The sequence below is a fragment of the Klebsiella sp. Sb-30 genome (assembly GCF_057652795.1).
This window is the reverse complement of record NZ_CM172749.1, coordinates 4064691-4122241: the sequence shown is the minus strand read 5'-3', so window position 1 is coordinate 4122241 and position 57551 is coordinate 4064691. Positions and strand designations below refer to the sequence as shown.

The window sequence follows — 57551 nt, the reverse complement described above, 5'->3', positions numbered from 1 at the left end:
TCAAGCTGATCAAAGACAGCAAGCTGAAGGTGCAGGCGCAAATTCAGGGCGAAGAGATTCGCGTCACCGGTAAAGCGCGCGACGATCTGCAGGCGGTTATGGCGCTGGTGCGCGGCGGCGACCTGGGACAGCCGTTCCAGTTCAAAAACTTCCGCGACTAAGTCGGGTGTGCGCTGGCGTATCATCTGTAAACGTCAGCCAATAAAAAAAGCGGGGCATTCCCCGCTTTTTTTATACCCCTTTGATGGCCTGCTCAATTTCGAAGCGGTTGGTCACCTTGCTGTCGATTTTGATATACACCGAACGTTCGTCGGGCACCACCAGAACCTGTTTGACCCCATCTGTGCGCTGCAGACGCTCTTGCAGCGCGCCATCGGCCACCACCTCATCGGGAATTTCGACCCGCAGGCTGCTGACGTACGGCGGTTCGCTCATCGTCCCGGCAACCAGCAGCCACAGCATCGCCAGCAGCGCGCCAAGCAGGAATACGGTTTGTGAATCAAAGAAGCCGTCTACCCAGCCGCCCAGCGCGCCGCCAATCGCCACGCCAAGGAACTGGCTGGTCGAATAGATGCCCATCGCGGTACCTTTATAGCCCGCCGGCGACTCTTTACTGATTAAAGAGGGAAGCAGGGCTTCCAGCAGGTTGAAGGCGAGGAAGAACAGCTGAACGCCGGCGACCAGCTCCCAGAAATAGCCGCCTGCCCCCCACAGGACAATTTCGGCCACCAGCAGCAGCGCGACGCAGAACAGGAACACGTGTTTCATCTTGCGCTTCACTTCGGCATAGATGATAAACGGCACCACCGAGACAAACGAAATCAGCATGGTGACCAGGTAAATTTTCCAGTGTTCGGCGGCGGGGAAACCGGCGGCTTCCAGCTGCCCTGGCAGGGCCACAAAGGTGGACATCAGCATGATATGCAGGCACATAATGCCGAAGTTGAGCTTCAGTAGTTTCGGCTCGGCAAGTACTTTGCTGAAACAGCCCTTTACCATACCCGATTCGCGGTTCAGGACGTGGTTGTGACTGTCTGGCACCACCCACAGCGTCAGCAGGATGCCGATCGTCGCCAGGACGGCGATCATCCAGAACAGCGCATGCAGGCCCAGCTGGTGAGTAATAATCGGTCCCAGCACCATGGCGATGGCAAAGGTGACGCCAAAACTGACGCCGATAAAGGCCATCGCCTTCGTGCGGTTCTGTTCGCGGGTTAAATCGGAGAGTAGCGCCATGACCGCTGCGGCAATAGCGCCGGAACCCTGCAGCGCGCGTCCAAGAATAATGCCCCAGATGGAGTCGCTTAGCGCGGCGATTACGCTACCGATAACGAAGATTAACAGGCCGCCGACAATCAGCGGTTTACGACCAATACGGTCGGAGAGCAGGCCGAACGGAATCTGGAATACGGCCTGAGCCAGGCCATAGATACCAATGGCCAGGCCAATCAGCGCTTCGCTGGCGCCCTGTAACGCCATGCCATAGGTGGTCAAAACCGGCAGAACCATAAACATGCCGAGCATACGCAGCGAGAATACGGTCCCCAGACCCCAGGTCGCGCGCAGTTCACCTGGCGTCATTTTATTGTCGTTCATTACCACCTCAATCTAAAAACTGCGACTAGTGTAGTGGTGGTAGCCAGAAGCGTAAATAAATGTTTGTTTAACAGATATTACCGCTGTGTTGCATGATGAGGTAAACGCGGGGAAAACAAAGAAACCAGTGGAGAAGACTCCACTGGTTAATGGCATTTATTGTAAATTAAAGTCAACCCATTGGCTGCCGGCATCGGCGGATTTCACGCATTGCTCCACCCAGTAGACGCCGTGCAGACCTGCTTCAACGTCCGGGTACCAGAAGCTCTCCAGAAACGCGCGATCGCCCCGATCCATCGCATCGATGGCTATCGCATAGCGCCGGTAGAGGTTTGCCCACGCTTCAAACAGCCCCTCCGGGTGGCCGCCACCGATACGATCGTCTGCCAGGGCCGCGGCGCTGAGATACGGCATGCCGCGTTCAAGTACCCGCGCCGGCTCACCTTGTACCTCGTAGCTGAGCTGGTTAGGATGCTCATCCCACCACTCGATGCTGGCTTTCTCACCGACGATCCGCACCTTCTGCGAGTGCATCGCGCCGCTATTGACCGCGCTGGTCCACATTGAGCCGACGGCGCCGTTATCGTATTCCATCAGCACAAAGGCGTTATCTTCCAGCGGCGCGCGCGATGCAACGAAGCTCTGGCGGGAACACATCAGACGGCGAATGTTGAGGTGCGGTGCCATCGTTTCGGCCACAAAGAGCGGATGCGTTGCCAGGTCGCCCAGCACGTAGCTTGGTCCGGCATACTTCGGCGTAACGCGCCAGCGGGTTGACTCCGCCTGCAGCTCAACGGCTTCATTATGAAAACCGTGGGCAAACTGCATATTGATAATTCGAATCTGTCCGAGCAGCCCGTCGGCAATCATCTGGCGCGCCTGCTGAATCATCTGATACCCGGCATAGCCGTAAGTGACGCCGACGATTTTGTTATGCTTGATGCTCAGCTCCCGCAGCTCCTGGGCTTCCGCGGCGGTAAAGCAGAGCGGTTTTTCGCAGATGACGTGCAGTCCGGCTTCCAGCGCCGCTTTGGTAATGGCGAAGTGGGTATTGTTCGGCGTGGTTACCGATACCACTTCAATACCGTCAGGGCGCAGGGCCTCTTCGCGGAACAGCGTTTGATAATCGGCATAGCAGCGTCCCGGCGCGATCCCGAGCTGTTCACCAAACTGACGTCCGCGTTCGGCATCAATATCAAAAGCGCCGGCCAGCAAGGTAAAGACATTGTCACGTAGCGCGGCCGAGCGGTGGCTGTAGCCGATCTGGCTGGTGGCTCCGCCGCCGACCATTCCCCATCGCAGGGAGCGGGACAGGGGTTTCATGCCGTTTAACATGGTGTTCTCCTTGATACAAAGTACGGATGTCTGATGAGATTCGCTCCCTGCTCCAGGAAGCGGGACAGGACCCTGGCGCCACTCCTGGCGACGAAACTGTCGCCTGAGGAATGGCAAGGTAGATTAAAAATATTTATTTCATTTTTAGTATTATATGAAATTAAATTTTTATTTATGAGAGAGGGATCGAAAAATTATCAAGATTATCCTCACCGTCCAGTGGGGCGCTGAAAAGCGACGATTTGGCTAAAAGCGTATCAAATTAGATGATTAACCCTGCTTTTATTGATGTTTATGGACAGGGATGTGTGAGCGCGCGAGGGGATGTGCTGAGATAATGAGCAATATGATTTCATTTAGTATTTAAATGAAATTTATTTTTCTTTTTCTCCGCAATAAAGACAGCGGAAAAGTCGGCGCAACGGGGGATTACGCCGACATCTGTTTATGTGGATTGGCCCGCCTGGCCTGCCGCCCGCTGAATGGCGGCAACGATCTCCAGGGAACGCAGCGCATCGGCAGCATCGATCAGCGGTTTCTCCTCGCCGGTGATGACCTGCAAAAAGTGGTCAAGCTGCAGCATGAAGGGATCGATAGCTTCGACGTGAAGCCTGTCACTCAGCAGCGGGTGGAGCCAGCCGCGCGCTTCGCCATAGCGCCACCACTGCATCTGCGGGATCGCCAGCGCGCCGCGGGTACCGGAAATCAGATAGCAGTTTTCCGGCGCGTGGGCGTAGATCGCATTTTCTCCCGAGTTCATCTCCCAGCTCCAGGGGCCGACGCCGCAATCGGTGAGTACCGCGCTACCTAATGCTCCGCTGGCGAAACGAAGGTTTACCACCGCGCTGTCTTCGTTGGCGAAACGGCGTACGGCATGGGAGGTAAAGGCCTGCACCTGGTCGATTTCACCAAACAGGTAGCGCATCAGGTCAATATCATGGACCAGATTGACCAGCAGCGGTCCCGCGCCGGGTTCACGGCGCCAGGCAACGTCAAAATAATCATCCGGCTTTTGCAGTACCCAGTGCGCGGAGACGGTGACGATTTGCCCGAGTTCGCCGCTGTCGATCAATGTCCTTGCCGCGGCGATCAGCGCGTTGTGCCGCCGGTGGTGCCCCACCAGCACCGGAACCTGATGGCGAGCAGCGGCGTCGACCAGTTCCCGGGCGCGTTGCGGCGAGTCGGCGACAGGTTTTTCGACCAGCACCGGGATCCCGCGTTCGATGCAGGCCAGAGCGCAGGGCAGGTGCAGAATATTGGGCGTGGCGTTAATCACCCCCTGCGGCTGGACCGCGTCCAGCATGGTTTCAACGTTGTCATACCCTGCGATACCCAGCGATTGCGCCAGCGCCTGCGCCTGAGGTGAAGGATCGGCCAGAGCGACCAGCTCAGCCCGTGGGTTAGCGCGGATCACCGCAATATGTTTGCGTCCGATGGCGCCCGCGCCAATGACGGCAAGACGAATTTTGCTCACGACAGACTCCTCAGCGTGGGGGACGGGGCAGGGGAGGTAGATTCAGCATCGCTGGCAAATAGCCCCTTCACCACCAGACCGACGACGGTTAATGCCGCCGGGATCCCAAGGATTAAAAAGACGTTTTCGAAGCTGAGATTGAGCGCCATCATTTCCGCGCCGGCAAAGGCGCTGAGGATGGCGCCCATTCGGCCGACGCCGTGCATCCAGCTGGAGCCGGTAGCGCGCGCCTGGGTCGGATAATAGCGGGCGGAAAGCGCATTCATGCCGGTATTCGCGCCGTTCAGGCAAGCGCCGCTGACGAAGGCCAGCAGGCACAGCAGCGCAAAACTGGCGGCAGCGTAGCCCATGGCCATCGTAAACAGGCCGCCGATGGCATAAATCAGCCCCAGCGCGCGATGGGGATTGATGCGATCCATTAGCCAGCCGGCAAACAGAGAGCCTACGGTGCCGCCGGCCTGATAAATCGCCGTCATCACCGCCGCCTGGCTGACGGTCAGTCCCACCTCTTTGACCAGCGTCGGCAGCCAGCTGCCGAGGATATAAACCAGAAACAGGCCCATAAAATAGACCAGCCATAGCATCAGTGAGCCGAGGCGGTAGTGGCGCGAGAGGACCAGGCGCATGGCGTTGGTATTGGCGGGCTGCGCCGGGAGCGTGAATTCAGCGTTATCCGCAATTTGCCCCGGATAGAGCCGTTGTAATATCGCCCGGATTCGTGCCGCCGGCGCGCGTTTAACCACCAGAAAGCGCACCGACTCCGGCAGCAGCCAGATAAGCAACGGCGCGAACAGCAGCGGAAGAACCCCGCCGAGCGCCATCAGCGAATGCCAGCCAAAGCGCGGGATCAGCCACGAGGCGGAAAAGCCGCCCGCCGCCGCGCCAAAGGTAAAGCCGCAAAAAATCACCGTAATCAGAAATGAGCGCTGGCGCTCGGGGGCATACTCCGATACCAGCGTGCCGATATTGGGCATCGCCGCACCGAGTCCCAGTCCGGTCATAAAACGGAAGAAAATCATCTGTTCGATGTTCTGCGAGAAGGCGGTGACGATCGTCCAGAAACCAAAGAAAAAGACGCTGTTGACGATGATTTTCTTTCGCCCCAGCCAGTCGGCGAGCGGCCCGGAGAGGAGCGCCCCCAGAGCCAGGCCAATCAGCGCCGCGCTGATGACGAAGCCGAGCTCGTAGTTGGTTACCCCCCATTCATGCTTCAGCGTCGGGGCGATAAACCCCATAATCGCAATATCAAAACCGTCGAGCGCAATCACGCAAAAGCCTAAGAAAACCACCAGTTTCTGGAAACGGCTGAGCGGATTACCGTTGATTAACTCTCTGACATCCAGGCGTTGGGTCTGAGTCATAGGGTTTTCCTTATGCGCAGGTGTGCAGGTAAGACTGCGCGGCATTGAACAGCAACCGCGCGCGGTTGAGGGCGGGCAGAGCGCCCTGGGCGCCGCTTAACGGGACTTCCAGCGATACCGGTAGCGTCGTCGGCAGCGCGGACATCAGCCCATGCAGATCCAGCCCGCCTTCGCCCGGCACCTTCCGCGCGGCGCGGGCCTGGTGGATCAGTTCCTGTTCGTTATCGGGAATCTGCGCCGGAGCGTCACACAGCTGCATATAGTTGAGGCACTCTGGCGGCAGGTCGGCGAGGCTGGAGAGCGACTCTCCCGCGCGCCAGAAGTGGATGGCGTCAATCAGAATCCCAATATCCGCTCGCCCGCTGGCCGAAATCAGCCGCCTGGCGTCAGCGATAGTACGCAGCTGGGTCCACGGCATGGGCTCCAGATTCATGGTTAAGCCATACCCCCGGCCGGCTTCGGCGAGCGCGGCAAGATTTTCAGCGCTGCGGGTCAGGTGGTTATCGTTGCCGGCCACCAGCACCTGACGAGCGCCCAGGCGCGCGGCGGTTTCAAGGAAGCTTTCCAGGCGGGCATTAAGCGAAAAGTCGCTCGTCAGACGCACGATTTCGACATCTGATACGCGAATACCGGTCTCCATCAGCGCAGAGAGCGTTGCGCGAACGGTCGCGGTATCGCCGAGCATATCGTAGTCAGGATCGGTCGGCGTGGCAGGGAGCAGACGCAGGCCGACATGAGTAAAGCCGCTTTGTGCCGCGATCCGCACCTGTTCCGGTGGCGGAACGTCGAGCACGGTGAGCGCGGCGAGGGACAGGGTTCGCATGTTCATAAAAGACTCCGGTACAGTTGCAGGTGATTGTTGTTATGTGTACTGCCGTCCCTGGTAAGATGTCGGTTACGATGCTGTTTTTGTTATATTGGCGGCCAGTGTTTTCCCCACCAGATAGCCAAAGGTCATGGCCGGACCGAGCGTAATACCGCCGCTGGGGTAGTACCCCTGCATCACGCTCGACATATCATTGCCAATGGCGTAGAGGCCAGCGATCGGCTGTTGATGCGCATCCAGCACTCGCGCCTGTTCATCGGTTTTCAGCCCGCTAAAAGAGCCCAGCGAACCCGGTAAAATACGCACCGCATAAAAGGGCGCATGGCGCAGCGGACCCAGCGTTGGATGATGAGGATGCCTGGCATCCCCCTGGGCCCGGTTATAGGCCGAGACGCCGCGCTGAAATTCCGGGTCCTCTCCTCGCGCGGCGTAGTCGTTAAAACGCGCCACCGTCTCTGCCAACTGCCCGCCATCGATGGCGCAATGTTCCGCCAGCGCCGCTAGCGTGGGGGCCGAGTGGAGATAGCCCGTGCGCAGCCATGCTGCCGGCGAAAATGGAAAGGGGCGGGCGTGGCCCAGACCATAGCGGCGCAGCGTCCGGCTATCGGCCAGCAGCCACGCTGTCGGCTGCTCTCCCGCAGGCGTTGCGGCCAGCAGCGCGGCAATAAAGTCGTGGTAGGAGTCGGCTTCATTAGTAAAACGCTTTCCATTGGGCAATACGGCGATAAACCCCGGCTTCGCGCGTTCAACCAGGTGCGGGAAGACCAGTTGCAGGCCGCTTGCGAGGGTGACGCGGGAGACCGGTGCCCAGGCCATGGCGTGTTTGAGCGAGGCGTCGAACTGACCGCCGACCGACTCCCCGAGCCGGATACCGTCCCCCTGATTACCCGGCGGCGCGGCGGAGAAGTGGCCATAGCCGTCCGCTGCGTGGGGAACCTGCTGCGCCAGGCGTTGGCGATCGTGTGGAAAGCCGCCGCAGGCGAGGATCACGGCGCCGGCGTGAACCTCAATATCGCCATCATCGCTACGCAGTACCGCGCCGCTGACCCCGGTCGATGATGTCAGCAGGCGAGCGACGGGGGCATTCAATTGAATACTGACGCCAGCGTCGAGCGCCGAACGCAGCAGGCGGCCCATCAACGCGTTACCATTAACCAGATACTGCCCGCGGCCAGTTCGCAGTCGCTGCCAGCCGTGGCGCAGCAGACGCCGGGCGGCATACAGCGCCGATCGCGGGGAGCGGGTTGCATTAAAAAAGTGCGCCATGTCGCTACCGCCGGCGATGCCCATGCCGGCGAGGCTGATGGTTTCCAGCGGCGGGCGCAGACGATGCAGCCAGTCGCCAAGCAAGCGTCCGTCAAACGGTTGTGCCGTCACCGAACGCCCTCCCTGGGCGTAGCCCGGTGACATGTGAAAATCCGGCATCTTACTGCCGGAGAGAAACTGCACCGCCGTATGGCGGCGGAAGAAATCGATCATCTCCGGGCCCTGCTGCAGGAAGGTGAGCAGGCGGGCATCGGCGGGCTGACCACCCATTTCATGCTGCAGATAGGTTAGCGGCGCGTCCTCTTGTTCCTGAATGCCCTCTTCGCGGGCGAGCGGGTTGTGCGGTATCCACAGCCAGCCGCCTGACCAGGCGCTGGTGCCGCCGATGACCGACTCTTTTTCGGCCAGCAGGACGCTGGCGCCCTTGAGGGCGGCGGTCACCGCGGCGGAAAGCCCCGCCGCGCCGGAACCGACGACCAGCACATCCACCTTTTTATGCCCGCTCATCTCCGGCCCCTTATTGCAGTGGTGAAAAATCAACAGGACGCAGCAGGACCGACTCCAGCCGCTCAACGGCCGCCAGTTCGCGGTTTTTACGCGAGAAGGTCAGCCAGCGTTCGTCCTGCGCCATGCGCGCCCGGCGTACCAGGCGATCGTCGAGGCTCTCGTAAGCCCAGATATGCACCACCTGATTCACGACGCCGATTTCGGTGAAGAAAAAACCGATCAGCTTACCGAGGTGCTCGGTCTGGACCGCGTAAGCATCGCTTTTGTACAGCGCCAGCCAGTCGGCCATTTTCAGCGGATTGAGGGTGTAGGTGCGTTTTTCATAGATCATGATGTTTCTCCTGTTGATGGGGTTAGTTGGTGTGTCATATGACGGGCACAGAGATAGCCGAAGGTCAGCGCCGGGCCGAGCGTAATGCCGGGACCGGGGTAGGTGCCCGCCATCATGGAATCCATATCGTTACCAACGGCATAAAGGCCTTGGATCGGCTGACGTTGTTGATTAAGAACCTGGGCATTCTCGCTGGTGACCAGGCCTCGCGACGTGCCTAAATCTCCGGTGTAGAGGGTGATGGCATAAAACGGAGCCTTCAGCAGCGGGGCATTGCAGGCGTTCGGTTGATGGCCCGGATCGCCCATCGCGCGGTTATAGCTGTTGCCGCCTTTGGCGAACTGCGGATCTTCTCCCTGCGCGGCATCGCGGTTGTAGCGGGCCACCGTCCCGGCGAGCGCTTGTGCGTCAAGTCCCAACTGTTGAGCAAGCCGGGCGAGGGAGTCCGCTTTGTGCAGGTAGCCGGCCTCGATCAGCGCATCGTTGTTAACCGGCGCGGGCCGCGCAAGACCGAGGCCGTAGCGTTTCATCGCCAGGGCATCGCAGATCAGAAAACAGGGGGCGTTTTCGGGTTGGCTTTGCATGGCGCTGGCGAAGTGGTGGTAGGAGTTTGATTCGTTGACGAAACGTTCCGCCTTTTGGTTGACGGCGATAACTCCCGGCTTGGCCCGGTCGGTGACCAGGTGCGGGAAGCGTTCTTCGCGCCCGTCGGCGTGGCGCAGTACCGAGACCGGCGCCCAGAAAAAATTGGACGGCAGGTCGGCGCCTTCGCAGGCGTTGAGTGCGCTGGCGAGACGGAAGGCGGCACCATCATTGCCGGCTGGCGACATGGAGTAATGCTCGCGGGTATGCGGCCGGTAGCGTGCCGCCAGCTCTCCTGCGGCAAAGCCGCCGGCGGCCAGCACCACGCCGCAGCGCGCCTGTAAGGTCTCTTGTCGGCCGTCGCATTCAATATTGACGCCGGTGACCGCGCCCTGGTGCTCAATCAGAGAAAGGACGTTGACGTTCAGCCGGAGCGTCATGCCTTTGCGCAGCGCCACGGTGGCCATGCGGGCAATCAGGGCGTTACCCATCGCCAGCCGGGTACCGCGCGGGTGGCTGATGCGGTCGCGCGCATAGCGTAGCAGCAGCTTCGCGCAGTGCGATAACGAGCGCAGCGAGCGGCGCATGTCCAGAAAATGCTGGATATCCACGCGGTTGACCATCATGCCGCCAAATAACAACATTCCCGGTGGGGGAGCGCGCAGATCGTGAAAGCGATCGCCGAGCTGGCGCCCGTCGTACTCCACAACCTCCAGCGCGCGTCCGCAATCAACGGCGCCCGGCTCATCAGGATAATAGTCCGGTGAGAGGGGGCGCAGACTGTACTTCACCGCGCCCTCTTTTTCGAGGAACGCCAGCGCCTCGCGCCCGGAAGCGACAAACGCATCGACGATGTCCGGACGATAGTTCTGTTCGCCGACGATCGTTTTCAGGTAGGTTTTGATCGCGTCCGCCGCGCCGCTTTTCCCCTGCGCACGCGCCTGATCGGTATCGTTGATCCATACCGCTCCGCCGGAGATTGCCGAGGTACCGCCAAACTGCGGCGCTTTTTCCAGCATCAGCACCGACAGCCCTTTGCAACAGGCCGTGACCGCGGCGGCAAATCCGCCGGCGCCGCTACCGATGACAATCACATCCCAACTTTTCATGCCGCGGCCCCCTGTTCCTGCGGGATGGCTCCGATGAACTGCCCCATGAGCTTCATCTGCGCCAGCGCCATTTCGGGGCCGGTTTGTACCACGCAGCCGCGCGCCTGGGCGAAAGTCAGCAGCGGCGTGATTGCCGGTGCGGTAACGACGTCCGCGACATGGGTTGTCGGGGTGAGGGTTTCCAGTAAAGCCTGCGGCAGCGGCAGCGGATCGAAGTTTGCCATCCCGGCCGGAGAGCCGTTTACCAGCAGATCGAGACCGTTCAGGGTGTCAGGCAGCGCGGTGAGTTGGACCTGGGGGAAATGGGGGGCGAGGCGGTTATGCAGCAGCTGCAACGTGGTCGGATTCTGGTCGTGTAGCGCCAGCTGGCGGATACCGGCTTCACACAGCCCCCAGGCGATGGCGCTGCCGACGCCGCCGCAGCCGGAGAGCAGCGCGCTCTTTCCTTCAGCCTGAAAACCGTGGGCCGCCGCGGCCAGAGAGAAACCGACGCCATCCAGCATATCGCCCTGCAGACGACCATCCGCCAGTTTGCGAATGACATTCACCGCGTTGAGATGGCGGGCACGCGGCGTTAACTCATCCACCAGCGTGGCGGCGCGCTGTTTATGCGGCACGGTGACCAGTACACCGCTCATGTTCAGCCATCCGCGTAACGCCAGCAAATAATCCGCCACCGCTTCCGGGGCGATATCGACCGGGATCATCACGCTGTCCATCTGCTGGTCGGCGAAGTAGCGGTTGAAGTTTTCCGGTGATTTAACCTGAGTAATCGGATGGCCGATAACGGCAACGACCTGCGTGAATCCACTGACCATTTCAAACCTCATTTGTTAAATGAATGTTGTGAAAGTATTTCAGCGGAACCTGAGAGCGACAACGCAGAATTCGGACGTATTGGTTGTTAATCGCACCACCACTGCGATAATCGCAGTGAATCGATGGCAATGTTGCAGAAATGTGAGCTGATATGCAAAACACAATACATCCGCGCGATTTGATAGTCGGTCTGCAAAAAGGACTGGCCTTGATCCAGCTTTTTTCCAAAGATTTTCCCCGGCTCAGCGTGCCTCAGGCGGCGAAAATGAGTGGCCTGACGCAGAGCGCCGCGCGACGTTTTCTTCTGACGTTGCTGCACGAACGCTATGTACAGACCGACGGGCGCTACTACTGGCTGACGCCAAAAGCGCTGCGCCTGGGGCAGGCCTATGTTGATTCGGCCCAGTTCCCGCGCATGGTCCGCCCCATCGTTGAGTACATTGCCAGCCGCACGGAAGAGCATGCGTCGGTAGGGGTGATTGATGAAGATGAACTGGTGTATATCGCGCGCAGCAAACATACGCCGTTTAACTCGACCTCGGTGCGGTTAGGGGAGCGGGTGCCAATATTCTGCACCGCCGGCGGGCGACTCTGGCTGGCCTCGCTGCCGGAAGACGAGTGCGAGATGATTTTGCGGCGAATCAAACGCGAACAGCGCACGCCGTATACGGTGACGGACGTGGCGATGCTGATGGACAAAATTGCGCTGGTGCGGCGCCAGGGGTTTGCCACTATCGAGCAGGAGTTTGAAATTGGGATGCTGGTTCTGGCGGTGCCTCTATCCGACAGGGAAGGGATGTACTGGGGGGCGCTGAGCCTGACCTCTCATCAGTCGCGGACTTCGCTGGATGCGTTGTGTCGCGACCATCTGGATCTGCTGTATAGCGCGCAGGCGATGCTGGTGGGATAACTCCGGGCAATAAAAAACCCCGCCGGAGCGGGGTTTGTCAGAGCGACAATCTTATCTGACGTAGGCCAGCAGATTGTGTGAATCCGGCACCATAAAGTCGACGGACATCATGACCGACAGCGCGGTAATGGCGACGATAGAAAAGACGAACAGCTTACGCGCCCAGACTTTATCATCCGCCACTTTGTAACCGCGCAGCGCCATCCCCAGCCACCAGACGCTCACCGCGGCCGCAACGACCAGGTATTTATACCCGGCGTAGCCACCCAGCGACAGCATCAGCGTAGCGACAGCAAAAGCCACGATGTACAGCGTAATGTGGTTTTTCGCCACGGAAATACCTTTCACGACCGGCAGAACCGGAATGTTCGCCGCCTGATAATCCTTGAAGCGGAAAATCGCGATGGCGTAGGAGTGAGGCATTTGCCACAGGCTGAAGATAGCCAGCAGAATCGCCGCGCCGCTATCGAAATTACCGGTCACCGCACAGTAGCCAATCACCGGCGGCGCAGCGCCGGAGAGAGAACCAATCAGCGTGCCGTAGACGGAGTGGCGTTTCATGTACAGGCTGTAGACGCCGACATAAACCACGAACCCCATCACCCCCAGCCAGCAGGCCAGAGGGTTAGCGCCAAACCACAGGAGCATGAAGCCAGCAATACCCAGCAAGGTGGCGTATACCAGCGAAACTTGTGGCGAGATCAGCCCTTTGACCAGCACCCGGTTTTTCGTCCGTTCCATCTTACGATCGATGTCACGGTCGATGTAGTTGTTGAATACACAACCCGAGGCGACCACCAGGGACACCCCAAGGAGCGTCCATGCAAACAGCGGATAGTCGATGTGGCCCTTGGAGGCCAACAGGAAACCGCCGATCACGGAGATCAGGTTGCCAAAAATGATGCCAGGTTTCGTTACTTGCAGGTATTGCTTAAACATACTTGCCGCTCTTAGTGCATCATCATGTTGTAGTTCAGGTTCCACATAATCCAGATGGAGCCAACAACAACGATAGCAATGATGATTACGGTGAAGATAAACGCGGTCAGGTTCCAACCTTCGTCAGACTTGCTGTTCATGTGCAGGAAGTACACCAGGTGTACCAGAATCTGCACAACAGCAGTGACCAGGATAGTTCCCAGAATAGCCGCATGCGATGCGGAGCCACTCATAACCATAGCAAACGGAATAACCGTCAGAATGATCGACAGGACGAACCCTGTCATGTAGCTCTTTACGCTGCCGTGAGAAGCGCCGTTATGATCGCTAGAATGACTCATTACATTGCCCCCATCAGATAAACAACCGAGAACACGCAGATCCACACAACGTCCAGGAAGTGCCAGAACAGGCTCAGGCACATGATACGGGTGCGGTTAGTGTTGGTCAGGCCACGACGTGAAACCTGAACCATCAGCACCGCCATCCAGATCAGACCGGAGGTGACGTGCAGACCGTGGGTTCCGACCAGCGCGAAGAACGCTGACAGGAAGCCGCTGCGATCCGGGCCCATACCTTCAACAATCAGGTGATGGAATTCATAGAGTTCCATCGCGATGAACCCTGCCCCGAAGAGGAAGGTCAGCGCCAGCCAGGAGACAACCTGGCTCTTGTTGTTTTTGTACATGGCGATAGCCGCCATGCCGTAGGTGATGGAGCTGAACAGCAGCAGCGCGGTTTCAACCAGAACGAACGGCAGTTCAAAAATATCTTTACCGGTCGGTCCGCCAGCCGTGCCGTTCACCAGAACGGCATAGGTAGCAAACAGGGTGGCGAAGATAATGCAGTCGCTCATCAGGTAGATCCAGAAGCCGAATACCTTCATCGGCCCTGTATCGTGGTGCCCGTGTTCATGCGCGTGGGCGTTATGCGCAAGAGTATCAGTTGCCATTTTTCAGCCCTGCTTTGTTAATCTCATCGAAATGCTGATTTTCCAGTTTTTCGACTACTGCAACCGGCACGTAGTAATCCACGTCCTCGTCAAAGCTCTTAATAATCCAGGTCACCAGGATACCGACGAAGCTTGCAATCGCCATCCACCAGATGTGCCAGATCATCGCGAAACCAAACACCGTTGCGAAAGCAGCAATAACGATGCCCGCGCCGCTGTTTTTCGGCATATGAATCTCTTCATAGCCAGCCGGTTTCTTATACGCTTCGCCTTTTTCTTTCATTTCCCAGAACGCGTCACGTTCGTGAACGACAGGAACGATAGCGAAGTTGTAGAACGGAGGCGGAGAAGAGGTTGCCCACTCCAGAGTACGGCCGCCCCACGGGTCACCGGTCAGGTCGCGGTTCTGTTCGCGATCGCGGATAGACACGTAGAACTGAATCAGCTGGCAGAGGATACCGCAGGCAATCAGCGCCGCACCGCATGCCGCAACAACCAGCATCGGGTGGAACTGCGGGTCAATCTGCTGGCTCAGGCGACGGGTCATCCCCATGAAGCCCAGCACGTACAGCGGCATAAATGCAACGAAGAAGCCGATGATCCAGAACCAGAAAGCGCGTTTGCCCCAGGTTTCGTTCAGCGTGAAGCCAAAGGCTTTCGGCCACCAGTAGGTCAGACCAGCAAAGCAACCGAATACCACACCACCGATAATGACGTTATGGAAGTGGGCAATCAGGAACAGACTGTTGTGCAGCACGAAGTCCGCGCCCGGTACCGCCAGCAGAACGCCGGTCATACCACCAACAGAGAAGGTCACGATGAAGCCGATAGTCCACAGCATGGCTGAGTTGAAGACGATGCGGCCCTGGTACATGGTGAACAGCCAGTTGAAGATCTTAACCCCGGTCGGGATGGCGATAATCATGGTGGTAATACCGAAGAAGGCGTTGACGTTCGCGCCGGCACCCATGGTGAAGAAGTGGTGCAGCCAAACGATGAACGACAGAACGGTAATACACACTGTTGCCCATACCAGCGAGGTGTAGCCAAACAGACGCTTACGCGAGAAGGTTGCAGCGATTTCGGAGAACACCCCGAAGACCGGCAGAACCAGGATATACACTTCCGGGTGGCCCCAGGCCCAAATCAGGTTGATGTACATCATCATGTTGCCACCCATATCGTTGGTAAAGAAATGGGTGCCCAGGTAGCGGTCCAGGGTCAGCAGCGCGACGGTGACGGTCAGGATTGGGAAGGAGGCGATAATCAGGATGTTGGCGCACAGAGATGCCCAGCTAAATACTGGCATCTTGAACATCGTCATGCCAGGGGCACGCATCTTGATAATGGTCACGAAGAAGTTAATACCGGTTAACGTCGTACCAATACCGGATAGCTGGAGAGCCCAGATCCAGTAATCGACCCCAACGCCCGGACTGTACTCGATTCCCGACAGCGGCGGATAGGCCAGCCAACCGGTCTGAGCGAATTCACCGACGCCCAGAGACAAGTTAACCAGAATCACGCCCACAACGGTGAACCAGAAGCTCAGGTTGTTGAGGAACGGGAAGGCAACGTCGCGCGCACCGATCTGCAGCGGAACCACGAGGTTCATCAGACCGATAACAAACGGCATCGCTACGAAGAAGATCATGATAACGCCGTGGGCGGTAAAGATCTGATCGTAGTGGTGAGGCGGCAGGAACCCTGCTTCCCCGGCCGAGGCCAGCACCTGCTGGCTACGCATCATAACGGCGTCAGCGAAGCCACGCAGCAACATCACGATTGCTACGATGACATACATGATACCGAGTCGTTTGTGGTCGACCGAAGTCAGCCACTCATTCCAAAGGTAGGACCACTTACCGAAGTAAGTGATTGCCGCCAGAAGCGCCAGTCCCCCGATGATAATCGCAGCCACCGTAACCACAATAATGGGTTCGTGGTAGGGCACTGCATCCAGTGTAAGTTTTCCGAACATCGTTTTCTTCCTCGGCCCCTTAGTGAGCGGTTTCCGCGTGGCTCATGTCCATGCCTTCCATCCCTTCGTGCGCTGCGTGCTCGCCTTCAGGTTGGGACATATCCATGCTCTTGCCATGAGACATAAATTTGTTCACAACATCTTTAAACAAATCCGGTTTCACGTCAGAGAAGTATTCCACTTTGTTGTATTCGCTAGGCGCAGCCAGTTTGTCGAAGGCCGCCATGGAGTCCATGGTGTTCGACGACTGTTTCGCTTTCGCTACCCACTGATCGAAGGTTGCACGATCCGGCGTGGCGATAGCTTTGAACTTCATACCAGAGAAGCCCGGGCCGCTATAGCTTGCGGAGATACCGTCATAAGTGCCAGTTTCATTCGCGATGAGGTGCAGCTGAGTCTGCATCCCGGCCATTGCGTAAATCTGGCTGCCTAAACGTGGGATAAAGAACGAGTTCATCACGGAGTTAGAGGTCACTTTGAAGTGTACCGGTACGTTCGCCGGGAAGGCGATTTCGTTGACGGTAGCAATACCCTGTTCCGGATAGATGAAGAACCATTTCCAGTCCATCGAAACAACTTCGATGACGATCGGTTTCTCTTCGTGAGCAAGCGGTTTGCTTGGCTCAAGTGCGTGAGTGGTTTTCCAGGTCAGAACGGCCAGGAACAGGATGATCAGAATAGGAACCGTCCAGACCACAGCTTCAACTTTGTTGGAGTGTGACCAGTTCGGGCTATACTTCGCATCTTTATTACTCGCACGATACTTCCAGGCAAATCCTACTGCCATTAAGACGGCGGGAATAACGACAATCATCATCAGGCCAAAGGCCGTCAGTATCAGAGAACGTTGCTCCAGTCCAATCTGTCCTTTTGGGTCAAGGAGCGCAGAATCACAACCACTGAGTAATACAGTACCTGCGATTAATGACATCCATCCCAAACTTTTATTGTATTTCCTAAGTCTCATTGAACGACCTCAATTCCACGGAATCTGGTGGCGCTTAAAGTGTACGGGCATTTTACGGGAAGGTTGCATTACTGTAAACATGATTGGGGCTGTGTCAGTTCTGTGTTAGCGGGTTCTGCTCGCTTTGTCACATATGTAACCGAGTGTGACGCTGATGCTTGCAAAGCACGTTATATGCAGGATCTATAACGAAAGAGATAAGAATGGATGGGCTTATGGGGTAATGAGTATAAACACCCGAAAAATAACACAACTAATTAACAATTAATTATCAAATAAAAGACATTGCGCGGTGGCGATAATAAATCGCTTTTGCTGAATCGGTTAAATTATTTAATGTTTTGAATAAAAGTTGTCAATAACTTCCAAAAATGTAAAGCGCACAAAACAACAAATGAAAAATGAACAATATAAAATCGTTAATAAGCCGTTATAATTACGATCAGTGATTACAACGGCTAATAACAGCGCAATGATGCGTTAAATCAGCGCACTCTTCCGTAACGCCAGATAATCCAGCAGACTTCCGAGCACAACGCCGGCGATGGCGGTGAGGGCCGCAATTTCCAGTAGCGTGGGCAGGAAGGAAAAAGAGGTGAAGTCGAGGGAATTGAGTATCAGCAACAGCAGCCATATGCCCAGCATCAGCGAACCCACGGCCAGAATCAGCAGCGCCAGCGTATAGGTCTGTGGATAGTCCGTGCGCGGAATAAAGCTTCCGGTGCGTTGCGTGTACTCCAGGGTTTGCCGGCAGAGCAGCAGGAGCACAATTCCCGGGACGGCGGCAAAGACAGAGAACAGATAAAATGTCGGCCAACCGTGAGCTTCGACGAACCAGCCGGCAATGGGCCCGACGTACACGCGACCGACTGCCGATAGCGCGGACAGCAAAGCAAACTGGGTGGCGGAAAACGATTTATTACACAGGGTCATTAACAGGGCGACAAATGCCGCCGTGCCCATACCGCCGCACAGGTTTTCGAAAAAGACCGCCGTCGCCATGGAGTAAAGATGTTTATCGGTAATCGACAGCAGCCAGTAGCCGGCATTGGATACGCCCTGTAGCACGCCGAAAATCAGCAGGGCGCGAAACAGGGTGAGGCGCTGCATGAGTACGCCGCCGTAAAGTGCGCCAACAATCGTCGCGAAAAGTCCCAGCGTTTTATTGACCATTCCCACCTCGCCGGCATCAAAACCGACTCCGCGAATCAAAAACGTGGTGGTCAGACTCATCGCAAAGGCATCGCCGAGCTTATAAAGGACGATTAACAGCAGGATCAGCCAGGCGTTGTTACGTCCGAAGAAGTCGCGCAGCGGTTCGGCGACCGCCTGTTCGAGGCTTTTTGGTACCGGAATCACATCGCTCGGTTCTGGCGCCAGCAGGGTGGCGATAATGCAGGGAATCAGCAGCACGGCCATCAGCCAGTACATTCCCTGCCAGCCGAGCCAACGGTCAGCCAGCCACAGCGCCAGGCCACCGGAGACCAGCATCCCCAGGCGATAGCCCAGCACGCTGATGGCCGCGCCAGCGCCGCGCTCCTCTGCCGTCAGCACATCGGTTTTCCACGCATCGAAGACGATATCCTGCGATGCGGAGCAGAAGGCGATAACAACCGCTAATGCGGCCATCCAGCGGAGCTGGGTCGAAGGTTCAAGGAATCCCATGGCGGCAATGGCGATAAGCAGCAGAAACTGCGTGGTCAGCAGCCAGCCGCGGCGCCGGCCAAGAAACGGCGGCGTGTAGCGGTCCATTAACGGTGACCAGAGAAACTTAAAGACGTAAGCCTGGCCAACCAGCGAGAAGAAGCCGATCGTTTTCAGATCGATATTTTCAACGGTCATCCACGCCTGGAGCGTGCCGGAGGTCAGCGCCAGAGGCAAGCCGGAAGCAAACCCTAGGATCAGCAAAATAGCTGATTTAGGCTGCTGGAAAATGCGTAAGTAGTGGTTGGACATGGCTTATGGCGCCAACCCGGCGCAAGGCCGGGTTGGCGAACGATCAACGCGCGTTTTGCTTGATGAAATCATGAATGCTGGTGTCCTGCGCCATATCGGCGATGGTATCGGTCAGGACGCTGTTCACCGCATTGGCGATATTCTGGTTGGAGGCCTGGAAGGCGCCTTCAACAGAGTAGCTTGCGCGATAGTTTTTGGTCATTTTGGTGCCGTTCGCGGCGGTGGCGATAATCGCGATATCTGCCTTCGTGGCGATGTTGTAGCGCACGTTGCCCTGGGAAACGTCGGCATACAGTTTATTCACGATAATCTGCAGATCGACTGCGCCGTTCGGCCCAATCATATAACCGCGCGCGGTCATTTGTTTTTCCAGCACTTCCTGCAGCAGGAAGCGCAGGTCGCGGGAGGCGGTCAGCGTAACCTGTTGGTTATCGCGGGTGACCTTCGCCAGCGCCTGATCCGGACGCTGGTCCGCACCGTTAATGCTGACGGTGACGCCCATCAGGCTTGGGTCCTGCTGCGGCAGGCTCATTTTCGGCGATACATCAATGGTAGTCGGAGGCGTCGCGCATCCTGCCAGCATAAACATCGCGACCAGCGGGAAAAGAATTTTCTTAAACATGTTCAGGGTCTCAGCGCATGGTGTTGTTATACCCGTCATACTTCAGGCAACGGTTGCGTTAGCGGCTCTTGTTCGCCCTCGTCACTCGCTTCAGCAAGCGCCTGAGGACTCTCCCGTTTGTAGCCTTTCCGTCGCTCAAATCTATTTCGGGTCATTGAGGAAAATTACCGCCATCATAACATCGCCAACGGCGAGGGGAAGTGGCAACGCATGTAAATTCATCGCGTTGTACATTTTATCGCCGCCTCCCATTTTTATCGCGATCCAGGCGGACGTTCTGGGGGAGAGAGTGAGTAAACTTGATACTTTTGAATGAAAATATCAGAAGAATGCTAATTTTTTGTTGTTTTCCCCTAATGGAAGCGGTAAAAGCGGCTAACATTTAAAAGGAATGGCGGCATCTCAGCGTTGTCGGAGGAGAAAATTCATGATGATACGTGAACAGATCGAAGCAAAACTTAGGGCAGCGTTCGACCCCGTGTATCTCGAAGTCGTGGATGAAAGTTATCGCCACAATGTCCCGGCTGGCTCTGAAAGTCATTTTAAAGTGGTGTTGGTGAGCGATCGTTTCACCGGCGAGCGTTTTCTGAACCGTCACCGTATGATCTACGGTACGCTGACTGAGGAGCTGTCGAGCACTGTGCATGCGCTGGCGCTGCATACCTATACGATTAAAGAGTGGGAAGGGCTTCAGGACACGGTATTTGCATCTCCTCCTTGTCGCGGTGCGGGAAGTATCGCCTAGAAATCGTATTTGCAACCGCGGGAACTTTTCCAGTATGTTGCGTGAAGATTTATCAAAAAACGGCCTGCGGGCCGTTTTGTTTTGTCTGAAAATGTGTGCAGTGGGCGCTTTTAAAGACAAATTTGCGCGGGAATTGTGAAAAATGCCGCAGCCGTGGGCGACAACCGTTCTCGACTCACAAAAGTGATGCCGCTATAATGCCGCGTCTTATATGAATGTCTTCGGGATGATTCTGGCGACAGGGAATGTGTTTCTGATTGAAGAGGGCATCCCGGTTCTGCGAAGCAACGTACACGCGCTTCCAGAGTTGACCGAGCACTGTGATTTTTTTGAGGTAACAAGATGCAAGTTTCAGTTGAAACCACTCAGGGCCTTGGGCGCCGTGTAACGATTACTATCGCCGCTGACAGCATCGAGAATGCTGTCAAAAGCGAGCTGGTCAACGTGGCGAAAAAAGTTCGCATTGACGGCTTCCGTAAAGGGAAAGTGCCGATGAATGTTGTTGCTCAGCGTTATGGCGCATCCGTTCGCCAGGACGTGCTGGGCGACCTGATGAGCCGTCACTTCGTTGACGCGATCATCAAAGAGAAAATCAATCCAGCCGGCGCACCGAACTACGTTCCGGGCGAATACAAGCTGGGTGAAGACTTCACCTACGCGGTAGAGTTCGAAGTTTATCCGGAAGTTGCGCTGCAGGGTCTGGAAACTATCGAAGTTGAAAAACCGGTTGTTGAAGTGACCGAAGCTGATGTCGACACCATGCTGGACACGCTGCGTAAGCAGCAGGCTAACTGGAAAGACAAAGATGGCGCTGTTGATGCAGAAGACCGCGTAACCATCGACTTCACCGGTTCTGTTGACGGCGAAGAGTTCGAAGGCGGCAAAGCGACTGACTTCGTACTGGCGATGGGCCAGGGTCGTATGATCCCAGGCTTTGAAGACGGTATTAAAGGCCACAAAGCGGGCGAAGAGTTCACTATCGATGTGACCTTCCCGGAAGAATACCACGCAGAAAACCTGAAAGGTAAAGCGGCTAAGTTCGTTATCAACCTGAAGAAAGTTGAAGAGCGCGAGCTGCCGGAACTGACTGCTGAATTCATCAAACGTTTCGGCGTTGAAGATGGTTCCGTAGAAGGTCTGCGCGCTGAAGTGCGTAAAAACATGGATCGCGAGCTGAAAGGCGCCGTGCGTAACCGCGTGAAGTCTCAGGCTATCGAAGGTCTGGTTAAAGCGAACGACATCGACGTGCCGGCTGCCCTGATCGACAGCGAAATCGACGTTCTGCGTCGTCAGGCTGCTCAGCGTTTCGGTGGCAATGAGAAGCAGGCTCTGGAACTGCCGCGCGAACTGTTCGAAGAGCAGGCTAAACGCCGCGTAGTTGTCGGTCTGCTGCTGGGCGAAGTGATTCGTACCAACGAGCTGAAAGCTGACGAAGAGCGTGTTAAAGGCCTGATCGAAGAGATGGCTTCCGCTTACGAAGATCCGAAAGAAGTTGTTGAGTTCTACAGCAAAAACAACGAACTGATGGACAACATGCGTAACGTCGCGCTGGAAGAGCAGGCTGTTGAAGCCGTTCTGGCAAAAGCGAAAGTGTCTGAAAAAGCCACGACCTTCAATGAACTGATGAACCAGCAGGCGTAATTTCGCCCACGGTTTAACGTTCAGGTAAAACCCGTTGCCGAGAGGCGGCGGGTTTTTTTTTATCGCAGCAATAGCTTCAGGATGAGTGCGAAAACGCGATATCAATGATAGCGTTACGACAAAAGCTTGTTATGCTTGAATTATGATTGCATCGTCCCCACAACGAGGAGACGAAACTGCACGCGTGAAATCATGCATAATGACGAAGCGTGTCTGTCGGGATTTGTTCAGGTTACGGGCGTAAGGCCGATATCCAGGTAATTTGAACGATGACGGACAGAAGACTCTGGCTGATAATCCGTCCATAAGGTTACAATCAGTGCGGCAGGTTTATTCAAAATTAATCCAGGAGACGGAAATGTCATACAGTGGCGAACGAGATAACTTTGCACCCCATATGGCCCTGGTGCCGATGGTCATTGAACAGACCTCGCGCGGTGAACGTTCTTTTGATATCTACTCCCGTCTGCTCAAGGAACGCGTCATCTTTCTGACCGGCCAGGTGGAAGACCACATGGCGAATCTGATCGTGGCGCAGATGCTTTTTCTGGAAGCAGAGAACCCGGAAAAAGACATTTATCTGTACATTAACTCTCCGGGCGGGGTGATCACCGCCGGGATGTCGATTTACGACACCATGCAGTTCATCAAGCCTGACGTGAGCACCATTTGTATGGGCCAGGCGGCATCGATGGGCGCGTTCCTGCTGACCGCAGGGGCAAAAGGCAAGCGTTTCTGCCTGCCGAATTCCCGCGTGATGATCCACCAGCCGCTGGGCGGCTATCAGGGTCAGGCGACGGATATCGAAATTCACGCCCGCGAGATCCTGAAAGTGAAAGGGCGGATGAATGAACTGATGGCACACCATACGGGTCAATCCCTTGCGCAGATTGAGAACGACACCGAGCGTGACCGTTTCTTGTCAGCCTCCGAAGCGGTGGAATACGGCCTGGTCGATTCCATTTTGACCCATCGTAATTGATGCCCCTGGCGCAAGGGGGCCGCTATACTTGTCTGGAGTAGGGCGGCACAACGCTTATCAGCGACTTGCGCCTGAGAATGGCATTTGCGTCGTCGTGTGCGGCACAAAGAACTTAATAAGAGGTTTGGACTCATGACAGATAAACGCAAAGATGGTTCGGGCAAACTGTTGTATTGCTCTTTTTGCGGCAAAAGCCAGCATGAAGTGCGTAAGCTGATCGCCGGGCCATCCGTGTATATCTGCGACGAATGCGTTGATTTATGTAACGACATCATTCGCGAAGAAATTAAAGAAGTCGCGCCGCATCGTGAACGCAGTGCGCTGCCGACTCCGCACGAAATCCGCCACCACCTGGACGATTACGTTATCGGCCAGGAGCCGGCGAAAAAAGTGCTGGCCGTTGCGGTATACAACCACTACAAACGCCTGCGCAATGGTGATACCAGCAACGGTGTTGAGCTGGGTAAAAGTAACATTCTGCTGATCGGGCCGACAGGTTCCGGTAAAACGCTGCTGGCGGAAACGCTGGCGCGTCTGCTGGATGTACCGTTCACCATGGCGGACGCCACCACCCTGACCGAAGCCGGTTATGTCGGTGAAGACGTCGAAAACATCATTCAGAAGCTGCTGCAGAAATGTGACTACGACGTACAGAAAGCGCAGCGCGGTATCGTGTACATCGATGAGATCGACAAAATTTCCCGTAAATCGGATAACCCGTCGATTACCCGCGATGTCTCCGGCGAAGGCGTGCAGCAGGCGCTGCTGAAGCTTATCGAAGGAACCGTTGCCGCGGTACCACCGCAGGGCGGGCGTAAGCATCCGCAGCAGGAGTTCTTGCAGGTTGATACCTCCAAGATTCTGTTTATCTGCGGCGGCGCGTTTGCCGGTCTGGATAAGGTTATTTCCCATCGTGTCGAAACCGGTTCAGGTATTGGTTTCGGCGCGACGGTAAAAGCCAAATCTGACAAAGCGAGCGAAGGTGAGCTGCTGTCTCAGGTTGAGCCGGAAGATCTGATCAAATTTGGTCTGATTCCGGAGTTCATCGGTCGTCTGCCGGTCGTTGCAACGCTGAATGAGCTGAGCGAAGAAGCGCTGATTCAGATCCTGAAAGAGCCGAAAAATGCCCTGACCAAACAGTATCAGGCATTGTTTAACCTGGAAGGCGCTGAGCTGGAGTTCCGCGATGAAGCGCTGGACGCGATCGCCAAAAAAGCGATGGCGCGTAAAACCGGTGCTCGTGGTCTGCGTTCCATCGTTGAAGCCGCGCTGCTCGATACCATGTACGATCTTCCGTCAATGGAAGACGTGGAAAAAGTGGTCATCGATGCTTCCGTTATCGACGGACAAAGCAAGCCGTTGCTGATCTATGGCAAACCGGAAGCGCAGCAGGCGTCTGGTGAATAATTAGCCAACTTGCTCAAGCAGTTAACAAAAAGGGGGGATTTTATCTCCCCTTTTATTTTTCCTGCATTCCCGCCGTTGAATGTGTGGAATACATCCCCATATACTGGATTACATATTAACGGCGTCGCGATGACGAGTCGTGCCGCTGGCTACCTGGCGGACTTTAAACTAAGAGAGAGCTCTATGAATCCTGAGCGTTCTGAACGCATTGAAATCCCCGTATTGCCGTTGCGCGATGTGGTGGTTTATCCGCACATGGTCATACCCCTGTTTGTAGGGCGGGAAAAATCTATCCGTTGTCTTGAAGCGGCTATGGACCATGATAAAAAAATCATGCTGGTTGCGCAGAAAGAAGCTTCGACGGATGAGCCGGGTGTAAATGATCTTTTCACCGTCGGGACCGTGGCGTCAATTTTACAGATGCTGAAGCTGCCTGATGGCACCGTCAAAGTGCTGGTTGAAGGCCTGCAGCGCGCGCGTATTTCTGCACTGTCTGATAACGGCGAGCATTTTTCAGCGAAAGCAGAGTACCTGGAATCGCCGGCGATCGACGAACGCGAGCAGGAAGTCCTGGTGCGCACCGCGATCGGTCAGTTTGAAGGCTACATCAAGCTGAACAAGAAAATCCCGCCGGAAGTGCTGACGTCGCTCAACAGCATCGACGATCCTGCGCGTCTGGCTGATACCATTGCTGCGCACATGCCGCTTAAGCTGGCAGATAAGCAGTCCGTCCTCGAGATGTCCGACATTAACGAACGTCTGGAATATCTGATGGCGATGATGGAATCGGAAATCGATCTGCTGCAGGTTGAGAAGCGTATTCGCAACCGCGTGAAAAAGCAGATGGAAAAGTCTCAGCGTGAGTACTATCTGAATGAGCAGATGAAGGCCATCCAGAAAGAGCTTGGCGAGATGGACGATGCCCCGGACGAGAACGAAGCGCTGAAGCGCAAGATCGACGCGGCAAAAATGCCGAAAGAGGCGAAAGAAAAAACCGAAGCGGAACTGCAAAAGCTGAAGATGATGTCGCCGATGTCGGCGGAAGCGACCGTCGTACGCGGCTACATCGACTGGATGGTGCAGGTGCCGTGGAGCGCGCGCAGCAAGGTCAAAAAAGATCTGCGTCAGGCTCAGGAGATCCTCGATACCGACCATTACGGCCTGGAGCGCGTGAAGGATCGTATCCTTGAGTATCTCGCAGTACAGAGCCGCGTCAACAAGCTGAAAGGGCCGATTCTGTGCCTGGTTGGACCGCCGGGGGTGGGTAAAACCTCGCTGGGCCAGTCCATCGCTAAAGCCACCGGCCGTAAGTACGTGCGTATGGCGCTGGGCGGCGTGCGTGATGAAGCGGAAATCCGCGGTCACCGCCGGACCTACATCGGCTCAATGCCGGGCAAACTGATCCAGAAAATGGCGAAAGTGGGGGTGAAAAACCCGCTGTTCCTGCTGGATGAGATCGACAAAATGTCCTCCGACATGCGCGGCGATCCGGCCTCAGCGCTGCTGGAAGTGTTAGATCCGGAACAGAACGTGGCGTTTAACGACCACTATCTGGAAGTGGACTACGATCTGAGCGATGTCATGTTTGTGGCGACCTCTAACTCCATGAACATTCCGGCGCCGCTGCTGGATCGTATGGAAGTGATTCGTCTGTCCGGTTATACCGAAGACGAAAAACTGAACATCGCCAAACGTCACCTGCTGTCTAAGCAGATTGAGCGTAATGCGCTGAAGAAAGGCGAGCTGACCGTAGAGGACAGCGCGATCGTCGGGATTATTCGCTATTACACCCGTGAAGCGGGCGTGCGTGGGCTGGAGCGTGAAATTTCCAAGCTGTGCCGTAAGGCGGTTAAACAGCTGCTGCTGGATAAGTCACTGAAGCACATCACGATTAATGGTGATAACCTGCATGATTTCCTTGGCGTGCAGCGCTATGACTACGGTCGTGCGGATAGCGAAAACCGCGTCGGCCAGGTCACCGGTCTGGCATGGACGGAAGTGGGCGGCGATCTGCTGACCATCGAAACCGCCTGTGTGCCGGGTAAAGGCAAGCTGACCTATACCGGTTCGCTGGGCGAAGTGATGCAGGAGTCTATTCAGGCTGCGCTGACCGTGGTCCGTTCGCGTGCGGATAAGCTGGGAATTAATTCGGATTTCTACGAAAAACGTGATATTCACGTTCACGTTCCGGAAGGGGCGACGCCGAAAGACGGTCCGAGCGCCGGTATTGCGATGTGTACCGCGCTGGTCTCCTGTCTGACGGGGAATCCGGTACGCGCTGACGTCGCGATGACGGGGGAAATTACCCTGCGTGGTCAGGTGCTGCCAATCGGCGGTCTGAAGGAAAAACTGCTGGCGGCACATCGCGGCGGCATTAAGACTGTTCTGATTCCTGATGAAAATAAACGTGACCTTGAAGAAATTCCAGATAACGTTATTGCCGATTTAGATATCCATCCGGTGAAACGAATCGAAGAAGTTCTGACACTTGCGTTGCAGAACGAACCATTCGGCATGCAGGTCGTCACGGCAAAATAGTGATTTCGCGCAAATAGCGCTAAGAAAAGTGGGGCTGGGAAGTAAATTCGTACTTGCCAGCCTTTTTTTGTGTAGCTAACTTAGATCGCTGGCAGGGGGTCATCTACAACTCTGTTGTAAGGGCATGACAGTCCTGATATAACTGCTGCGCGGTCGCACCACGAAGGATTCTGGTGCGATATAAATTATAAAGAGAGGAAGAGAACAGTGAATAAATCTCAACTGATTGACAAAATTGCTGCGGGTGCGGACATTTCTAAAGCTGCAGCCGGACGTGCGTTAGATGCTTTAATTGCTTCTGTTACTGAATCTCTGCAGGCTGGAGATGACGTTGCGCTGGTCGGGTTTGGTACCTTTGCTGTGAAAGAGCGCGCTGCCCGTACTGGTCGCAACCCGCAAACAGGTAAAGAAATTACCATCGCTGCTGCCAAAGTGCCGGGTTTCCGTGCCGGTAAAGCGCTGAAAGACGCGGTAAACTGATCGGCTTCCCATCAGGGAATGTGACGAAGTACAAGGGCGCATCGCGAGATGTGCCTTTTTTATTTGCCCGGAACCCGACTTTATGTGTGTTTGTACGCACTTGTGGGCTGACAATCACCCCATTTTCTTGTCAAAATAGGTCCTCACGCGCGGCAGCCATCACGTGCTATGCTGCGCGAGCTAAAGTCATCTACAGCGGAGCGTTGTTACACCATGATGGACAACCTACGCACGGCCGCCAATAGCGTCGTGCTCAAGATTATTTTCGGTATCATCATTATCTCGTTCATTTTGACCGGGGTGAGTGGTTACCTGATTGGCGGCAGTAACAATTATGCCGCGAAAGTTAACGACCAGGAAATTGGTCGCTCACAGTTTGAAAATGCCGTTGCCAGCGAACGTAACCGTATGCAGCAGCAGCTTGGCGATCAGTTCTCTGAACTGGCGGCCAACGAAAACTACATGAAAACCATGCGTCAGCAGGTGCTGAACCGTCTGATTGACGAGTCGCTGCTTGACCAGTACGCCCGCGAACTCGGACTGAGCGTCAGCGATGCTCAAGTCAAACAGGCTATCTTCCAGACTCAGGCTTTCCAGACTGACGGCCAATTTGATAACGAACGTTTTAGCGGTATCGTGAATCAAATGGGCATGACCACCGATCAGTACGCGCAGGCGCTGCGCAACCAGCTGACAACTCAGCAGCTGATTAATGCCATTGCCGGTACTGACTTTATGCTGCCCGGTGAATCCGATCAGCTGGCTGCGCTGGTATCCCAGCAACGCGTAGTGCGTGAAGCCACCATCGATGTCAATGCACTGGCGGCGAAGCAGACGGTGACCGATGAGGAAGTCAACGCTTACTACCAGCAAAACCAGGCCCGTTTCATGGCGCCGGAGCAGTTCCGCGTGAGCTACATCAAAATGGATGCGGCTGGCATGCAGGAGAACGCCTCTGACGAGGAAATCCAGTCCTGGTATGATCAGCATCAGGATCAGTTCACGCAGCCGCAGCGTAACCGCTACAGCGTGATTCAGACCAAGACCGAAGCCGATGCCCAGACGGTTCTGGATGAGCTGAAGAAAGGGGCCGATTTCGCCACCCTGGCGAAAGAAAAATCTACCGACATTATCTCTGCCCGCAACGGTGGCGATATGGGCTGGATGGACGATGCTGCGACGGTACCAGAGCTGAAAAATGCCGGTCTGAAAGAAAAAGGCCAGCTTTCTGGCGTGATTAAATCTTCCGTTGGTTTCCTGGTTGTCCGTCTTGATGATGTTCAGCCGGCGAAGGTTAAACCGCTGGCCGAAGTTCGCGATGATATCGCGGCGAAAGTGAAGCAGGAAAAAGCGCTGGATGCTTACTACGCGCTGCAGCAGAAAGTGAGCGATGCCGCCAGCAATGATAACGAATCGCTGGCCAGCGCTGCACAGGCTGCGAATGTGAAAGTGACCGAAACCGGCTGGTTTGGGCGTGACAATTTGCCAGAAGAGCTGAACTTTAAACCGGTTGCCGATGCTATCTTCAACGGCGGTCTGGTGGGCGAGAACGGTACGCCGGGCAGCAACTCCGATATCATCACCGTCGATGGCGATCGCGCCTTTGTTCTGCGTATCAGCGAGCACAAAGCGGAAGCCGTGAAGCCACTGGCAGATGTGAAAGCGCAGGTTATCGATATCGTCAAACATACCAAAGCTGAACAGCAGGCGAAGCTGGATGCAGACAAGCTGCTGGCCGCGCTCAAAGATGGTAAAGGTGACGAGGCGATGAAAGCCGCAGGTTTAAGCTTCGGCCCGGCGCAGACGCTGGCACGTACCGGTCAGGATCCCTTGAGCCAGGCGGCGTTTGCTCTGCCGCTGCCGCAGCAGGGTAAACCTGTCTACGGTATGGGTAGCGACATCAAAGGCAACGTGGTGCTGCTGGCGCTGGACGAGGTCAAAGCCGGCGACATGCCGGAAGCGCAGAAAAAAGCCATGGTGCAAGGCATCACGCAGAACAATGCTCAGATTGCTTTCGAAGCGCTGATGAGCAACCTGCGTAAGTCCGCGAAAATTAAACTCGGCGATGCTATCGACCAACAGCAATAATTTCGTGACGCTTCGCAAAAATCAGTAACGTGATGTAATCCTCAAAGGCCGCTTTCGCGGCCTTTTCCATTTCTGCGGTTTGTCTTTTGTACTCTATTTCCACCCTCGCTATTGTGATCCCGCTGTCTACAAACAAGGAGATAACAGCATGAAACGTGGATTGAAAACGCTTATTGCCGCCGCCGTACTGGTTTGCGCGGCAGGACATCAGGGTGTACTTGCCGCCCCTTCCAGCGGGAAAACGTCGGCGACGGCAAAGGAGAGCGTGCAGACGCCGCAGGCGAAGGTGCCTGAGACGTTAAACGCGACTGAGAGTGATGGAATCAGGGTGAGTATCAATAGTGCCAGCGCAGAGGAGCTGGCAAAGGCTTTGAATGGCGTCGGTCTGAAGAAAGCGCAGGCAATCGTGAGCTATCGCGAAGAGTACGGACCATTTAAAACCGTTGACGATCTTAAGCAGGTCCCGGGGATGGGGCACTCGCTGGTGGAGAGAAATCTGTCACATCTGAAGTTATAAATTTTCAGCACAAGTTTGCACAGTCGTCATTATTTGCCAGAATGAAGAGGTCACATAAGTGGTGTGACCTCTGACCTCAAAACAACAATGAAAGATAAGGCATGTGCGCTATGCAGACACAAATCAAAGTTCGCGGCTATCATCTCGACGTCTATCAGCACGTCAATAATGCGCGTTATCTGGAATTTCTCGAAGAGGCGCGTTGGGACGGCCTGGAAAGCAGCCCGGCTTTTCACTGGATGACCGCACGCAACATCGCCTTCGTGGTGGTGAATATCAATATCAATTATCGCCGCCCGGCGGTGTTAGGCGATGTGCTTACCGTCACCAGCAAACTGGAACAGCTGAACGGGAAAAGCGGAACATTAAGCCAGGTGGTAACTCTCAATCCTAACGGCGAAGGGGTAGCCGATGCGCTAATCACCTTTGTCTGCATCGATCTTAAAACGCAGAAGGCGCTGCCGCTGGAGGGGGAACTGCGCGAGAAACTGATTCAGCTGGAGCCTTGCTGACAGGCCAGTCGGAGGCATGTGTCCCGGATGCGCTATCGCGCATCCGTCTCAGCTAACGGCCATAGAGAAAATGCCGGGTGGTGGCTGATGCCTTACCCGGCCGACGGTGCGTTGCGGATTTGGTACTGGAATTGCGCTGACCGGCTACGGGCTTGATGTCATGCGCGGATCTTACAGGCCCGGTATGGCGTCAGCCGCTACCGGGAAATGACCGGTTACTGTAGCCCGGTTTTCTGTTTCATCACTGCCATAATACCCGGCCGATCGGCCTCGTACTGGCTTAGCCCGTTGGCGCGCAGGTTACAGGCCGCGCACTGTCCGCAGCCGTCGCCTTTAATGCCGTTATAGCAGGTCAGGGTTTCATGGCGCACCAGTGCTAACTGGCCCCAGTAATCGGCTAAGGCCCATGTCTCGGCTTTGTTAAGCCACATCAGCGGCGTCTCGAAGCGAATATCTTTCGCCATTCCGAGGCTGACGGCATGGTGCAGCGCTTTCACGAACTCATCGCGGCAGTCCGGGTAGCCGGAAAAATCGGTTTCGCACACGCCGGTAATGATCGCCTCTGCCTTAACCTGGTAGGCGTAAATCGCCGTCAGGGTTAAAAACAGGATATTACGCCCGGGCACGAAGGTATTCGGGATACCGCTGGCTTCCGGCTCATAGTCCGGCACCGGGATGTTATCGCGGGTCAGGCTGCTGACGGCAAGCTCGTTAAGCAACGTCACGTCGAGCACCTTATGGGCAACGGCGCCCAGCTTTAACGCCAGAGAGCGAGCGACGTCAATTTCCGCGCGGTGGCGTTGGCCATAATCAAAAGTGACGCAGTGCACTTCATCGTACTGTTGCAGAGCCTGCACCAGGCAGGTCGTTGAATCTTGTCCTCCGCTGAAGACAACTACGGCGCGTTTCATGGCAATTCCTGACAATCAAAGTGAAAGCGATATGGTAGCGCCTGATGGGCGCGGCGACCAGCTTCATCACGGCGGCGATGCCGGTAGCCAGGCGCTGGTGAAATCAAACCAGCCCCGGGCGTTAAGCTGCAGGCCGTTTACGCCCGGAGGGGCACTGATGCGATAATTGTAATTAAATAGCGGCGTCATGATGGCATCGTCCATCAGGATATTGAAGACATTGCGCAACGCTTCGTTGCGGCTGCGTTCTTCAGGCTGCGCCTGGACGGCATCGAGGGTGGCCTGCAGATGAGCATACTGTGCCCCGGTCAATAAATGAGGCCACATCGTATCGCAACGCAGCCACTGTTCCAGCGTGTATTCCGGCGCTTCGCCGATCAGCCGATCGCCCATGACCAAATCCGCCTGCGCCAGTTCCTGGCAACCGTGCCAGTTTTTGGCGTCGTGAAAAATGAGCTTCAGTTCACAACCGAGGGCGGCAAGCCGTAGGCGGAGCTGTTCTGCCATCGTGTGCAGTTCGACCGGCAGGTGATACAGCAACGTAAGCTGTTCGGGCAGAGGAATATCCTGATTCTCTGGCCCCTGGGGAATGGTCCATCCGGGCAACACCTCGTTGCTGGGAGTAATCAAATCTTCGTCGAGCGGAAGCGTCTTCAGCAGTGAAGAGCGGTGAATCAGCGATACCAGACGTTGCGCCTGAGCTTTGCTGAGGCGAGGGCTCTGACGCAGCGCCAGGTAGCAAAAACCGAGGCTGATGCTATTGCTGACCTGACGAAGATTTGCCAGCTTGTCCGGATCGCCAATGGTAATCTGCACCGGGTGGCGGCAGCTGGTGCCCAGATTCTGCTCAAACAGCTGGGGAGTGATCCAGTACTCCACCGCCTGGATCAGCGGGTGGTTCAGATGATAGCGCGGATGATTCTCCAGCCGCACCAGCTCCGGGCTGAACAGTTTCAGACGGAACGGCCCGCTACCGACCGTGGGTTCATCGGGATGCGCCAGTAAGCTGCCGTCGCTGGCGAGGCGGAACGGTAGCCAGTAATCCGGGCGATGCAGCGTAATCGTAAGACACTGCGCATGCGTGACATCGATTCGGTTAATGCTGGCAAACAGGGTACGCAGGGCGGGCAGCTCCAGCAACATCAGCAGCCGCCGCCGAAGCTGCAGCGTTTCTATCGGATCGCCATTATGCCAGAACAGCGTTGAGCGGATATAAAACTGCCAGCGCAGGCCGTCCGGCGATACCTGCCAGTGGTGGGCTAAATCACCGGCCGGAGCGCTATTTTGTGCTCCAAAGCGCGTCAGGCCAGAAAAAATTTGCCCGGCAAGATGTTGTTCGGCGCGACCGGGTAAAAACCCCGGCTGCAGAGCGTCAAGCGGGCGATAGTAGGGAATGCGCAAAGTCGGCGTATTGTTTTGCCACTGACCGCCAAGAAAAGGTGACAGCAGCGCCTTCAGCTCTTCCGTCGCCAGCTGAGCCAGCTCCAGCGCATTTTTCTGCTGGCCGTTATTCAGCGCCAGCTCCATCATCTCATTACGTAAGGCGTCTGGCGCGGTGTGAAAAATCAGCGTGCCGCGTTTTCCGCGCCCGGGAGTCGCCTGCCAGCTCAACCAGCCGGCCTCCTGCGCCTGGCGAAGCAGCGTTCGAATATGGCGCTCGCTGCAAAAACAGCGTTCTGCCAGCTCACTTACGGTCACCTGCTGTGGCGCGCCGGAGGAGGGGAGCCACAGGCGCTGGTACTGGTTCAGCCGGTTCAGTAATCTCATATACACTTCATCCTTCAACCTGCCTCTGCGTTGGCTACGCTTGCTCACCCCGGTCACTTACTGGAGTAAGCTCCCGGGGATTCGCGCACTTGCCGCCTTGATGCAGGCCGAATGATTTTGTGTATATTCATCTCACCTGACAAGACTGCCTCTGCGCTGCTTGCGCTTGCTCATCCCGGTCATTTACTGGAGTAAGCTTCCGGGGATTCGCGCACTTGCCGCCTTGATGCAGGCCGAATGATTTTGTGTATATTCATCTCACCTGACAAGACTGCCTCTGCGCTGCTTGCGCTTGCTCATCCCGGTCACTTACTGGCGTAAGCTCCCGGGGATTCGCGCACTTGCCGCCTTGATGCAGGCCGAATGATTTTGTGTATATTCATCTCACCTGACAAGACTGCCTCTGCGCTGCTTGCGCTTGCTCATCCCGGTCACTTACTGGAGTAAGCTTCCGGGGATTCGCGCACTTGCCGCCTTGATGCAGGCCGAATGATTTTGTGTATATTCATCTCACCTGACAAGACTGCCTCTGCGCTGCTTGCGCTCGCTCACCCGGTCACTTACTGGAGTAAGCTCCCGGGGATTCGCGCACTTGCCGCCTTGATGCAGGCCGAATGATTTTGTGTATATTCATCTCACCTGACAAGACTGTCTCTGCGCTGCTTGCGCTTGCTCACCCGGTCATTTACTGGCGTAAGCTTCCGGGGATTCGCGCACTTGCCGCCTTGATGCAGGCCGAATGATTTTGTGTATATTCACCTCACCTGACAAGACTGCCTCTGTGCTGCTTGCGCTTGCTCATCCCGGTCACTTACTGGAGTAAGCTCCCGGGGATTCGCGCACTTGCCGCCTTGATGCAGGCCGAATGATTTTGTGTATATTCATCTCACCTGACAAGACTGCCTCTGCGCTGCTTGCGCTTATTCACACCTGTTACCCAGGCTGTCCTTCGGCCTCGCCCCTTCGGAGCCTGCGCGAGCGCGGTTTGTAAAACCGGAACAATAAAATTTATCTATTCACTATTACTTCCGTATATCTCAGGTGATACTGGAACTCAAGTAAAACTCACCGTGCTTTTGGGAGCTCACATGGCAAGACTCGCTGCTTTTGATATGGACGGCACGCTGCTGCTGCCGGACCATCGTCTGGGAACGTCAACGCTCTCAACGCTGAAGCGCCTGCGCGATCGTGACATTACCCTGACCTTTGCCACGGGACGCCATGCGCTGGAAATGCGCCACGTCATCGGTGAGTTCTCGCTGGATGCTTACTTAATTACCGGCAACGGTACGCGGATTCACGCGCTGGATGGTGAAGAACTGCACCGTAGCGATCTTGATCCTGGCGTCGCGGAAGCGGTGCTCCACCGTCGCTGGGATACGGCGGCCAGTATGCACGTCTTTAACGACGGTGGCTGGTTTACCGGGCAAGCGATGCCCGAGTTGCTCAAAGCGCATATTTTCAGCGGCTTCCGCTATCAGATATACGATCCCAGGCGGATGCCGACGGATAACGTCACCAAAGTCTGCTTCTGCGGCGATCACGACGATCTCCAGCGGCTCAACGTTCAGCTGGCTGAAGCACTCGGGGATCGCGCGCATATTTGTTTTTCAGCGTTCGACTGCCTGGAAGTGCTGCCGAATGGTTGTAATAAAGGCGCTGCGCTGGCGGTACTCAGCCAGCATCTGGGCCTGTCGATGCAGGATTGTATGGCGTTTGGCGACGCCATGAACGACCGCGAAATGCTCGGTAGCGTGGGGCGCGGGGTCATTATGGGTAACGCAATGCCGCAGCTCAAAGCTGAACTGCCGCATTTACCGGTTATTGGAGACTGTCGCCATGAAGCGGTCTCCCATTTTTTAACTCATTGGCTGGATAATCCCGATCTTCCTTATTCCCCCGAATAAACAGACCCTTCCAGCAAGCCAGACACCCTTGGTGTCTGGCTTTTTTTATTGGGTGTTCACCATCTCCGCGATTTTTGCCTGCCACGGAGTGATATCGCCGATCTGGCTCGCGACCCACTGCGGGTTGTAATAGCTTTCCAGATAGCGTTCGCCGCTGTCGCACAGCAGAGTGACGATAGAACCGGTACGCCCCTCAGCGCGCATACGCACGGCAAGCTCAAGCACGCCCCACATATTGGTGCCGGTGGAGGCGCCGACTTTGCGACCAAGCAGCGTTTCCAGCCACAGGGCGGTGGCGACGCTGGCCGCGTCCGGGACCCGCAGCATCTCATCGACGACATCAGGAATAAATGATGGCTCGACGCGCGGACGACCGATACCTTCGATTTTGCTTCCGACCGGGCTGCGCAGGCCGGCATCGCGGCTCTGCCAGTAGTCGAGGAACACCGAGTTTTGCGGATCAACCACCAGCAGCTGCGTATCATAGCCCTGACTGCGGATATAGCGGCCAATCGTGGCCGAAGTCCCACCGGTCCCCGCACTCATCACGATGTATGAGGGCTGCGGATGCGGTTCATGGGTCATCTGCCGAAAGATGCTGTCGGCAATATTGTTATTGCCGCGCCAGTCCGTCGCCCGTTCAGCGAAGGTAAACTGATCCATATAATGGCCGTTCAGTTCGCGAGCCAGTCTTTCGGAGGCGGCATAGATTTCACACGCGCTCTCGACAAAGTGACAGCGTCCGCCATAAAACTCAATCTGCTCAATTTTGCGTTTTGCCGTACAGGAAGGCATAACGGCGATAAACGGCAGACCGAGCAGGCGCGCAAAGTAGGCTTCAGAAACCGCCGTCGAGCCGGAAGAGGCTTCGATAATCGTCGTCCCTTCCTTAATCCAGCCGTTACACAGGCCGTAAAGGAACAGAGAGCGCGCCAGGCGGTGTTTCAGGCTGCCGGTAGGATGGGTGCTCTCATCTTTCAGGTAGATCTGAATACCCGGGAACCCGGGCAGCGCGAGGCGAATAAGGTGCGTGTCGGCGGAACGCTGATAATCGGCGTTGATTTCACTGATTGCGTGTTTTACCCAGGCGCTATTCATCGTCATTTCCTGTTTGTCATTTTGTGCCCAGCTTAACGGAAGTGTGAGGAAAAATTGTTGCTATTTAGCCTTTCAATTACAATGAAGGGAGAAAATTTTTCTCCGGAGGTGCCTCATGCTAGATAAAATTGACCGTAAGCTGCTTTCTTTACTGCAAACTGACTGCACCCTCTCTTTGCAGGCGCTGGCTGATGCCGTTAATCTGACCACCACGCCCTGCTGGAAACGGCTGAAGCGGCTGGAAGATGAGGGGATCCTGCTCGGGCGCGTGGCGCTGCTGGATGCCGAAAAGCTGGGGCTCGGTCTGACGGCATTTGTACTGATTAAGACCCAGCATCACAGCAGCGACTGGTACTGCCGCTTCGTCAGCGAAGTCACGCAGATGGCGGAAGTCCTCGGTTTCTGGCGTATGGCGGGAGAGTATGATTACCTGCTGCGGGTGCAGGTGGCGGATATGAAACGCTACGATGATTTTTATAAACGGTTGGTGAACAGCGTCCCCGGGCTGTCTGATGTCACTTCGAGTTTCGCGATGGAACAGATAAAATACACCACTGCCTTACCTATTGATTAACGGCGTTTGCCGCGACGATTTATACACTCAGGATTTAACTGCTTGCGATTATTTGCTCAACTTAGCTGGTACTTCCGCCGGGAGTGGCGCCGTTATCTCGGTGCTATTGCCCTGCTGGCCATTATCGCCGTTTTACAGCTGATTCCGCCAAAGGTGGTGGGAATCGTGGTTGACGGCGTCACCAGACAACATTACACCGCGGAGAAGGTGTGGATGTGGATCGGCGCGTTGGTCCTGATCGCGGTGATGGTCTATCTGCTGCGCTACGTCTGGCGCGTGCTGCTTTTTGGTGCCTCTTATCAGCTGGCCGTGGAGCTACGGGAGGACTTTTACCGTCAGCTCAGCCGTCAGCATCCGGCTTTTTACCTGCGCCACCGCACCGGCGACCTGATCGCGCGCGCCACCAACGATGTTGATCGAGTGGTTTTTGCTGCGGGGGAAGGGGTGCTGACGCTGGTGGACTCGATGGTAATGGGCTGTGCGGTATTGATCGTGATGTCGACGCAAATCAGCTGGCAGCTCACCCTGCTGGCGCTACTGCCGATGCCGGTGATGGCCCTGGTTATCAAGCGTAACGGTGATGCGCTCCATGAACGCTTCCGCGTCGCGCAGGCGGCATTCTCCAGCCTCAACGATCGTACTCAGGAGAGCCTGACCAGCATCCGCATGATTAAGGCCTTTGGCCTGGAGGACCGGCAATCGGCGCAGTTTGCTGCCGATGCGGCGGATACCGGCAGGAAAAACATGCGCGTGGCGCGGATTGATGCGCGCTTTGATCCGACTATCTATATCGCGATTGGCACGGCTAACCTGCTGGCGATCGGCGGCGGGAGCTGGATGGTGCTGCAGGGCAGTATGACCCTCGGCCAGCTAACCAGCTTTGTGATGTATCTCGGTTTGATGATTTGGCCGATGCTGGCGCTGGCATGGATGTTTAACATCGTGGAACGCGGCAGCGCGGCCTACAGTCGGATCCGCACGATGCTCGAGGAGGCGCCGACCGTCAACGATGGTCATGAGCTGGCCCCGGAAGGGCGCGGTGCGCTGAGCGTCGCCGTACGCGAATTTATCTATCCGCAGGCGAATAAGGCCTCGCTGGAGAAGGTCAACTTCGTGCTCCAGCCTGGGCAAATGCTGGGCATTTGCGGGCCAACCGGCGCAGGGAAAAGCACGATTCTGGCGCTGATTCAGCGCCACTTTGATGTCACGCAAGGGGATATTCGCTTCCATGATATTCCGCTGACGCGGCTGCAGCTCGATAGCTGGCGCGCCCGGCTGGCGGTAGTGAACCAGACGCCGTTTCTGTTTTCCGACACCGTCGCCAACAACATCGCGCTCGGCAGGCCCGATGCAACGCCGGAGCAAATTGAGCATGTTGCGCGGCTGGCCAGCGTGCACGACGATATTCTGCGCCTGCCGCAGGGATATGAAACGGAAGTCGGCGAACGCGGCGTGATGCTGTCCGGCGGGCAAAAACAGCGCATTTCCATCGCCCGCGCGCTGTTGCTGGAAGCCGAGATTCTGATTCTTGACGATGCGCTGTCGGCGGTGGATGGCCGGACCGAGCATCAGATATTGCATAATCTGCGGCAGTGGGGAGAGGGGCGAACGGTTATTATCAGCGCCCATCGCCTGTCGGCACTGACTGAGGCCAGCGAGATTCTGGTGATGCAACACGGGCATATTGTCCAGCGCGGTCGTCACGATGGACTGGTGGCGCAGCCCGGCTGGTATCGCGATATGTATCGCTATCAACAGCTGGAAGCGGCGCTGGACGATGCGCCGCAGGATCACGAGGAGGCCGCTGATGCGTAGTTTTTCCGAGCTCTGGCCGACTTTAAAACGCCTGCTGGCCTACGGTTCCCCGTGGCGTAAACCGCTGATTATCGCGGTGGTGATGATGTGGATTGCCGCGGCCGCCGAGGTCAGTGGTCCGCTGCTGATTAGCTACTTTATCGATAATATGGTGGCGAAGAACTCGGTGCCGCTGAAGCTGGTCTGCGGTCTTGCCGCGGCCTACCTCGGCCTGCAGATCCTTGCGGCGACCCTGCACTATAACCAGTCGCTGCTGTTTAACCGCGCCGCCGTTGGCGTGGTGCAGCAGCTGCGCAGTGATGTGATGGATGCCGCGCTGCGCCAGCCGCTGAGCGAATTTGATACCCAGCCGGTCGGGCAACTGATCTCCCGCGTCACCAACGACACGGAAGTGATCCGCGATCTGTACGTCACGGTGGTGGCGACGGTGCTGCGTAGCGCGGCGCTGATAGGCGCAATGCTGGTGGCGATGTTCAGCCTTGACTGGCGCATGGCGCTGGTGGCGCTGACTATTTTCCCGGCGGTGTTGATCGTGATGATGATTTATCAACGCTACAGCACGCCGATCGTGCGTCGGGTACGGGCCTGGCTGGCCGATATCAACGACGGCTTTAATGAAGTCATCAACGGGATGGGTGTGATCCAGCAGTTCCGCCAGCAGGCGCGTTTTGGCGAGCGGATGCGCGAAGCCAGCTATGCGCACTATCTGGCGCGGATGCAAACGCTGCGCCTCGATGGTTTCCTGCTGCGTCCGCTGCTGAGCCTGTTCTCAACGCTGGTGCTCTGCGGGCTGCTGATGCTGTTTGGATTCAGCTCGGCCGGCACAATTGAAGTCGGGGTGCTGTACGCCTTTATCAGCTACCTGGGGCGCCTGAATGAGCCGCTGATCGAGCTAACAACCCAGCAGTCGATGCTTCAGCAGGCGGTCGTCGCCGGCGAGCGCGTCTTCGAACTGATGGATCGCCCGCGTCAGGCGTGGGGCCAGGACAGTGCGCCGCTGCGCAGCGGCACCGTGTCAATTGAGAATCTCTCTTTTGCTTATCGTGGCGATCGTCTGGTGCTGCAGGACATTAACCTGGATATTCCGTCCCGTGGTTTTGTGGCGCTGGTGGGGCACACCGGCAGCGGTAAAAGCACCCTGGCCAGTCTGATGATGGGCTACTACCCGCTGAGCAAAGGGGAAATTCGTATCGACGGTCGCCCGCTCGCTTCACTGAGCCACAGCGCGTTGCGCCAGGGCGTTGCCATGGTGCAGCAGGATCCGGTGGTGCTGGCGGATACCTTTTATGCCAACGTCACGCTCGGTCGCGATATCAGCGAGGCGCAGGTCTGGGAGGCGCTGGAGTCGGTGCAGCTGGCAGAACTGGCGCGCGGAATGAGCGAGGGGATTTATACGCAGCTGGGCGAGCAGGGGAATAATCTGTCGGTGGGACAGAAGCAGCTGCTGGCGCTGGCGCGGGTGCTGGTGGATACCCCGCAGATTTTGATTCTCGATGAAGCGACGGCGAATATCGATTCCGGCACCGAACAGGCGATTCAGCAAGCGTTGGCTAAAGTTCGTCAGCACACCACGCTGGTGGTGATTGCACATCGTCTGTCGACGATTGTTGAGGCCGACACCATTCTGGTGCTCCACCGTGGGCAGGCGGTTGAGCGTGGCAATCATCAGCAGTTGCTGGCAGCAAAAGGGCGCTACTGGCAAATGTATCAGCTGCAGCTGGCCGGCGAAGAGCTGGCTGCCAGCGCGCAGGAAGAGTCGCTGATCGCCTGATGCACTATAAGCAAGCACCCGTGCTGGCGCGGTTTAGCATGGTGCAAAAATGCAACGCCTGATGCACTGAAATGGTGCGTTTTTGGCTGTGGTCGGCGTTTTTCCGCTACCTTCTGCCACTGTTGTGCTGTTTTCTTCGTTAAAAGGGCCGCTATGCGGCCCTTTTTCATTTCTGGCATAGCCCTTGCTTTATTCCCTGTGTGTTAGCTGCTGCCATTACGAATTCAGAGCGGAGGGGACTTATGAAGCTGGTTACCGTGGTAATCAAACCATTCAAACTGGAAGATGTGCGTGAAGCGTTATCTTCCATCGGCATTCAGGGCCTGACGGTCACTGAGGTAAAAGGGTTTGGCCGTCAGAAAGGCCACGCCGAGCTGTACCGTGGTGCCGAATACAGCGTCAATTTTCTGCCAAAGGTGAAGATTGATGTCGCGATTGCCGACGATCAGCTTGATGAGGTCGTTGATGTGATTAGTAAAGCGGCCTACACCGGAAAAATTGGCGATGGCAAAATTTTCGTCGCCGAGTTGCAACGCGTTATTCGCATCCGCACCGGCGAAGCCGACGAAGCGGCACTGTAACGTCCAGACCACACAGTGATGGGGATCGAGAAAATGAAAATAGCAACAATGAAAACGGGTCTGGGTTCGCTGGCACTGCTTCCGGGGCTGGCGATGGCCGCACCGGCGGTGGCAGATAAAGCCGACAACGCCTTTATGATGATTTGCACCGCGCTGGTGCTGTTTATGACCATTCCGGGCATTGCGCTGTTCTATGGTGGCCTGATTCGCGGTAAAAACGTGCTCTCTATGCTGACCCAGGTCATCGTCACCTTTGGGCTGGTATGTGTGCTGTGGGTGGTTTATGGCTACACCCTGGCGTTTGGTACCGGCGGCAGCTTCTTCGGCAGCTTCGACTGGGTATTATTGAAAAACATAGAGCTGAAAGCGCTGATGGGGACCTTCTATCAGTACATCCACGTCGCTTTCCAGGGCTCCTTCGCCTGCATCACCGTTGGCCTGATCGTGGGCGCGCTGGCTGAACGTATTCGCTTCTCCGCGGTGCTGATTTTCGTCGTCGTCTGGATGACGCTCTCCTATGTGCCGATTGCACACATGGTATGGGGCGGTGGTCTGCTGGCGACGCACGGCGCGCTGGATTTCGCCGGTGGTACCGTAGTGCATATCAACGCCGCCGTTGCCGGTCTGGTGGGCGCCTATATGATGGGCAAACGCGTTGGCTTTGGCAAAGAAGCGTTCAAACCGCATAACCTGCCGATGGTCTTCACCGGGACGGCAATCCTGTATGTTGGCTGGTTTGGCTTTAACGCCGGTTCCGCGAGTGCGGCGAACGAAATTGCCGCGCTGGCTTTCGTCAACACCGTTGTGGCGACCGCTGCGGCTATTCTGGCCTGGACCTTCGGCGAATGGGCGACCCGCGGTAAACCTTCTCTGTTAGGTGCCTGTTCCGGGGCGATTGCTGGTCTGGTTGGCGTTACCCCGGCATGTGGTTACATCGGTGTAGGCGGCTCACTGATTGTGGGTCTCGCCTCCGGCCTGGCGGGTCTGTGGGGGGTAACGGTTCTGAAACGCTGGTTGCGTGTTGATGACCCGTGCGATGTGTTCGGCGTACACGGTGTCTGCGGTATCGTGGGCTGTATCCTGACCGGTATCTTTGCCGCAACCTCTCTGGGCGGCGTCGGCTATGCGGAAGGCGTTACCATGGGCCATCAGCTGCTGGTACAGCTGGAAAGTATCGGCATCACTATCGTCTGGTCCGGCATTGTGGCCTTCATCGGTTATAAAGTGGCGGATATGACCGTAGGTCTGCGTGTTCCGGAAGAGCAGGAACGCGAAGGTCTGGATGTCAACAGCCACGGCGAAAACGCCTACAACGCCTGATAAATTGAGTCATCTCCAGTAGCAGCAAAGCCTCCCGTCGGGAGGCTTTTTTTCGTCATGAGGGACAGCATCAGGCGTTATCCCTCGCCCATGACATCTTACGCGTTACGGTTACGCATGACCCCTTCCTGCACCGTTGATGCCACAAGCGTGCCATCCTGAGTATAAAACTCACCGCGAACGAAGCCCCGGGCGCTGGACGCAGAAGTGCTCTCAACGCTGTACAGCAGCCAGTCGTTAATGTTGAACGGGCGATGGAACCACATTGAGTGGTCGATCGTCGCTACCTGCATCCCCGGCTCCAGGAACCCGACGCCGTGCGGCTGGAGCGCCACCGGCAGGAAATTGAAATCGGAAGCGTAGCCCAGCAGATATTGATGGATACGAATATCCTCCGGCACCGCGCCGTTAGCGCGGATCCACACCTGACGGGTTGGCTCCGCAACGTGGCCCTTCAGCGGGTTGTGAAACTCAACCGGGCGGATTTCCAGCGGTTTGTCGCTGAGGAACTTATCTCTGGCCTGCGGCGGCAGCAGGTGCGCCAGCTTGCGCGCGATGTCGGTTTCGGAAGGCAGACCATCCGGCGCAGGGGCGGCCGGCATCGATTTCTGGTGCTCATAGCCGGGTTCTGGCGCCTGGAAAGAGGCGGTCATATAAAAAATGGGTTTCCCGTTTTGAATGGCCGCGACCCGACGGGCGCTGAAGCTGTTACCATCGCGCAGCACTTCGACGTCATAAATAATCGGTTTCTGGCTATCGCCAGGGCGCAGGAAATAGCTGTGGAATGAATGGATCAGACGCTCGGCAGGCACGGTTTCTTTCGCCGCGTACAGCGCCTGACCGACGACCTGGCCGCCAAAAACCTGACGTAAACCCAGATCTTCACTCTGCCCGCGGAATAACCCTTCTTCAATTTTTTCCAGATTCAATAATGCCAGCAGATTGGTTAGTGCCTGACTCATATTTACCCTCAATCAATGATAACTGCCTTGCGCAGCGCGTATTGAGGCCAAGTATAACCTGGAATCGCAAGTGGTCCGATGGGTGTAATAATCTGAATAAAGGGCCATTTGCAGGAAGAGAACTGAGATCTGTGCCACACTTATCCACGATGCCAATGTTACTGCTCGCCAGTCGGCAGGACATACTCCTGCAAGTAAAGGGATGAAAAGGAGAACATAATGAAATTTGCCTATATGTTAAGTGCTTTAGCCGTTGCAACCGCGTTGACCGCCTGCGCGAATAATCACGGCGCCACGACGGCCAATAACGCGGCTGCCCCCGATCCATATGGCATTGCGTCACTGACTTCTTCGCAGCAGCAGCCTAATGTATCAGGGACTATCTCGATCCGGCAGAGAGTCGCCCTACCGCCGGATGCGGTACTGACTGTCACCTTATCGGATGCGTCACTGGCCGATGCGCCGGCGCATGTCCTGGCGCAGAAAACGGTTCGTACCGAAGGTCAGCAGCCGCCGTATAACTTTGTCCTGCCTTACAACCCGGCGGATATTAAACCGAATGCCCGCATTTTGCTGAGCTCAGCCATTACGGTTAACGGTCAGATGATGTTTATCACCGATACCGTGCAGACGGTGGTGAATGGGGGAGGGAACCGGGCCGACCTGATTCTGGTGCCGGTACAGCAGACGGCCGTACCGGTCGCCAGCAGCGATGCTCCTGCCGCGCAGTAAGCCATCTATGCCCCTGCCGAGGGGCATTTTTTTACCTTCAGTAAATCCAGCGATAGTGCTGCAGATCGATATGGCCGCTGCCGGACACCTGGACACCTTCAGCCAGCAGCGCCTGGCGCTGGCGCTGCAGATCCGGGCCAGTAAGGGAAATGTCGCCGTGGCGGTTGACCACCCGGTGCCAGGGAAGCGTGGAGCCTTCAGGCAGGCGCTTGAGGACCCCGCCAACCTGGCGCGCCGCACGGGGTGAACCCGCCAGCCGTGCGATATCGCCATAGGTGGCGACGTAACCTTCCGGAATTGAGGCCACAATTTGCCAGACCCGCCGGGGAAAAGTGTCGTGAGAATCCATCGTGCGTCCTGTAAACCGGGAAAGGCTCAGAATAAGCGCTGACTGAGTGGCTGTACAGCGTGGGGCTATAAGGGGTTGACGATAGTGAAATCGAGTGCGAGGCCAGAAATCGACATCCCGTACACGTTGCCGTGCGAACCGATGGCTATCAAGCTTTCGAAAAATTTCAGGTACCGGGAACGAGGATTGATAATCAGCGTGGCCCGCAGAGAAGCGCGCTGCTGTGAGAGAATCGGGCAGACGAGGCGGCCGCGGGCTTCGAAGGGCCGTCTGCGCAAATCACTACGCCGCAGGACGCCGACCGTGGAATAGAGCATCGCAGCCGGGGCAACGTCGCGTTGCCGGTCTCGCCAGGGTTAGACAAGCTTTTCGCCCGTCGCTGCACAATAAACCAGCATCCGGTTGGGGTGAGCTTGCAATTCGTTGGTCCAGTAGGGATAATGCGGCTGCGCGTTGGATAACGACGCTCTCAATGGGGGCTCTGTTGGTTCTCCCGCAACGCTACTCTGTTTACCAGGTCAGATCCGGAAGGAAGCAGCCAGAGCAGACGACGTGTGTGCCGGGATGTAGCTGGCAGGGCCCCCACCCAATTCTGGGGATCCCTGTCTCTTTCCTTGTTTTTCCCATGCTCCAGCGTACAGCAAAAAGACCCGCTTTCGCACTCTGCATGTTGGACTGTTTTTCCCTGATTATTGTGCTCCCGAATCGTGCCAGCACGAGAAGTAGCGGAAAGTTTGCGGATCATCGTGCCTGCCAGTACCGCCTCTAAAAACCCCCTCGGTTTATGCTTTAAAAATATACGTCATAAATCTGAAATAATAATGAAATATTAATGTCATTTTCATGTCACAAATAACTGGCAGATTATCTCTGGGAATTTATTGCCCGATCGGCAGCTGAAAATATATGTCTGGATCAGTTTGTTAACTTCGTGTATTAATTATGATAAATTTATTGCACGGGAAGCATGACGATGACTACAGTAGTTTTGAACGTAAAAATTGATGCGGAGTTAAAAGAAAAGCTGCGTCATTATGCGGAAGTAAATAACGAGAATCTGGGTACTGCAACGGAGAAACTGCTGCTGCTGGCATTTCAAATAGCAGATTCAGCAGGTGAGGCGGGGGTTTCGGAAGAGGATATCGATAGCCAGCATACCGAAGAGGAAGCTTCTCCATTAACCCCTAAAGAAATCAAAGCATTAAGAAAAATTCTGAAGAAGAAAAAATGAAACAACAACTCTCTACAGCCAGCAACTATAGCGAAGCCTGCGACTTATTACGTTCAGGGTATGTTAAGCATGTTCGCCTCAACTGGAATATCGGTAGTGATGAGTTCTTTCGCATTGCCTCCGACTGGTGTGATACCGGGGCGAAAATAAAAAAAGATGAAGATGGTTTTATTATCTCGTTAAAAAGCTTTCCTATCCCACGCCAGCATTAATGAAATTTATTCATTGATGTCATCGGGCTGACATATAGCAATGACATCATGAAGTGCAATTTATAAAAAACATCTCATATGCGTCATGGATGATGACTTTTGACGGGCTGAACCCAGCCCGTCGATATTTTATTATATTATTTTACGCATTCGCGTATTTTCACTCTGTTGCGTCAGACCCGCCCACACTGGCTGCAGGGTTGTAAACGCATTGCGCAACTCCTCATCGTCGAGGGTGAAAGGTAAACGCAAGTAGCGGTCAAAGGCGCCAGCCAGACCGAAGCGTGTCCCGGTACCAATATGAATCCCAAGACTCTCCGCTCTTGCTGAGAAGATCGTCGCCAGCATGCCCGGTAATTCTACCCAAAACGACAGTCCGCCTTCAGGCGATGTGAAGCGCCAGCGGGGAAAGTATTCCGTCATGAGCGCACCACACATATCGCGGCGCGCGGCCAGCATTGCTCGACGCGCCGGGAGCCAGGTGCGATCGTTTTCGAGCAGCCAGCTGCAGGCCAGCTGTTCAAGCAGCGGGGTGCCCAGGTCGAGTGAATCCCGGGCCTGAACTAACGAGGCGATGGTACGAGAGGAGGCGCGGATCCAGCCGATACGCAATCCCCCCCAGAAACTTTTTCCGGCCGAGCCAATCGTGATCACCGGCGCCTCGGGATTGAAGGTCGCCAGCGGCGGCGGCGGCGGAGCGTTGTACCATAAGTCCACCATTGTCTCATCGACCACCAGCGTCGTACGCGTTTGTGCCGCCATATCGGCCACCCGCTGACGGGTGGCGCTATCCATACAGCGACCGGTCGGGTTATGAAAATCAGGCATCAGCCATGCCAGCCGCGGCGCGGTTTGCGCAATGGTTGCCGCCAGTCCGTCGCAGTCCCAGCCGTGCTGCGGCAGGGCGACGCCGACCGGCCGGCAGGAGGCGCCCTGAATGGCGCTGATCGCCATGGGATAGGATGGCGCATCAATCACTACCCGGTCGCCTGGCCCGGTTAGCAGGCGAAGCACCAGCGAAAATGCGCTCAGTGCGCCGTTCACAATCATCACCTCCTCGCTGCGGGTTGGAAGACCTCGTTCGCAGTAGCGGCGGGCTATCGCCTCCCGCAATACCGGCAGACCGTGCTGATCGTAACCGGTATTGGACAGATGCTGCGGCAGCATTGTCAGGGCCTGATGATAGGCCTGGTGAATCTCAGGTCCGGCGCTCAGAGCGGCGGTGGCCAGATTGACCGATGAGGGACGGAAGTCCACTTTTGTCACCGTGTCCGCTCGTTCCGGCAGCGCGATACGCGAACCGCTTCCCTGACGACTGTAAAGATATCCCTCTTCACGCAGCTGGCCGAGCGCGCTGGCGATAGTGGTGCGGCTGACGTTCAGGGCCGCGGCCAGCTCCCGTTCGCCCGGGAGGCGCGTCTCCAGCGTCAGGCGACCATCGAGAATCAGCAGACGCAGGGCGTCCGCCAGCTGGCGCCAGAGCGGCGTTCGGGTCGAAGACTCTTGCCAGTGGCCCAGCAGGCGTACCAGCGATTGCGTACCGAAGCGACGAGAAACCATAGCGATCCACTTTTAAAAAACTGGCCATTAATTATCAATCCATTTTTGCTGATGATGGCGAGGTCCGCAATCATCCAGAGGTAAAATAAAAAATGTTACGTCGATTAGTGCAGCTCTATATCGGTCTTGTTCTGTACGGCGTGTCGACCGCGTTGTTTGTTCATGCCAATCTGGGTGCCGATCCGTGGGATGTTTTTCATCTTGGCGTGGGTAAGCAGTTTGGCCTCGATTTTGGCACGGTGATTATTCTGACCGGGGCTGCGGTACTGCTGTTGTGGATCCCGCTGCGTCAAATGCCGGGTCTGGGAACGGTCAGCAATGTGATCGTGCTGGGGCTGGCGGCAAACGCCACGCTGGCCGTTCTGCCGCCGATGGAGTCGCTGGTGTTGCGCGGTCTGATGCTGATCGGCGCTATCGTGCTGAATGCTCTGGCCACGGGGATGTATATTGGCGCCGGTTTTGGCCCCGGACCGCGTGACGGGCTGATGACCGGTTTGCATGCCCGTACCGGATGGTCTTTGCGGGGGATCCGCACCGTCATTGAGCTATCGGTCCTGGCGATCGGCTGGGCGCTGGGCGGTACCGTTGGCGTCGGCACCGTGCTTTATGCGCTGACGATTGGGCCGCTCATCCAGCTGTGTTTACCCTGGTTTCGCCAGCCGACGGTGCGCAAAGCGGTCAACGCTACCGGTGAGGTCGTCTCCTGATTTTATCCCGTGACCAGGGATGAGGGCTAAACTTAGCCTTACAGATGCGGCCGGGTTCGCCGGTCGCGCTGTTCACTTCGGAGATCATACTCATGAAGTACGTTGATGGTTTTGTCGTTGCCGTGCCCGCGAAAAATAAGGAGGCCTATCGCGAGCTGGCAGCAAAGGCCGCGCCGCTGTTTAAAGAGTTTGGTGCGCTACGGGTGGTGGAGTGCTGGGCGGACGATGTGCCGGACGGTAAGCTCACCGATTTTCGCATGGCGGTGAAAGCCGAGAGCGACGAAGAGGTTGTGTTCAGCTGGATAGAATATCCGTCAAAAGAGGTGCGCGACGCGGCGAATGCCACCATGATGGCCGACCCAAGGATGAAAGCGTTCGGCGATAGCATGCCGTTTGATGGTAAACGAATGATTTTCGGCGGCTTCCTGCCATTACTGGATGAATAATCTGTCCCGCCGTCCCTTTCCTGTGCAAGGGGACGGCAGGGGCGGGGTCAGGATACTTTGGTAAACAGATGGCGATAATCGCGCACCTCGCCGTCGGTACGAAACAGACCGCCGCCGCTATAGTGCAGGGTCTGCGGCCACCTGGGCTGCGGTTTTACGCGTGCCGCCACCACTTCAAAAATAAAGAAGTTATAGCTGTCCACCAGCGCATCGTCGAAGAGCCGGCATTCAAAGCTGGCGTGGCATTCGGCAATGGACGGCGCGGAGACCTGTTCACTGGCTTCCGCGGTGAGCCGGAAGGCGGCAAACTTGTCCACCGCGTCACCGTCACAGTTCCCGATTCTGGCGACCGTCTCCGCCATTGCGGCATCTGGCAGGTTGATAACACACTCCCCGCTGCGGCGAATCATGTCGAAACTGATATTGCCGGCGGAAATCATGCAACCTACCAGCGAGGGGGAAAACTCCAGCACCGTATACCAGCCAAGGGTCATGATATTATTTCGATCCTGCCAGCGGCTGCTGATTAAGACGACGGCGCCGGGTTCCAGCCAGTGGCGCACATCGTGTAAAGGCCAGGGATATTTTTGCATCTGGGACGTCTCCCTTCATGGATTTACCTTAAGCGTAGCGCAATGCGCTTTAAGGTTATTTTCCGCCCACAGAATAAACTGCTCTTTCGGCAAAGCCGGGCTGTATAGCCAGCCCTGGGCGTAGAGCACATCGTGCTGACACAGCCAGTCGCGCTGTTCTGCTGTTTCGACGCCTTCGGCAATGATGGCCAGATGGAGCGCTTTTGCCATTTTGATGATATGCGGCGTCAGCGGCTTATATTCGAGGGTATCGACGAAGGATTTGTCAATTTTCAGGATATCGACATCCAGTTTTTGCAGGTAGCTGAGGCTGGAATAGCCGGTCCCGAAATCATCGATTGAAATACTGTGCCCCACCTGACGATAGCGGGCGATCACCGGCAGAGTGGTCTCGGGATCGACGAAACCGCGCTCCGTCAGCTCAAGCGTAATTTGCGCCGGCGCGATCTCCCACTGCCGCAACAGATCGGCCAGAAGGGCTGGCAGGGTAGGCGAGCGCAGATCGTCGACCGACAGATTAATCGAAATGTGGAGTTCCGGATGCATGTGCAGCCACCGGCCGAGTTCGGCGAAAATTTTCCGCACAATATCTTCGGTTAAATGGGTAATGAGCCCGGTCTCTTCGGCAAGCGGAATAAAAATATCCGGCGATAAAAAGCTGCCGTCGGGCTGCTGCCAGCGCGCCAGGGCCTCGGCGCCGACGATTTTGCCATCTTTCAGCGAGACGATGGGCTGGTAATGGACCCGAATCGCGTCGGAGTGCAGCGCATCCAGCATCCCATAGCGCGGCGAGCGTAAGGTGCGGCGCAGTCGCAGTAGCAAAAATGAGGTCAGCAGACTGATAAACAGTCCGAGGGGAAGCCACAGCACCAGCTGATGGCGGAATTTTTCCTGCAGCGGTAGCGTGGATGACCAGGTGGCGATAGCCAGCCCCAGTTCAGGAATACGATGGAGGCGATAAACCGTGTTATCGACGGTGAGCGTCTGGCCATCCAGGTGCTTGATTTGCTCCCAGACCACCGGGTCGAGAGGTTCGCTGCTGGTAATGACCTGCTTTTCTTTCATGCCAAACAGAATGGCGTGAATATTTTCATGGCCGGGCGAGATGATATCGATAAATGAGGCGGGATCGATCATCACGACATGATTCTGACTGCCTAACGCCGTCATTTTGTGCTTCAGACCGAGATCGTTGACCGTAGTGAGCCAGGCCCGATAGCCGTCGGTGGTGAGGTGGTCGGGGGCTGGAAAGGAGACCGGGGTACTGCGATCTTCAAGAGAAGAACATTGCGGTACCGAACCTTTGAGCCAAAGTACCTCCTGCACATAGCGATGGGTATAGGCGATTCGGCGCATCGCGAGCAGATGCTGTGGGCTGCAGGCGGCAGCGCTGTGGGCATCGGCTTCCTGCAGCGCTTCTCTTGCCTGGCTCGCCACCTGCTGAATGCGCATCAGCACGCGGGAAGAGTAGTTATCCAGTTCGGAATAAAACAGTATTGTTGCCTGGCTGGTCGCCAGCCAGATGCTTAAGGCAATCGGTACAATAACGGCGAGTATCAATACCCCGGTCACCAGACTCACCAGATTCCTGGTCGTCATGCGCATGTCCTTATGTTATTGGGGTTTTGATGAGTATATCCGATAGCGGAGAAAGGTCGCAGACGAGCGACAATTATTATTGGATTTAAAAAATGCCCGAATCACGACATGGCGCGGATATCGGGCTAACAGTGGATGATCCGCAGCGGTCGAGGCAATGAGCGGTGCGAATTAAAACGAGGGCTGGAGCTGGATGCCGATAGCTTGCGTTATCAGCATCCGGGTTCAGTTTACCGCGTAATCATGACAGCCAGATGTTTTTTAATGAGCATCCGGCGCAGTAATATCGGCGCTGATCCGCAGATCGTTTTCATCGAAAACCATACAGAAGCGGTCGTCGAAGGCGACGTCGATTTTCTGCCACGGGCGGAAGTGAACATCGCCGGGTAGCAGAATTTTTACGTTGTCATGTCCATAGCACTGGCCGAACAGGTAGGTGTTGTTCCCCAGGCGTTCAACCACTTCACATTGAAACTCCACGACCGTGCCGCTGCGAACGTCGGTCGACAGGTGTTCCGGGCGAATCCCCAGCGTCACCGCATCACCGGGTTGCAGCGGCGAGGTGGTGATATTCAGCGTCAGGCTATGATGCTGCGCCATCTGTACGGTGAGCTGCCCCGGCTGCCAGGCACTGACCGTGGCGGGCAGGAAGTTCATTTTCGGTGAGCCGATAAAACCGGCGACGAACCGGTTGACCGGGTTGTAGTACAGCGCCATCGGCGACCCCATCTGCTCGACTTTCCCGTAGTTCATCACCACGATTTTATCGGCCAGGGTCATCGCTTCCACCTGATCGTGGGTGACATACACCATCGTGGTTTTTAGCTCATGGTGCAGTTTGGCGATGTGCAGACGCATCTCGACGCGCAGCTCCGCATCCAGGTTCGAGAGCGGTTCATCAAACATAAACACCCGCGGGTTACGTACGATGGCGCGGCCGATTGCCACACGCTGGCGCTGGCCGCCGGAGAGCTGTTTCGGTTTGCGGTCCAGCAGATGGGTCAGCTGTAGCGTTTTAGCCACCATTTCGACCTGACGACGAATCTCGTCCTTTGGCACTTTATTGACTTTCAGGCCATAGCCCATATTTTCCGCCACCGTCATGTGCGGATAGAGCGCATAGGACTGGAAAACCATGGCCACCCCGCGGTGGGCGGGCACCACATCATTCATCACCTCATCACCGATCAGCACCTCGCCATCGCTGACCTCCTCAAGTCCGGCGATCATCCGCAGCAGGGTCGATTTCCCGCAGCCGGATGGCCCGACAAAGACCGCAAATTCACCGTCTTCGATATCAAGATTGACCTGGTGCAGCGTCACGGTAGTACCAAACCGTTTGGTGACATTCCTCAGTCGTATATTGGACATCAACATTCCCCGGGGTTAGTAATCGTTATTTGCCGTTGGGATTAGGGTTGCAGTGGTTTTTTGTATTACGTGTAACAACCAGGCTGAACAATGCTCAACAGCGCTGAAATCATGGGATGACTATAACTTCCAGTATTTTTGAGCCCTACATCGATGTTTCATTTCTGCAATCACGATCACACAACTGGTAGTCTGGTGTAGTTTTATACGCCTTCAAAGCGTAGCGTATAACAAATCAGGAAAATCTGGATTTAGCGTTGTAAGTCGCCATTTATCAGTTGATTCAAACACAGCGATAAATGAATTCATCAAATAAAAACCAATAAATTGTTATACCTTCACATGAGGTTGATAATGAAAAAGAACATCCTTGCTGCACTTATCCTCACGACTCTGGCTGCCGGGCAGCTTGTCAGCCTGCAGGCGCACGCCGCCGGTCAGCTGAACGTCTGGGAAGACATCAAGAAATCCGACGGGATTAAAGCCGCGATCGGCGATTTTGAAAAACAGTACGACGTTAAGGTCAACGTGCAGGAGATGCCCTATGCACAGCAGCTGGAAAAGCTGCGCCTTGATGGTCCGGCCGGGATTGGCCCGGATGTGCTGGTGATCCCGAATGACCAGCTCGGGGGGGCGGTTGTGCAGGGGCTGCTGTCGCCGCTGACGCTGGATCAGGCGAAGCAGGAGGTATTCACCCCGGCGTCAATTAATGCCTTCCGGCTGGATAACGTGCTGTATGGCGTGCCGAAAGCGGTGGAAACCCTGGTGCTGATTTACAACAAAGAGCTAATCGACAAACCGCTGGATAGCCTGCAGGCGTGGTTTGACTATTCGAAAGCGCAGCGGGCGCAGAACAAATATGGCCTGCTGGCCAAGTTCGATCAGATCTATTACAGCTGGGGGGCGATTGGCCCGATGGGCGGCTATATCTTCGGCAAAAACGAGAAGGGCGGTTTTAATCCGCAGGACGTCGGTTTGAATAAACCCGGCGCGGTCGAAGCCGTTACCTTCCTGAAAAAATTCTATAGCGACAAGGTCTTCCCGGCGGGGATCCTCGGAGATAACGGGCTGAATGCTATCGATTCGTTATTCACGGAGAAGAAAGCGGCGGCGGTGATCAACGGTCCATGGGCGTTCCAGCCGTACGAAGCGGCGGGGATTAACTACGGCGTTGCGCCGCTGCCGATGCTGCCAGACGGCAAACCGATGAGCTCGTTCCTTGGCGTAAAAGGGTACGTGGTGTCGACCTGGAGCAAAGACAAAGCGCTGGCACAGCAGTTTATTGAGTTTATCAACCAGCCTCAGTACGTGAAGGCGCGCTATGTGGCAACCGGCGAGATCCCGGCGCTGAAAGCAATGATTGACGATCCGCTTATCAAGAATGACGAGAAAGCCAGCGCGGTGGCGGTGCAATCTGCTCGCGCCACGGCGATGCCGGGTATCCCGGAAATGGGCGAAGTGTGGGGGCCGGCGAACGCGGCGCTGGAGCTCAGCCTGACCGGCAAACAGCCGCCGCAGGCGGCGCTCGATAATGCCGAGAAACAGATCAAGATGCAGATCGAGGCTATGCAGGCCAGCAACCAGTAATCGTGATGTCCGTCATTTTAAGGTGACAGGCGCGTTGGCCGCTGACCTGTTACCCGGATTATCAGGGCATAGATGTAAAGAAGCGGGAGGAGGACCTCCCGTTTTCAGAAGGAGTGGTGTGTGATTATCAATCCCAGCGAAAATATTGCCGAGTCGCGCGGCGCAGGACGTCATGCGTGGTGCGGCCTGCTGCTGGCTGTCGTGCCGGGTTTTGGCCAGTTTTATCATCGCCAGTGGCTGAAGGGGCTTGTCTTCCTGGTCCTGCTGAGCAGTTTCATGGGGGTTTTTTATGACTTCCTGCAGGAAGGCCTGTGGGGGCTCTACACCCTGGGCGAGGAAGTCCCGAGGGATAACTCCATTTTCCTGTTGGCGGAAGGGATCATCAGCGTGCTGATCGTCGCTTTTGGCCTGCTCATTTACTCTCTTTCGTTGCGCGACGCCTGGGTTAACGGCAGAAAGCGCGATGAAGGCGTGGCGCTGAACAGCGTGCGCAAACAGTATCAGATGCTGTTGAACCAGGGGTTTCCCTATCTGATGATCAGCCCCGGCTTTATTTTGCTGGTGTTCGTTGTCATCTTCCCGATTCTTTTTGGCTTTGCCATCGCGTTCACTAACTACAACCTCTACCACACGCCGCCGGCGAAGCTGGTGGATTGGGTGGGTTTTAAAAACTTTATCAATATTTTCACGCTCTCTATCTGGCGCTCGACCTTCTTTGACGTGCTGCAGTGGACGGTGGTGTGGACGCTGCTGGCAACGACTCTGCAATGCACCGTCGGTGTGCTGCTGGCAATCCTCGTGAACCAGAAAGATCTGCGCTTTAAACCGATGATTCGCACTATTTTTATCCTGCCGTGGGCGGTTCCGGGGTTTGTCACGATCCTGGTGTTTGCGGGGATGTTTAACGACTCGTTTGGGGTGATCAACAACGCGATTCTGTCGTTCTTTGGCATTGGCCCGAAGGCGTGGCTGACCGATCCGTTCTGGACGAAGACCGCGCTGATCATGATGCAAACCTGGCTGGGTTTTCCGTTTGTCTTTGCCATGACCACCGGCGTGCTGCAGGCGATTCCTGACGATCTTTATGAAGCTGCGACCATGGACGGCGCCAGCGCCTTTACCCGCCTGCGGACCATTACGTTACCGCTGGTGCTGTACTCGATCGCGCCGATCATTATCACCCAGTACACCTTCAACTTTAACAACTTCAACATCATTTACCTGTTCAACAACGGCGGTCCAGCGGTCGCCGGTTCGAACGCCGGCGGGACGGACATTCTGGTGTCGTGGATCTACAAACTGACGATGTCGTCTTCGCAATATGCCATTGCGGCGACCATTACTATCCTGCTGTCGATATTTGTCGTCGGCCTGGCACTGTGGCAGTTCCGCGCCACAAAATCCTTCAAAAACGATGACATGGCGTAAGGGAAGCAACATGGCTAAATCACCCAGTATTAAACGCGAAAAGTGGATTCGCCTGTCACTCACCTGGCTGATTGTTATCCTGGTCTCGGTGGTGATTATCTATCCGCTGGTCTGGACCGTCGGCGCGTCGCTGAATGCCGGAAACAGCCTGCTCAGCACCTCGATTATTCCGGAGAACCTGTCATTCCAGCACTATGCCGACCTGTTCAACGGCAATGTGAACTACCTCACCTGGTACTGGAATTCGATGAAAATCAGCTTCATGACCATGGTGCTGACCTTAATCAGCGTCAGTTTTACCGCCTACGCCTTTTCCCGCTTTCGTTTTAAAGGGCGGCAGAATGGACTGATGTTGTTCCTGCTGCTGCAGATGATCCCGCAGTTTTCTGCGCTGATTGCGATCTTCGTGCTCTCGCAGTTGCTGGGACTGATCAACAGCCATCTGGCGCTGGTGCTGATCTACGTTGGCGGCATGATCCCGATGAATACCTGGCTGATGAAGGGCTATCTCGACGCGATCCCGAAAGATCTGGATGAGTCGGCAAGAATGGACGGTGCCAGCAGCTTCCGTATTTTCTTTGAGATCATTATGCCGCTGTCAAAACCGATTCTCGCGGTGGTGGCGCTGTTTTCATTCACCGGTCCGCTGGGCGATTTTATTTTGTCGAGCACCATCCTGCGTACGCCGGACAAATACACGCTGCCGATTGGCCTGTACAACCTGGTGGCGCAAAAAATGGGCGCCAGCTACACCACTTACGCAGCAGGAGCGGTGCTGATTGCCGTTCCGGTCGCGATTCTCTACCTGGCATTACAAAAATACTTTGTTTCCGGCCTGACCTCTGGCAGTACAAAAGGATAAACCCATGAAAAGATTAACACCCGCGTTGCTTGCTGTTTGTCTGGCATGCAGTTTTTCCCCCGCTGCACTGGCCGCCGAGGCGCTGCAAACGCGCGCATTTCGCGCGCTGCCTGCGGATTTTATTAAAGGCGCTGATATCTCTACGCTGCTGGATGCGGAAAAGCACGGGGCAAAGTTTTATAACCACAACAACCAGCAGCAGGATCCGATCGCCATTTTGAAGGCCGATGGCGTGAACTATGTCCGCCTGCGCCTGTGGGTTGACCCGAAAGATGCGCAGGGTCAGGGCTACGGCGGCGGTGATAACGATCTGGCGGCGACGCTGGCGCTGGCGAAGCGGGCAAAAGCGCAGGGTATGAAGCTGCTGCTGGATTTCCACTACAGCGATTTCTGGACCGACCCGGGTAAACAATTCAAACCGAAAGCCTGGGAAAAAATGGATTATCCGCAGCTGAAAACGACCATTCACGACTACACCCGTGACACCATCGCCCGCTTTAAACAGGAAGGCGTTCTGCCGGATATGGTGCAGATTGGCAATGAGATAAATGGCGGCATGCTGTGGCCGGAAGGCAAAAGCTGGGGGCAGGGCGGCGGTGAATTTGACCGTCTGGCTGGCCTGCTGAATGCGGCAATCGACGGCCTGAAAGAGAATCTGCAGAATGGCGAGCAGGTGAAAATCATGCTTCATCTGGCTGAAGGCACTAAGAACGATACCTTCCGCTGGTGGTTTGATGAAATCAGTAAGCGCAACGTACCGTACGACATCATCGGTCTGTCGATGTACACCTACTGGAACGGCCCGATTAGTGCGCTGAAAGTGAATATGGATGATATCAGCAGGCGCTATAACAAAGATGTGATCGTCGTGGAAGCCGCCTATGCCTATACCCTGGAAAATTGCGATAACGCGGAAAACAGTTTCCAGGCCAAAGAAGAAAAAGAGGGCGGTTATCCAGCCACGGTACAGGGACAATATAATTATATCCACGATTTAATGCAGGCCGTTGCCGATGTTCCCGACCAGCGCGGGAAAGGTATTTTTTATTGGGAACCGACCTGGATCGCCGTGCCGGGAAATACCTGGGCTACACCGGCGGGAATGAAATATATCCACGATGAATGGAAGCAGGGTAATGCCCGGGAAAATCAGGCGCTGTTTGATTGCCAGGGAAAAGTATTACCTTCAGCAAAAGTCTTTAATTAATCGTTAAGTTTTACACTTCAGGATGTTTATTATGAATAAATTTGCGCCTTTGAGTCCGAAGGTCAATGCGCTATTGCATGGCGCTGACTATAACCCGGAACAGTGGGAAAATTATCCCGGTATTATCGATCAAGATATTGCCATGATGCAGCAGGCTAAATGCAATGTCATGTCGGTGGGGATTTTCAGCTGGGCCAAACTTGAACCTCAGGAAGGCGTATTTGAATTTGGTTGGCTGGACAGCATTCTGGATAAGCTGTACGCCGCCGGTATTCACGTATTTCTGGCTACGCCAAGCGGCGCGCGCCCGGCCTGGATGTCGCAGGCCTATCCGCAGGTGCTGCGAGTGGGGCGCGACCGGGTACCGGCGCTGCACGGCGGACGGCATAACCACTGTATGACGTCACCGGTTTATCGGGAGAAGATTTTTAAAATCAACAGCCTGCTCGCGGAACGCTACGCACAGCATCCGGCGGTTCTCGGCTGGCATATTTCCAATGAATATGGCGGAGATTGCC

At 55.9% G+C, this 57551-nt stretch carries 53 protein-coding genes and 1 other RNA gene (2 of these 54 cut by a window edge); 28 read left to right on the top strand and 26 right to left on the bottom strand.

Features of this window, described 5'->3' with window-relative positions; genetic code table 11:
- Positions 1–161, top strand: the 3' end of a protein-coding gene (locus AC236I_RS19275; RefSeq protein ID WP_004858653.1) for a YajQ family cyclic di-GMP-binding protein. 331 nt of this gene lie to the left of the window's left edge; the window shows 161 of its 492 coding nt (coding positions 332–492); the start codon falls outside the window, past its left edge; it ends in the stop codon at positions 159–161.
- Positions 162–231: 70 nt separating this feature from the next.
- On the opposite strand, the gene AC236I_RS19270 is transcribed toward AC236I_RS19275, so the two are convergent.
- The 9 genes from AC236I_RS19270 to AC236I_RS19230 all read right to left on the bottom strand — a co-directional run bounded on the left by AC236I_RS19270 (position 232) and on the right by AC236I_RS19230 (position 11205).
- Positions 232–1596 (bottom strand): MFS transporter, encoded by a 1365-nt coding sequence (locus AC236I_RS19270; RefSeq protein ID WP_004858655.1) that lies wholly within the window; start codon positions 1594–1596, stop codon positions 232–234.
- 156 nt (positions 1597–1752) lie between these two features.
- Positions 1753–2931 carry a Gfo/Idh/MocA family protein gene (locus AC236I_RS19265; RefSeq protein WP_004858665.1) on the bottom strand — a complete coding sequence of 393 codons (1179 nt, stop codon included), beginning with the start codon at positions 2929–2931 and terminating at the stop codon, positions 1753–1755.
- Positions 2932–3376: 445 nt separating this feature from the next.
- Entirely contained in the window at positions 3377–4405 is a 1029-nt protein-coding gene (locus AC236I_RS19260; RefSeq protein WP_071359179.1) for a Gfo/Idh/MocA family protein, read from the bottom strand.
- A complete protein-coding gene (locus tag AC236I_RS19255; RefSeq protein ID WP_015585032.1) occupies positions 4402–5766 on the bottom strand; it encodes an MFS transporter in 1365 nt (454 codons plus the stop codon). Before AC236I_RS19255 ends, AC236I_RS19260 begins: the two co-directional genes overlap by 4 nt.
- 10 nt (positions 5767–5776) lie before the next feature.
- Complete coding sequence (locus tag AC236I_RS19250) at positions 5777–6595, bottom strand: sugar phosphate isomerase/epimerase family protein (protein WP_004858682.1); 819 nt, start codon at positions 6593–6595, stop codon at positions 5777–5779.
- Positions 6596–6661: 66 nt separating this feature from the next.
- The gene (locus AC236I_RS19245; protein WP_151351985.1) at positions 6662–8365 is read right to left on the bottom strand and encodes an FAD-dependent oxidoreductase; all 1704 of its coding nucleotides are present in this window, start codon (positions 8363–8365) and stop codon (positions 6662–6664) included.
- A gap of 10 nt (positions 8366–8375) precedes the next feature.
- Positions 8376–8696: an NIPSNAP family protein gene (locus tag AC236I_RS19240; RefSeq protein WP_004858687.1), complete on the bottom strand. Its 321-nt coding sequence runs from the start codon at positions 8694–8696 to the stop codon at positions 8376–8378.
- The gene (locus tag AC236I_RS19235) at positions 8693–10387 is read right to left on the bottom strand and encodes an FAD-dependent oxidoreductase (protein ID WP_487608592.1); all 1695 of its coding nucleotides are present in this window, start codon (positions 10385–10387) and stop codon (positions 8693–8695) included. The genes AC236I_RS19240 and AC236I_RS19235 overlap by 4 nt, the downstream gene beginning before the upstream one ends.
- Positions 10384–11205 carry a shikimate dehydrogenase family protein gene (locus AC236I_RS19230; protein WP_487608591.1) on the bottom strand — a complete coding sequence of 274 codons (822 nt, stop codon included), beginning with the start codon at positions 11203–11205 and terminating at the stop codon, positions 10384–10386. Before AC236I_RS19230 ends, AC236I_RS19235 begins: the two co-directional genes overlap by 4 nt.
- A gap of 152 nt (positions 11206–11357) precedes the next feature.
- Here AC236I_RS19230 and AC236I_RS19225 point away from each other — a divergent pair, with 152 nt between their 5' ends.
- Positions 11358–12116, top strand: coding sequence for an IclR family transcriptional regulator domain-containing protein (locus AC236I_RS19225; protein WP_004858693.1), 759 nt, complete (start codon positions 11358–11360; stop codon positions 12114–12116).
- Positions 12117–12167: 51 nt separating this feature from the next.
- Here AC236I_RS19225 and cyoE read toward each other — a convergent pair whose 3' ends face one another.
- The 7 genes from cyoE to AC236I_RS19190 all read right to left on the bottom strand — a co-directional run bounded on the left by cyoE (position 12168) and on the right by AC236I_RS19190 (position 19533).
- Positions 12168–13055 carry a heme o synthase gene (cyoE, locus tag AC236I_RS19220; RefSeq protein ID WP_004858694.1) on the bottom strand — a complete coding sequence of 296 codons (888 nt, stop codon included), beginning with the start codon at positions 13053–13055 and terminating at the stop codon, positions 12168–12170.
- Between the two features lie 11 nt (positions 13056–13066).
- Positions 13067–13396, bottom strand: coding sequence for a cytochrome o ubiquinol oxidase subunit IV (locus AC236I_RS19215; RefSeq protein WP_004858696.1), 330 nt, complete (start codon positions 13394–13396; stop codon positions 13067–13069).
- Entirely contained in the window at positions 13396–14007 is a 612-nt protein-coding gene (locus AC236I_RS19210; protein ID WP_004129790.1) for a cytochrome o ubiquinol oxidase subunit III, read from the bottom strand. The genes AC236I_RS19215 and AC236I_RS19210 overlap by 1 nt, the downstream gene beginning before the upstream one ends.
- A complete protein-coding gene (gene cyoB, locus AC236I_RS19205) occupies positions 13997–15988 on the bottom strand; it encodes a cytochrome o ubiquinol oxidase subunit I (protein WP_004858703.1) in 1992 nt (663 codons plus the stop codon). The genes AC236I_RS19210 and cyoB overlap by 11 nt, the downstream gene beginning before the upstream one ends.
- A 19-nt stretch (positions 15989–16007) precedes the next feature.
- A complete protein-coding gene (cyoA, locus tag AC236I_RS19200) occupies positions 16008–16955 on the bottom strand; it encodes a cytochrome o ubiquinol oxidase subunit II (RefSeq protein ID WP_004858705.1) in 948 nt (315 codons plus the stop codon).
- 480 nt (positions 16956–17435) lie between these two features.
- Positions 17436–18911, bottom strand: coding sequence for a muropeptide MFS transporter AmpG (ampG, locus tag AC236I_RS19195; protein WP_249086468.1), 1476 nt, complete (start codon positions 18909–18911; stop codon positions 17436–17438).
- A 43-nt stretch (positions 18912–18954) separates the two neighbouring features.
- Complete coding sequence (locus AC236I_RS19190; RefSeq protein ID WP_004858708.1) at positions 18955–19533, bottom strand: lipoprotein; 579 nt, start codon at positions 19531–19533, stop codon at positions 18955–18957.
- 427 nt (positions 19534–19960) lie between these two features.
- On the opposite strand from AC236I_RS19190, the gene bolA reads away from it, so the two are divergent.
- The 9 genes from bolA (at position 19961) to AC236I_RS19145 (ending at position 30443) form a co-directional block, all read left to right on the top strand.
- The gene (gene bolA / locus AC236I_RS19185) at positions 19961–20278 is read left to right on the top strand and encodes a transcriptional regulator BolA (RefSeq protein WP_015585028.1); all 318 of its coding nucleotides are present in this window, start codon (positions 19961–19963) and stop codon (positions 20276–20278) included.
- Positions 20279–20620: 342 nt separating this feature from the next.
- Positions 20621–21919 (top strand): trigger factor, encoded by a 1299-nt coding sequence (gene tig, locus AC236I_RS19180; protein ID WP_004858711.1) that lies wholly within the window; start codon positions 20621–20623, stop codon positions 21917–21919.
- Between the two features lie 358 nt (positions 21920–22277).
- Complete coding sequence (clpP, locus tag AC236I_RS19175) at positions 22278–22901, top strand: ATP-dependent Clp endopeptidase proteolytic subunit ClpP (RefSeq protein WP_004858713.1); 624 nt, start codon at positions 22278–22280, stop codon at positions 22899–22901.
- A gap of 132 nt (positions 22902–23033) precedes the next feature.
- The gene (clpX, locus tag AC236I_RS19170) at positions 23034–24308 is read left to right on the top strand and encodes an ATP-dependent protease ATP-binding subunit ClpX (RefSeq protein WP_004858716.1); all 1275 of its coding nucleotides are present in this window, start codon (positions 23034–23036) and stop codon (positions 24306–24308) included.
- 183 nt (positions 24309–24491) lie between these two features.
- Positions 24492–26846, top strand: a complete 2355-nt coding sequence (gene lon, locus AC236I_RS19165) for an endopeptidase La (protein ID WP_004858717.1) — start codon at positions 24492–24494, stop codon at positions 26844–26846.
- Between the two features lie 207 nt (positions 26847–27053).
- Entirely contained in the window at positions 27054–27326 is a 273-nt protein-coding gene (gene hupB / locus AC236I_RS19160) for a nucleoid-associated protein HU-beta (RefSeq protein WP_002444653.1), read from the top strand.
- Between the two features lie 213 nt (positions 27327–27539).
- On the top strand, positions 27540–29414 hold the full coding sequence (ppiD, locus tag AC236I_RS19155) for a peptidylprolyl isomerase (protein ID WP_099842855.1): 1875 nt from the start codon (positions 27540–27542) through the stop codon (positions 29412–29414).
- A 148-nt stretch (positions 29415–29562) separates the two neighbouring features.
- The gene (locus AC236I_RS19150) at positions 29563–29931 is read left to right on the top strand and encodes a helix-hairpin-helix domain-containing protein (RefSeq protein ID WP_004858724.1); all 369 of its coding nucleotides are present in this window, start codon (positions 29563–29565) and stop codon (positions 29929–29931) included.
- Between the two features lie 110 nt (positions 29932–30041).
- Positions 30042–30443, top strand: coding sequence for a YbgC/FadM family acyl-CoA thioesterase (locus AC236I_RS19145; protein ID WP_004858725.1), 402 nt, complete (start codon positions 30042–30044; stop codon positions 30441–30443).
- Positions 30444–30658: 215 nt separating this feature from the next.
- On the opposite strand, the gene queC is transcribed toward AC236I_RS19145, so the two are convergent.
- Both queC and AC236I_RS19135 read right to left on the bottom strand, forming a co-directional pair.
- Positions 30659–31354, bottom strand: coding sequence for a 7-cyano-7-deazaguanine synthase QueC (gene queC, locus AC236I_RS19140; protein WP_004858727.1), 696 nt, complete (start codon positions 31352–31354; stop codon positions 30659–30661).
- Positions 31355–31420: 66 nt separating this feature from the next.
- Positions 31421–33121 carry an SgrR family transcriptional regulator gene (locus tag AC236I_RS19135; RefSeq protein WP_015585026.1) on the bottom strand — a complete coding sequence of 567 codons (1701 nt, stop codon included), beginning with the start codon at positions 33119–33121 and terminating at the stop codon, positions 31421–31423.
- A 1088-nt stretch (positions 33122–34209) separates the two neighbouring features.
- On the opposite strand from AC236I_RS19135, the gene cof reads away from it, so the two are divergent.
- Positions 34210–35028, top strand: a complete 819-nt coding sequence (cof, locus tag AC236I_RS19130) for an HMP-PP phosphatase (protein ID WP_004858732.1) — start codon at positions 34210–34212, stop codon at positions 35026–35028.
- A gap of 45 nt (positions 35029–35073) precedes the next feature.
- Here the strand turns inward: cof and AC236I_RS19125 are convergent, their stop codons facing one another.
- Complete coding sequence (locus tag AC236I_RS19125; RefSeq protein WP_004858737.1) at positions 35074–36126, bottom strand: PLP-dependent cysteine synthase family protein; 1053 nt, start codon at positions 36124–36126, stop codon at positions 35074–35076.
- A gap of 115 nt (positions 36127–36241) precedes the next feature.
- On the opposite strand from AC236I_RS19125, the gene AC236I_RS19120 reads away from it, so the two are divergent.
- The 5 genes from AC236I_RS19120 to amtB all read left to right on the top strand — a co-directional run bounded on the left by AC236I_RS19120 (position 36242) and on the right by amtB (position 42187).
- Positions 36242–36700 (top strand): Lrp/AsnC family transcriptional regulator, encoded by a 459-nt coding sequence (locus tag AC236I_RS19120; protein ID WP_004858739.1) that lies wholly within the window; start codon positions 36242–36244, stop codon positions 36698–36700.
- 42 nt (positions 36701–36742) lie between these two features.
- Entirely contained in the window at positions 36743–38515 is a 1773-nt protein-coding gene (locus tag AC236I_RS19115; protein WP_004858741.1) for a SmdA family multidrug ABC transporter permease/ATP-binding protein, read from the top strand.
- Entirely contained in the window at positions 38508–40286 is a 1779-nt protein-coding gene (locus tag AC236I_RS19110) for a SmdB family multidrug efflux ABC transporter permease/ATP-binding protein (protein ID WP_004858742.1), read from the top strand. Before AC236I_RS19115 ends, AC236I_RS19110 begins: the two co-directional genes overlap by 8 nt.
- Positions 40287–40528: 242 nt before the next feature.
- The gene (gene glnK / locus AC236I_RS19105) at positions 40529–40867 is read left to right on the top strand and encodes a P-II family nitrogen regulator (RefSeq protein ID WP_004858743.1); all 339 of its coding nucleotides are present in this window, start codon (positions 40529–40531) and stop codon (positions 40865–40867) included.
- A gap of 33 nt (positions 40868–40900) precedes the next feature.
- The gene (gene amtB, locus AC236I_RS19100; protein ID WP_004858745.1) at positions 40901–42187 is read left to right on the top strand and encodes an ammonium transporter AmtB; all 1287 of its coding nucleotides are present in this window, start codon (positions 40901–40903) and stop codon (positions 42185–42187) included.
- A 98-nt stretch (positions 42188–42285) separates the two neighbouring features.
- Here the strand turns inward: amtB and tesB are convergent, their stop codons facing one another.
- The gene (gene tesB, locus AC236I_RS19095) at positions 42286–43149 is read right to left on the bottom strand and encodes an acyl-CoA thioesterase II (RefSeq protein ID WP_004858746.1); all 864 of its coding nucleotides are present in this window, start codon (positions 43147–43149) and stop codon (positions 42286–42288) included.
- A 219-nt stretch (positions 43150–43368) separates the two neighbouring features.
- Here tesB and AC236I_RS19090 point away from each other — a divergent pair, with 219 nt between their 5' ends.
- Positions 43369–43881 (top strand): YbaY family lipoprotein, encoded by a 513-nt coding sequence (locus tag AC236I_RS19090; RefSeq protein WP_004858747.1) that lies wholly within the window; start codon positions 43369–43371, stop codon positions 43879–43881.
- Between the two features lie 37 nt (positions 43882–43918).
- Here AC236I_RS19090 and AC236I_RS19085 read toward each other — a convergent pair whose 3' ends face one another.
- On the bottom strand, positions 43919–44230 hold the full coding sequence (locus AC236I_RS19085; protein WP_004858749.1) for an MGMT family protein: 312 nt from the start codon (positions 44228–44230) through the stop codon (positions 43919–43921).
- A gap of 65 nt (positions 44231–44295) precedes the next feature.
- Positions 44296–44547: a hypothetical protein gene (locus AC236I_RS19080; protein ID WP_050461073.1), complete on the bottom strand. Its 252-nt coding sequence runs from the start codon at positions 44545–44547 to the stop codon at positions 44296–44298.
- 165 nt (positions 44548–44712) lie between these two features.
- Here AC236I_RS19080 and ffs point away from each other — a divergent pair.
- The 3 genes from ffs (at position 44713) to AC236I_RS19065 (ending at position 45673) form a co-directional block, all read left to right on the top strand.
- Positions 44713–44809, top strand: an RNA gene (gene ffs / locus AC236I_RS19075) — signal recognition particle sRNA small type.
- A 394-nt stretch (positions 44810–45203) separates the two neighbouring features.
- The gene (locus tag AC236I_RS19070) at positions 45204–45461 is read left to right on the top strand and encodes a hypothetical protein (protein ID WP_015585023.1); all 258 of its coding nucleotides are present in this window, start codon (positions 45204–45206) and stop codon (positions 45459–45461) included.
- Positions 45458–45673 (top strand): hypothetical protein, encoded by a 216-nt coding sequence (locus AC236I_RS19065; RefSeq protein ID WP_004858752.1) that lies wholly within the window; start codon positions 45458–45460, stop codon positions 45671–45673. The genes AC236I_RS19070 and AC236I_RS19065 overlap by 4 nt, the downstream gene beginning before the upstream one ends.
- Positions 45674–45805: 132 nt before the next feature.
- Here the strand turns inward: AC236I_RS19065 and yczR are convergent, their stop codons facing one another.
- A complete protein-coding gene (yczR, locus tag AC236I_RS19060; RefSeq protein WP_044351770.1) occupies positions 45806–47233 on the bottom strand; it encodes a MocR-like transcription factor YczR in 1428 nt (475 codons plus the stop codon).
- Between the two features lie 92 nt (positions 47234–47325).
- Between yczR and yczE the strand changes: the two genes are divergently transcribed.
- Together yczE and AC236I_RS19050 are read left to right on the top strand one after the other, a co-directional pair.
- Positions 47326–47940 (top strand): membrane protein YczE, encoded by a 615-nt coding sequence (yczE, locus tag AC236I_RS19055; RefSeq protein ID WP_004858761.1) that lies wholly within the window; start codon positions 47326–47328, stop codon positions 47938–47940.
- Between the two features lie 92 nt (positions 47941–48032).
- Positions 48033–48386: a DUF1428 domain-containing protein gene (locus AC236I_RS19050; protein WP_004858763.1), complete on the top strand. Its 354-nt coding sequence runs from the start codon at positions 48033–48035 to the stop codon at positions 48384–48386.
- 47 nt (positions 48387–48433) lie between these two features.
- Here AC236I_RS19050 and AC236I_RS19045 read toward each other — a convergent pair whose 3' ends face one another.
- The 3 genes from AC236I_RS19045 to AC236I_RS19035 all read right to left on the bottom strand — a co-directional run bounded on the left by AC236I_RS19045 (position 48434) and on the right by AC236I_RS19035 (position 51949).
- Positions 48434–48979, bottom strand: coding sequence for a flavin reductase family protein (locus tag AC236I_RS19045; protein ID WP_015585021.1), 546 nt, complete (start codon positions 48977–48979; stop codon positions 48434–48436).
- A gap of 15 nt (positions 48980–48994) precedes the next feature.
- Complete coding sequence (locus AC236I_RS19040; RefSeq protein ID WP_487608590.1) at positions 48995–50578, bottom strand: EAL domain-containing protein; 1584 nt, start codon at positions 50576–50578, stop codon at positions 48995–48997.
- Positions 50579–50839: 261 nt separating this feature from the next.
- Complete coding sequence (locus AC236I_RS19035; RefSeq protein WP_004858768.1) at positions 50840–51949, bottom strand: ABC transporter ATP-binding protein; 1110 nt, start codon at positions 51947–51949, stop codon at positions 50840–50842.
- 354 nt (positions 51950–52303) lie between these two features.
- Between AC236I_RS19035 and AC236I_RS19030 the strand changes: the two genes are divergently transcribed.
- The 5 genes from AC236I_RS19030 to AC236I_RS19010 form a co-directional block, all read left to right on the top strand.
- Complete coding sequence (locus AC236I_RS19030) at positions 52304–53536, top strand: extracellular solute-binding protein (RefSeq protein ID WP_015585019.1); 1233 nt, start codon at positions 52304–52306, stop codon at positions 53534–53536.
- A 120-nt stretch (positions 53537–53656) separates the two neighbouring features.
- Positions 53657–54964, top strand: a complete 1308-nt coding sequence (locus AC236I_RS19025; protein WP_004858770.1) for a carbohydrate ABC transporter permease — start codon at positions 53657–53659, stop codon at positions 54962–54964.
- A 10-nt stretch (positions 54965–54974) separates the two neighbouring features.
- Positions 54975–55826 (top strand): sugar ABC transporter permease, encoded by an 852-nt coding sequence (locus AC236I_RS19020; protein WP_004858771.1) that lies wholly within the window; start codon positions 54975–54977, stop codon positions 55824–55826.
- A gap of 4 nt (positions 55827–55830) precedes the next feature.
- Entirely contained in the window at positions 55831–57033 is a 1203-nt protein-coding gene (locus AC236I_RS19015; protein ID WP_088911990.1) for a glycoside hydrolase family 53 protein, read from the top strand.
- 31 nt (positions 57034–57064) lie between these two features.
- Positions 57065–57551: the 5' portion of a beta-galactosidase gene (locus AC236I_RS19010; RefSeq protein WP_015585017.1), read on the top strand. Its footprint extends 1571 nt past the window's final position; 487 of the gene's 2058 nt are visible here — the first part of the coding sequence; it begins with the start codon at positions 57065–57067; its stop codon lies beyond the right edge, outside the window.

Excerpts from the sequence above, each read along its gene's own strand:
- AC236I_RS19270 (WP_004858655.1), bottom strand. The coding sequence starts at position 1,596 with ATGAACGACAATAAAATGACGCCAGGTGAACTGCGCGCGACCTGGGGT.
- AC236I_RS19265 (WP_004858665.1), bottom strand. The coding sequence starts at position 2,931 with ATGTTAAACGGCATGAAACCCCTGTCCCGCTCCCTGCGATGGGGAATG.
- AC236I_RS19255 (WP_015585032.1), bottom strand. The coding sequence starts at position 5,766 with ATGACTCAGACCCAACGCCTGGATGTCAGAGAGTTAATCAACGGTAAT.
- AC236I_RS19250 (WP_004858682.1), bottom strand. The coding sequence starts at position 6,595 with ATGAACATGCGAACCCTGTCCCTCGCCGCGCTCACCGTGCTCGACGTT.
- AC236I_RS19245 (WP_151351985.1), bottom strand. The coding sequence starts at position 8,365 with ATGAGCGGGCATAAAAAGGTGGATGTGCTGGTCGTCGGTTCCGGCGCG.
- AC236I_RS19240 (WP_004858687.1), bottom strand. The coding sequence starts at position 8,696 with ATGATCTATGAAAAACGCACCTACACCCTCAATCCGCTGAAAATGGCC.
- AC236I_RS19235 (WP_487608592.1), bottom strand. The coding sequence starts at position 10,387 with ATGAAAAGTTGGGATGTGATTGTCATCGGTAGCGGCGCCGGCGGATTT.
- AC236I_RS19230 (WP_487608591.1), bottom strand. The coding sequence starts at position 11,205 with ATGGTCAGTGGATTCACGCAGGTCGTTGCCGTTATCGGCCATCCGATT.
- AC236I_RS19225 (WP_004858693.1), top strand. The coding sequence starts at position 11,358 with ATGCAAAACACAATACATCCGCGCGATTTGATAGTCGGTCTGCAAAAA.
- cyoE (WP_004858694.1), bottom strand. The coding sequence starts at position 13,055 with ATGTTTAAGCAATACCTGCAAGTAACGAAACCTGGCATCATTTTTGGC.
- AC236I_RS19215 (WP_004858696.1), bottom strand. The coding sequence starts at position 13,396 with ATGAGTCATTCTAGCGATCATAACGGCGCTTCTCACGGCAGCGTAAAG.
- AC236I_RS19210 (WP_004129790.1), bottom strand. The coding sequence starts at position 14,007 with ATGGCAACTGATACTCTTGCGCATAACGCCCACGCGCATGAACACGGG.
- cyoB (WP_004858703.1), bottom strand. The coding sequence starts at position 15,988 with ATGTTCGGAAAACTTACACTGGATGCAGTGCCCTACCACGAACCCATT.
- cyoA (WP_004858705.1), bottom strand. The coding sequence starts at position 16,955 with ATGAGACTTAGGAAATACAATAAAAGTTTGGGATGGATGTCATTAATC.
- ampG (WP_249086468.1), bottom strand. The coding sequence starts at position 18,911 with ATGTCCAACCACTACTTACGCATTTTCCAGCAGCCTAAATCAGCTATT.
- AC236I_RS19190 (WP_004858708.1), bottom strand. The coding sequence starts at position 19,533 with ATGTTTAAGAAAATTCTTTTCCCGCTGGTCGCGATGTTTATGCTGGCA.
- bolA (WP_015585028.1), top strand. The coding sequence starts at position 19,961 with ATGATGATACGTGAACAGATCGAAGCAAAACTTAGGGCAGCGTTCGAC.
- tig (WP_004858711.1), top strand. The coding sequence starts at position 20,621 with ATGCAAGTTTCAGTTGAAACCACTCAGGGCCTTGGGCGCCGTGTAACG.
- clpP (WP_004858713.1), top strand. The coding sequence starts at position 22,278 with ATGTCATACAGTGGCGAACGAGATAACTTTGCACCCCATATGGCCCTG.
- clpX (WP_004858716.1), top strand. The coding sequence starts at position 23,034 with ATGACAGATAAACGCAAAGATGGTTCGGGCAAACTGTTGTATTGCTCT.
- lon (WP_004858717.1), top strand. The coding sequence starts at position 24,492 with ATGAATCCTGAGCGTTCTGAACGCATTGAAATCCCCGTATTGCCGTTG.
- ppiD (WP_099842855.1), top strand. The coding sequence starts at position 27,540 with ATGATGGACAACCTACGCACGGCCGCCAATAGCGTCGTGCTCAAGATT.
- AC236I_RS19150 (WP_004858724.1), top strand. The coding sequence starts at position 29,563 with ATGAAACGTGGATTGAAAACGCTTATTGCCGCCGCCGTACTGGTTTGC.
- AC236I_RS19145 (WP_004858725.1), top strand. The coding sequence starts at position 30,042 with ATGCAGACACAAATCAAAGTTCGCGGCTATCATCTCGACGTCTATCAG.
- queC (WP_004858727.1), bottom strand. The coding sequence starts at position 31,354 with ATGAAACGCGCCGTAGTTGTCTTCAGCGGAGGACAAGATTCAACGACC.
- AC236I_RS19135 (WP_015585026.1), bottom strand. The coding sequence starts at position 33,121 with ATGAGATTACTGAACCGGCTGAACCAGTACCAGCGCCTGTGGCTCCCC.
- cof (WP_004858732.1), top strand. The coding sequence starts at position 34,210 with ATGGCAAGACTCGCTGCTTTTGATATGGACGGCACGCTGCTGCTGCCG.
- AC236I_RS19125 (WP_004858737.1), bottom strand. The coding sequence starts at position 36,126 with ATGAATAGCGCCTGGGTAAAACACGCAATCAGTGAAATCAACGCCGAT.
- AC236I_RS19120 (WP_004858739.1), top strand. The coding sequence starts at position 36,242 with ATGCTAGATAAAATTGACCGTAAGCTGCTTTCTTTACTGCAAACTGAC.
- AC236I_RS19110 (WP_004858742.1), top strand. The coding sequence starts at position 38,508 with ATGCGTAGTTTTTCCGAGCTCTGGCCGACTTTAAAACGCCTGCTGGCC.
- glnK (WP_004858743.1), top strand. The coding sequence starts at position 40,529 with ATGAAGCTGGTTACCGTGGTAATCAAACCATTCAAACTGGAAGATGTG.
- amtB (WP_004858745.1), top strand. The coding sequence starts at position 40,901 with ATGAAAATAGCAACAATGAAAACGGGTCTGGGTTCGCTGGCACTGCTT.
- tesB (WP_004858746.1), bottom strand. The coding sequence starts at position 43,149 with ATGAGTCAGGCACTAACCAATCTGCTGGCATTATTGAATCTGGAAAAA.
- AC236I_RS19090 (WP_004858747.1), top strand. The coding sequence starts at position 43,369 with ATGAAATTTGCCTATATGTTAAGTGCTTTAGCCGTTGCAACCGCGTTG.
- AC236I_RS19085 (WP_004858749.1), bottom strand. The coding sequence starts at position 44,230 with ATGGATTCTCACGACACTTTTCCCCGGCGGGTCTGGCAAATTGTGGCC.
- AC236I_RS19080 (WP_050461073.1), bottom strand. The coding sequence starts at position 44,547 with ATGCTCTATTCCACGGTCGGCGTCCTGCGGCGTAGTGATTTGCGCAGA.
- AC236I_RS19070 (WP_015585023.1), top strand. The coding sequence starts at position 45,204 with ATGACTACAGTAGTTTTGAACGTAAAAATTGATGCGGAGTTAAAAGAA.
- AC236I_RS19065 (WP_004858752.1), top strand. The coding sequence starts at position 45,458 with ATGAAACAACAACTCTCTACAGCCAGCAACTATAGCGAAGCCTGCGAC.
- yczR (WP_044351770.1), bottom strand. The coding sequence starts at position 47,233 with ATGGTTTCTCGTCGCTTCGGTACGCAATCGCTGGTACGCCTGCTGGGC.
- yczE (WP_004858761.1), top strand. The coding sequence starts at position 47,326 with ATGTTACGTCGATTAGTGCAGCTCTATATCGGTCTTGTTCTGTACGGC.
- AC236I_RS19050 (WP_004858763.1), top strand. The coding sequence starts at position 48,033 with ATGAAGTACGTTGATGGTTTTGTCGTTGCCGTGCCCGCGAAAAATAAG.
- AC236I_RS19045 (WP_015585021.1), bottom strand. The coding sequence starts at position 48,979 with ATGCAAAAATATCCCTGGCCTTTACACGATGTGCGCCACTGGCTGGAA.
- AC236I_RS19040 (WP_487608590.1), bottom strand. The coding sequence starts at position 50,578 with ATGACGACCAGGAATCTGGTGAGTCTGGTGACCGGGGTATTGATACTC.
- AC236I_RS19035 (WP_004858768.1), bottom strand. The coding sequence starts at position 51,949 with ATGTCCAATATACGACTGAGGAATGTCACCAAACGGTTTGGTACTACC.
- AC236I_RS19030 (WP_015585019.1), top strand. The coding sequence starts at position 52,304 with ATGAAAAAGAACATCCTTGCTGCACTTATCCTCACGACTCTGGCTGCC.
- AC236I_RS19020 (WP_004858771.1), top strand. The coding sequence starts at position 54,975 with ATGGCTAAATCACCCAGTATTAAACGCGAAAAGTGGATTCGCCTGTCA.
- AC236I_RS19015 (WP_088911990.1), top strand. The coding sequence starts at position 55,831 with ATGAAAAGATTAACACCCGCGTTGCTTGCTGTTTGTCTGGCATGCAGT.